Consider the following 57,671-nt stretch of genomic DNA (forward strand, 5'->3'; position numbering starts at 1 on the left):
GGTATTAAGATGGCTCAACGGCTCCCCGATAAGATGCAGACGTTCAACGTTCGCACTCCTATGTTATGGCGGGTTGCGCAAGGACCCTTCGGGGTGCTGGGTTTCTTCTTACCGGTCCGCCAACCTTGTGTAATCCGTCACCCAATCTGCTTGGCGGCAGACGGTGGTGGTTTCCCTTCCATTAAGAAGATATTCACCATGAAAAAGATTACCCCAAGTCCCCCTTACGATTCACACACTGACACCCGTCTTCAAGCCGCAGCCAACCGCGCCATTGATCACTATCTGCGCCCTGAAACACCTGAACCACCTCCCGAACCCTCCTCGATTCTTTTCAGCGTTACGCCCAATGCCGACACGGAAACGTTACTCGCCAACGCCAGCGAAACCTTGAACAGTGCCCGTGAAATGGCCTGTAGCCTGGCTTTTGAGCTTGAGGGCCCACAGCGAAGTTTGCTTCTGGCGATCCACCAACTGCTCGAAATGAGTGGTTTATTGGTCGATCAAGCGTTGGATCAAGTCGCCCCGACCTGACCTGAATCCCCCGGTCACTTGGATCGTTCCCACGCTCTGCGTGGGAATGCATACCGTGACGCTCCGCGTCACCTCTACCCGAAACCATGGGGCATGGGACGCGGAGCGTCCGGGGCGGCATTCCCACGCAGAGCGTGGGAACGATCATCGAGTAGCAAGATAAGTGCCTCATATCACCCCGCCACCATCTCACTTCCTGTTCCCTGGCCTTTTTTCTGCATGCAGAGAAACCGTCACGTCCAACCCGCATTATCCGGTCGAGCCGACCTAAGGAAGCATCATCGTGAAAATCAACTGGGCTGAAAACCTGCGCAAGACCGTGCACCAACTGGCCGAGTCCTTGGGAAATCTGTTCGTCGAGACCTTCCACTACCTGGCGTTGTTCGCCATTGGTGCGGTGACCGCCTATGCCGCGGTGATGGAATTTCTGGGGATGCTGGAAACGGGGCACATCAAGATCGATGACATCTTGCTGCTGTTCATCTACTTGGAGCTGGGGGCGATGGTCGGGATTTATTTCAAGACCAACCACATGCCCGTGCGCTTCCTGATCTACGTGGCGATCACTGCGCTGACGCGCCTGCTGATTTCCAACGTCTCCCACCACAACCCGCCCGACCTCGGCATCATCTACCTGTGCGGTGGGATCCTGCTGTTGGCGTTCGCGATTCTGGTGGTGCGGTATGCCTCGTCGGCATTTCCGTCGGTGAAGGTCGAAGGCCCGCGCCGCAAAGGGCAAGCGAGCCTTGAAACAGAGAAAGGCGAGCTTTAAAGCACGGCACTCAGTGGCGGCCGGTTGACCGGCGGCCGCTGCAACACTTTGTGGCTATCCCCGTCGGTCATCACCGCTAATATCTCAATGGCGCTGTGCCCCTGCTCAATCGCAATCCCGAATTGCACGCTCTGCACCAGCCGTTTCAGGCGCTGCGGGTCGTTGCGTTGTTCGGCGCTGATCATGCGTTTGGCCACGACGCCGTCTTCATCGGACAGGGTCAGCATGATGCTGCCGTCCAGCCGCTGGATGCTTAAATTGACCCGGTATTTCGGGGCGAAGGTGTCGGTGATGATCTGAAAAGGGTTGTCCATGGTGCGTTACCGCCTGATAAGAACATGCAGTCATTGACGACCGGTGTCGGGATTAGTTCGCGTTTCCTGACCACCGGCCATTCGCTCGCTGAGGTTTTCACAAGGTCCGTTTTCCTCAGTAGCTGTACAGCAAAGGGCGTGCCGTACAGCAATCTGCCTGCCATCGAATGACCCTTGTGGGAGCGGGCTTGCTCGCGAATGCGGTGTGTCAGCCAATGAATACTCGGCTGAAGGACCGCTTTCGCGAGCAAGCCCGCTCCCACATTGGATTGGCGGTGTTTTTGCGCGCGGTGATCCGTTTCAGGGCATGACCGAAAAAACGATCGCAGACAGCGCAATCAAGCCGATCAACACCACAAACACGTTGGACGCCTGGCCCGAGTACTGGCGCAAGGATGGCACCTGGCGGATGGCGTACATCGGCATCAGGAACAACAGGCAAGCGATGATCGGCCCGCCCATGGTTTCGATCATGCCGAGGATGCTCGGGTTGAAGGTGGCCACGGCCCAGCAGGTGAGCACCATGAACAGCGCGGTGCAGCGCTCCAGCCACTTGGCCGATATGCTGCGGTTGCGCCCGCGCAGGGATTTGACGATCAGGCCCTGGAAGCCTTCGCTGGCGCCGATGTAGTGGCCCAGGAAGGATTTGGTGATTGCCACCAGCGCGATCAACGGCGCGGCGTAGGCGATGACCGGGGTCTGGAAGTGGTTCGCCAGGTACGACAGGATCGAGATGTTCTGCGCCTTGGCGGCGGCCAGGTCAGCCGGCGACAGGGCCAGCACGCAGCTGAAGCAGAAGAACATCACCGTCAGCACCATCATGCTGTGGGCCATGGCCAGGATGCCGCTGCTTTTGCGCTCGGCTTGCGGGCCGTACACGCGTTTCTGGTCGACGGCAAAGGCGGAAATGATCGGCGAGTGGTTGAAGGAAAACACCATCACCGGGATTGCCAGCCATAAGGTCTTGAAGAACGCCGGCAGCGGCATGCCTTCGCTGGCGGAGGCGAAGAAGGCGCCGTTCCAGTTGGGGATCAGGCTCACCGCCAACAGCAACAGGGCGGCGACGAACGGGTACACCAGCACGCTCATGGCCTTGACGATAACGCCTTGGCCGCATCGCACGATGGCCATCAGGCCGAGGATCAGCACCAGCGACAGGATCGCCCGGGGCGGCGGCGCCATGTGCAGTTGGTGTTCCATAAAGCTGGTCAGGGTGTTGGTCAGCGCCACGCTGTACACCAGCAAAATCGGGAAGATCGCGAAGAAGTACAGCAAGGTGATCAGCTTGCCGGCGCCGATGCCGAAGTGTTCTTCCACCACGTCGGTGATGTCGCCGGATTTGCCCGACAACACAAAGCGCGTCAGCCCACGGTGAGCGAAGAAGGTCATCGGGAAGGCCAGCAGCGCCAGCACGATCAACGGCCAGAAGCCGCCCACGCCGGCGTTGATCGGCAGGAACAGGGTGCCGGCACCGATGGCGGTGCCGTAGAGGCCGAGCATCCAGGTGGTGTCGTGTTTGTTCCAGCCTTGTGTAACGGTGGTCTGCGTCAGGTCTACAGCGGGATTTTCGGCAGCAGGTGTACGTACATCGGTCATCGTTATTGCCTCGTTATTATTTTTGCGCGGGCTCACGTTGGGGCGGCAGGAGTGCTCCGATCAGCACTCCACCCAGCTGACCGCCAGGCCGCCCCGTGAAGTTTCTTTGTATTTGTCGTGCATGTCGGCGCCGGTGTCGCGCATGGTGCGGATCACCCGGTCCAGGGAGATGAAGTGTTTGCCGTCGCCGCGCAGGGCCATTTGCGTGGCGTTGATCGCCTTGACCGCAGCGATGGCGTTGCGCTCGATGCAGGGCACCTGGACCAGCCCGCCGACCGGGTCGCAGGTCAGGCCCAGGTTGTGTTCCAGGCCGATTTCGGCGGCGTTTTCCAGTTGCTCCGGGGATGCGCCGAGCACGTCCGCAAGGCCGGCAGCGGCCATGGCGCAGGCGGAACCCACTTCGCCCTGGCAGCCGACTTCGGCGCCGGAGATCGAGGCGTTTTTCTTGCAGAGGATGCCGACGGCGGCGGCAGCCAGGAAGAAATTCACCACGTCATCGTCGGACGCGTCCGGGTTGAACTTCATGTAGTAGTGCAGCACCGCCGGGATGATTCCCGCTGCGCCATTGGTTGGCGCGGTGACCATGCGACCACCGGCAGCGTTTTCTTCGTTGACGGCGAGGGCGAACAGGTTGACCCATTCCATCGCCGACAAAGTCGACGTGATGACGTTGGGCTTGCCGATTTCCAACAGGCTGCGGTGCAATTTCGCCGCGCGCCGTGGCACATCCAGACCGCCGGGCAAGATGCCTTCGTGGCGCAGGCCTTGCTCAACGCATTCGCGCATCACCGACCAGATATGCAGCAGGCCGCTGCGGATCTCGGCGTCACTGCGCCAGGCCCGTTCGTTGGCCATCATCAGTTCGGAAACCCGCAGGCCGTGCTTGTTGCACAAGGCCAGCAGTTCGACGGCGCTGGAGAAGTCGTAAGGCAATTGCACTTCGCTGGTCGGCGCGATACCGGATTCAGCTTCCGCCGCTTCGATGATGAAACCGCCGCCCACCGAGTAGTACGTCTGCTCGCTCAACAGGCCGTTTTCGCCGTAGGCATGCAGGGACATGGCGTTGGGGTGGTAGGGCAGGCTTTCGTCCAGCAGCAGGAGGTCGTGTTGCCAGTTGAAGGCAATCGGCTTGCGGCCGCCGAGCAGCAGTTGGCCGGACTCACGCAATTGCTGAATGCGTGGGCCAATGCTGGTGGGGTCGATGCTGTCTGGCCATTCGCCCATCAGGCCCATCACGCAGGCGCGGTCGGTGGCGTGGCCGACACCGGTAGCGGACAGAGAGCCGTACAAACGGACTTCTACCCGACGGGTTTCGTCGAGCAATTGCTGGTCGTTTAGCCCCTGGACGAAGGTCGCCGCCGCCCGCATCGGGCCGACGGTATGGGAGCTGGAAGGACCAATGCCCACTTTGAATAGATCGAAAACACTGATAGCCATGCTAAACCCTTACAAGCAATGGAGTAGGAATCGCTGCCATCTTTTGTAGGACAAGCGGAATTGGCGCGATACTGAGCCTCTGGATCGGCACTGACCAACGAATTATCCTAAGACACCCTTTAGCAGGACTAAACCCTATGGCTCGCCCGCTTCATGGCCAGACTTACGTCTGGTTGCACGTTTTTTCCTGCGCGGCTCGGCATTTGTCGTTCACCCGCTGCGCCGAGGAACTGCACATCACCCCGGGCGCGGTCAGCCAGCAAATTCGCCAGTTGGAGGAGCGGCTGGGCTTTCGCCTGTTCCATCGGCGCGCACGCGGGGTTGAGCTGAGCGCAGAGGGCCAGCGGTTGGCGATCACCGTGGGCGAGGCCTATGGCAGCATCGATGCCGAGTTGCAGCGCCTGGATGCCGGGATGATCAGCGGCACCTTGCGCTTGCGCTCGATCCCGTCGTTTCTCGGCAAATGGCTGACCCCGCGCTTGCCGCGTTTGCAGCAGCGGTTCCCGGACATCCAGCTGCGCATGGTCGCCGAAGACAGCAGCGTTGCCCTGCATGAGGGCGACTTTGACCTGGCCATCGACCTGAACGATGGCAGCTACCCCGGATTGTTATCCACAGCCCTGCTGGATGAGCAGATCTTCCCGGTGTGCGCTCCGAGCCTGTTGCGCGGGCGACCGCCGCTGCATGGCCCCGCCGACCTGGTGCATTTCCCGCTGCTGCACGACATTACCGCCTGGCGTGGGAGTTATGAGTACGCGGAGTGGGAGTTCTACCTGAATGCCATCGGCTACGACGCCGCCGACGTACGGCGTGGGCATACCTTCAACCGCAACCATCTGACCATCGAGGCGGCGATTGCCGGCATGGGCGTGGCGATTGCCCGGCGAACCTTGCTCAATGACGAACTGGAGCGCGGAACCTTGATCGTGCCGTTCGGCCTCGCCGTACCCAATCACAAACGTTACGTGCTGCTGTACGCACCAGGCGCGCTGAGCCATCCGGGCGTGCGGGCGGTGCATGACTGGCTGGTGGAGGAAGCGGAGATTTTTCGCGGATTGCACCCGTTGGGAGAGGGGCAATTGTAAGGAAGTTGGCGGTAAGAAGATGTAACCAACTCCCCACCCTAACAGCGTTTTTGGTTGTAGTCAGGGTTAATTTGTAATGTGGGATTTATCTTTGCAAAGGGGTTGAAATGTTCCTCGGTCTGCTCAATTGTGTAATCAGGAGGTCATGGTTTTCACCCATCCGGTGAAGCAGGAATGGCCTTCCGCGAGCTAGCTGAAATAAGGGAAAACTATGCAAATCCAAGTCAATAGCGATAACCATATTGAAAGCAGCATCCGACTGGAGGAGTGGGTACGTACCACCATTGAGAGCACGCTCGAACGTTATGAAGAAGATCTGACCCGCGTCGAGGTTTACCTGCGGGACGAGAACGGTGACAAGCCCGGTCCACACGATCTGAGTTGCCGACTGGAAGCACGGCCAAAAGGCCATCAACCGATTTCGGTCCTCCATAAAGCCGATACGCTGGAACAGGCGATCGATGGCGCCGCTACCAAGCTGGAGCATGCCCTGGAGCATCTGTACGGCAAACTGCGCGGCAAACCACGCGCCGCGGGTCAAAGCCTGCCCAATACCAAGGCCGACGAGGCTGAGCTTGAAGAGGAATTCCTGGAAAACGAACAGGCTGCGCTTAACGGCTGATAGCTGATACTTTTTCAACCCCACTGAAAACGGGCCTGCAGATGCAGGCCCGTTTTTCGTTTAAAGCCTCAGCGCGGGCTGCGCCGGAAAAAACAGGCGCTCAAGGCCGACAGTGCGCACGCGCCCAAGCCTGCGTACAACATGGCCCAACCGGCACCGTTGCGTAGCGCGGCCTGGGCAATCAACGAGCCCTGCGGCAACACCTCCAGCTTGCCGGCGGCGATGTCCTGGCTGAGGGTGGCCAATTGCGCGGTGTCGGGCAATACGCCCGCCAGGTAGTGAGCGATCCCGAGTATCAACACCAACCCCATCAGCGCGATGTTGAGTGCGAGTGTGATCAGCCGTGCACTGAAGTCGATGCCCGAGGCCATCCCCGCGCGGTCGGATGAAACTGAGCCGGTGGTGGTGTTGGTGGTGGGCGAGTTGGTAAACGCCAAGCCGCTGCCGGCAATCCCACAGGCGATCAGGATCGATACCACACTGGGCTGGCCGCTACGGTTGATCGCGGCCATGGCGACAAACCCCACGCCCATCAGGCCCAGGCCCAACGGAATGATGCGTTCGGCGCCGTAGCGCAGGGCCAGGCGTTCAGCGAGTGGCGGTACCACCAGTGTGGGCAGGGTGTAGGCGAGCAGGGCGAGCCCGGTGAGCATCGTGTCGTAGCCCAGGCCGGCCTGGAAATACAGCGGCAGGTAGATCATGAAGGGCCAGAAGCTGAAGTTCATGCCGATCGAGCCCATCAGCGCGCCGTTGAAGCGCGGGATGCGAAACACCGAGAAGTCGAACATCGGATGTGGGCTGCGCCGCTCGACGACCCCGAACAACAGCAGGCTGGCCACCGACAATCCGGCCCAACCGAGCATCGCCGGGGTGGCGAAGCCGCTCTCGGTGCCCTGGGTGATGAAGTAAACCAGGGCGAACACCGCCAGGGTCAGGGTGGCCATACCGGCGATATCGAGGCGATGGGCCGCCGGGTCGCGGGACTCCTGCACGCTGATGCGCAGCAATACCAGGGTGAACAAGGTCAGCGGCACATGCACCAGGAACACCCAGCGCCAATCCGCGACTGCCAGGATCAACGCCCCCACCATCGGCCCGAAGCCCAGGCCCACACCGGCAATCACACCCCAGATGGCAAAGGCTCGCGCCCGGGCCGCCGGCTCGCGGAACTGGTGCGAAAGGATCGCGAACTGGCAGATCATCATCGCCCCGCCACCCACGCCCTGGACAAAACGCGCCGCGATCAGCGTGGACGCATCGTTCGCCAGCCCACAAGCCAGCGAAGCCAGCCCGAATACCCACAGGCACAGCACCAGCATGCGCCGCCGGCCAAAGCGATCGGCCAATGTGCCCGCCGCCATCAGCACGCTGGTGCAGGCCAGGGTGTAGGCATTCATGATCCATTGGGCGTCCTGGAAGCCGGTGCCCAGTTGCTGTTCGAGGGTGGGCAGGATGACCGGCACGCTGGAAATCTCCAGCCCGAACATCAGCGCCACCAGGCACACGGCGGTGAGCGCCAGGCCGTCTCTGGCGGTACGCGGCGGGTTGATGGCGGATACAACGGCGTCGGATGACATGGCCTCTTCCTTTCGATGGGGGAAGATGTCATTTTCACGGGAATCTTATTCTTTATTAGCGATACTTATTCCTGCAATAAGGGAATTTAGGGCGACAAACGACTATGGCCACTCCGCGTTTTGATGGTGTTGAACTGTTTTTGCAGATCGTCGAGAGCGGCAATCTGACGGAGGCCGCCGAACGGCTGAACCTCACGCGTTCGGCGGTTGGCAAAGGCCTGGCGCGCCTGGAGGCGCGGTTGGGCACGTCCTTGTTGCAACGCTCTACCCGGCGCCAGCGTCTAACCGAGGACGGGCAGGCCTATTACGAGCATTGCCTGCGTGCGCTGGCGGAACTGGAAGCCGCCGAATCCGTGCTGGAAAGTGGCCGTCAGCAGCCACGCGGACGGTTAAGGGCCAGCTTGCCTTTGGCGTTCGGTCATCACTATGCGGCGCCGGCGTTGTGGGGGCTGATGGACCATTTTCCGCAACTGGAGATCGAGATTTCCTTCTCCGATCGATTGATCGACTTGGCTCAGGAAGGCTTCGACCTGGCAGTGCGCATCGGCGCATTGCCCGACACCGACCGCTTGAGCGCAAGGCGCCTGGGGGAGCAGGCGATTGCCCTGGCGGCGTCACCCGCCTACCTGCAGCGCACCAGTCGAATCGAATCCATCGCGGACCTCGCCGGGCATCGGGGCATTGCCTACCGCAGCAATGCCCCGCACCGCGAGCGGGTCGCCTCGCCGTTGATCCTCGATGACCTGCAGGCCGTGGCCGATGCCGCCATCGCCGGGGTCGGCCTGGCCTGGTTGCCCAGCTGGCTGATCGCCCACTACGTACTGCGTGGGCAACTGCAGGCGGTATTGCCGGACCACCGCGAGCAACCGATGCCGATCCATGTCATCTGGCCCACGGCGACGCACATGCCGGCCAAGACCCGGTGCGCCATCGACGCGTTGGTGGCCGGCACACCGTCGTGCCTGGCGGGTAGTTGATCAGAACGCGATGGACGTCTGCACATACAGCGTGCGCGGCTCGCCGACGTATTTGCCCTTGTTGTTATCGTCAAACGAGCGGGTGTAGTACTGCTTGTTGAAGATGTTTTTCACACCGACCGCCACGTTCAAATCCGACAGCTGCGGGCCAAAGTCATACGCCGCGCGGCTGCTGAACAGCATGTAGCCAGGAATGCGTCCGGTGCTGCCGTCAGCGCTTTCCGCTTCCGTGTTGGCGTTGTCGGCGAACTGGCTGCTCTGGTAGCTGCTGTCCACATTCAACTTCCAGCGACCTTCGGTGTAACCCACGCCCAGGGTGCCTTTGTGCTTGGAGGAGAAGGGCACGCGGTTGCCTTTGTTCGGGCCGTCTTCGCGGATGGTGGCGTCGACATAGGCGTAAGTGGCGTACACATCAAAACCCGCCAGGGCCGGGCTCAAGCCGTCGAGGGCATAGTTGATGCTGGACTCGATGCCCTGGTGACGGGTTTCGCCACGGGCGATCACCGTGTCGTTGGTCTGGTTACTGTCGTACTGATTGTCGAAGTTGATCAGGAACGCGCCGATTTCAGCCCGCAGGGTGCCGTTGTCGTAACGGGTGCCGAGCTCCCAGGTGCGGGCTTTTTCCGGCTTCACTTCGCCGCTGGTCACGCGGTTGGGCATCTGGCTGTATTGCACGCTGCCGAATGAACCTTCGGTGTTGGCGTAGAGGTTCCAGTCATCGGTCAGGTGGTAGAGCACGTTCAACGCCGGCAGGGCGGTATTGTAGTCACCCTTGTATTTGACGTTGCTGAGGTTGTTGGTCTGCTGAGACTCGATCATCTCGTAGCGGATGCCCGGAGTGATGGTCCATTTGCCGATATCAATCCGGTCATCGACGAAGAACGCATTGGCTTCGGTGCTGCCCCGGGTGTCGCGGTCGTTGCGGCTGTCGGTGGTGGGCAGTTGCTGATTGGCGGTAATTGGCGTGCGGTAGCGCATTTCGTGGCCGGCTTCGTTGATGTAGCGGTAGCCCACGCCGACTTCGTGGCTGGTGGGGCCGAGGTCGAAGCCTTGGGCGAAACGGGTTTCCAGGCCGCGCACCCAGTACTCGCGAGGCGACAGGGAGAGGAAGTTGCCCTGGTCCAGGTAACCGCTGCGCAGCGTGGTGGTGAAGAAGCTGTTGACGGTGAATTCCCGGCGATCTTCCTGGTAGCGGTAACCGGCGTTGAACATCGTGCGGCGACCCCAGAACTGGTCGTAGGGGCGGGTGGATTGATACGGGTCGGCTTTGTAGGCCGCGGTACTCAAGCCGCCGGGCATATCGGCTTTACCTTCGTAGTACTGCGCCATGGCGTTGAAGCTGTTGGCGTCGTCCAGCTGGTATTTGCCCTTGAGGATCAGGTCGTCGATGCGGGTGTCGCTGTTTTCGCGCCAGTCACCGCCCCGGGTGCCGGAATACAGGATGGCACCGCCCAGGCCGTTGTCTGCGGTGCCGCCCGCCAGCAGGTTGCCGGTGGTCTTGAAGCCATCGTGGCTGGAAGACGGGCTGGTTTCGGTCTGCAAGCCGCCTTTCACCGTTGGCGCATCGGGAATCGCGCGGGTGACGAAGTTGACGATGCCGCCGACGTTCTGTGGGCCATAACGCACCGCGCCGCCGCCGCGCACCACGTCCACCGCGTCCATGTTGCCCATGCTGATGGGCGCGAACGACAGCTGCGGCTGGCCATACGGTGCAAACGGCACCGGGATACCGTCCATCAATACGGTGGAGCGCGAGGCCAGGCGTGGGTTGAGCCCGCGAATACCGAAGTTCAGCGCCATGTCGTGGCTGCCGGTGCCGTTGTTTTCCGGGGCGTTGACCCCGGGAATGCGGTTGAGCACATCGCGGGCCTGGGTGGCGCCCTGGCGTTCGAATTCTTCGCGGCGGATCACGTCCCGGGCGCCCGGGTGTTCGAAAACGTTGGTTTGCGCCGCGTCCCCCAGCCAGTCGCCGACCACATTGGAAGTGCCCAATTCGAGGGTGGCCGGAGCATTCGCCGGTTGCAGGCTGAAGGCATTGTTGCCCTCGGCGCGGGCTTGCAGGCCGGTGCCTTTGAGCAACGCATTCAAGCCTTCTTCAGCGGTGTAGTTGCCCGACAGGCCGTGGCTTTGCACGCCGGCGGTCACATCGGAGCCAAATGAAATCAGCACGCCGGCTTCACGGCCAAATTGGTTCAACGCCGCTTCAAGTGACGTAGGGGCGATGCGGTAGGGCTTGGCATCGGCCGCCATTACGTAGGGCACGGCGCTGAAACTGAGGCTGGCCCCCAGCAACAAGTGGCGCAGGGTGCGGGCGAGGGGCGTCAGGCGAGTCGGTTGCTGGGGCATGAAGTGCGGTCCTGAGAAGGAAGGGTCAAGGTGGCTTTCCTTCTCTGTCACGCGAGGTGCGGAAAACGGCTCACGGTTTTTGAAAATAATTCAGGCACGGGCTTCGACGGTGACCCAGTAGCGGGTAAATCGCCGGACCTTGACCGGCAGGCTGACTTGCAGCAGGTCCAGGATTCGCTCGCTGTCGTCCAGCGGGTAGCTGCCGGAAATCAGCAGGTTGGCCACTTGCGGGTCGCAGTTGAGCTGGCCGCGACGATAACGGCTCAGTTCGGCGAGGAAATCTTCCAGGCGCATGTGGGCCGCCACCAGCATGCCATCGGCCCAGGCACCGCTGCCGGCATCGGTGGGGCGTGCGGTGTCCCAGCCTTTGCGGGTGAAATTGACCTGATGGGCTTTGTCAACGGAGAGCGGCAAACCGCTATAGGTGTTGGGCATGACGTCGACGTGCCCGTCGAACACTGCCAATAGGGTGTGATCATTGAACTGCCGCACGTTCAGCCGTGCCGCCTGGGCGCTGAGCAGGCCCTGGGCGGTGACGATCCGCAGCGGGCTGTTGCCGGTTTTGGCGGTCAGCTGGATTTCGCCTTCGAGCAGGCGGATCAAGCGTTGCTGACCCTCAAAATGTACATCCACCGCACTGCCGGTGTTGAGCTGCAACTGGCTGCCATCGGCCAGCTGGAACGTGCGCCGCTGGCCGATGGGGCTGCGGTAGTCGGCACTCAACGGCGGCAGGATATGTTGCTGGCGCAAACCCCAGGCCGCTGCCGACCCGGCGCCGAGTATCAGCAACAACTTCAGGGCCTGGCGGCGACTGTTGGATTTCGGTGCATTCAAGGCCGCGTGAGCCAGGGGTGATGGCATCCCGCGCAACCGCTGGTTCACTCGCTGGATTTGCTCCCAGGCCCGCTGATGTTCGCTATGGGCGTCCAGCCATTGTTGCCAGGCCGCCTGTTTGCGCGGGTTGAGTGGGCCCTGCTGCATTTCCAACAGCCAGTGCACCGCTTGTTCGGCGACTTGCGTTGAGAAATTCATAGGGCGAAGTAGCAGCGCATCGCTGCTTTATTCAGGTGGCGCTTGACCGTGGCGATGGAGATCCCCAGTTCCGCTCCGATTTGCGCGTAGGTCAGGCCGTCGAGCTGGGCCAGCAGGAACGCGCGTTTAACCAGGGGCGCCAAGCCATCCAGCAACTGGTCCAGCTCCATCAGGGTTTGCAGGATGATTGCCCGCTCTTCTTCCGACGGTGCCGTGTACTCGGGCATTTGCGCCAGGGCGTCGAGGTAGGCGCGCTCCAGGTCCTGGCGGCGGTAATGGTTGAACAGCACACGCTTGGCGATGGTGGTGAGGAAGGCGCGGGGTTCGATCAGCGTCGGGGTTTCCCGTGCGGTGAGCACGCGAATGAAGGTGTCCTGGGCCAGGTCGGCGGCACTTTCCGGGCAGCCGAGCTTGCGTCGCAACCAGCCGGTCAGCCAGTGGTGATGGTCGTGGTACAGGACTTCAACAGTATTGGACGGCTGCAACGCGCACACTCCGGCAGCATGGGCATGCTTTAGAGAACAAGAATTGTTCTCATTGTAGGGCGCATAGGCGGGTTCGGCAATTACCAGTGATGCGTTCTCTTTTGCTTATGAGAACCTTTATCATTAATATTGCGCGCTAACGAACCTGGCGCCTTGTGCATGAAACGCAAAACCTCACTTCCCGTTTCCTACCGTCTTGCCGTGACTTCGCGGGTACTGGCGGCTGTGGTCGGCGGTTACCTGCTGGCGTCCCTGGCCAGCGTCTGCATGACGTTGTGGTTGCCCACCAGCCGCGCCGATGCAGTGATCAGCGGCATGCTGAGTTCGTTTGTGTTCTATCTGCTGGCGGTGATCTGGTGTTTTGCCTGCCGCACTGCCTGGCGTGCCTGGTTCGGCGTGTTGCTGCCCAGCGCGATGCTGGCCACGTTCGCCGGGTTGACGTACTGGATGGCACGCACATGAAAGAGGGCTTCCGTCAGGCCATGGCCTGGTTGCACACCTGGGCCGGGCTGATCTTTGGCTGGCTGCTGTTTGCGATTTTCCTGACGGGCACCTTGTCCTATTTCAAGGACGAAATTACCCATTGGATGCAGCCCGAAGTGCAGGCGCATCCCGTCGACAACGCCCGTAGCCTGGCCGCCGCCCAAACCTATCTGCAACAACAGGCGCCCAATGCCGCGCGGTGGTTTATCACCTTGCCAAGCAGCCGGGAGCCGGGCCTGTCGGTGATGTGGCAAGACAAGGTCGACCCGGGCAAACGCGGCAATTTCATCGAAAAACTCATCGATCCCGTCAGCGGCGAGCAGATCCAGGCCCGGGAAAGCATGGGCGGCGAATTCTTCTATCGCTTCCACTTCCAGCTGCAAATGCCCTATCCGTGGGGCCGCTGGCTGTCGACCATCGCCGCGATGGTGATGTTCGTGGCGCTGATCACCGGGATCATCACCCACAAGAAAATCTTCAAGGACTTCTTCACCTTCCGCCCGCGCAAGGGCCAGCGCTCCTGGCTCGACGGGCACAACGCCGTGGGCGTGCTGGTGTTGCCATTTCACTTGATGATCACCTACAGCAGCCTGGTGATTTTCATGAGCATGGTGATGCCGGCGAGCATTCTCGCCTCTTACGGCAACGACACCCGTGCGTTCTTCAATGATGTGTTCCCGGCCACCGACAACGCGCCAGCCCTTGGCCAACCCGGGCAGCTGTTGCCGCTGGGGCCGATGTACGAGCAGGCGCGTGAGCAATGGGCCGGTGGGCATGTCGGACGGCTGGTGGTGAATAATCCCAGCGATGTGAACGCCTCGGTCAATGTATTCCGCGCCGGGTCGGATCGAGTGGTGCACGACTTTGGCAGCACTGTCTCATTCAACGGCACCACCGGCGAGCTGCTGCGGGTCAGCGGCGAGCAGTCGCTGCCGGCGGCAATTAGTGGCAGCTTCTACGGTTTGCACATGGGCCACTTCGCCGGCCCGGTATTGCGCTGGCTGTATTTCATCTGCGGCCTGGCGGGCACCGCAATGATCGGTACCGGACTGGTGATGTGGCTGGGTAAGCGCCAGCTCAAGCACGCCAAAACCGGTGTGATGCCCTTTGAGCTGCGGTTGGTGGAAGTGCTGAATATCGCCAGTATGTCCGGCTTGATGATTGCCATCGCTGCATTCTTCTGGGCCAACCGCCTGTTACCGGCAAGCTTTGCCGGGCGCTCGGACTGGGAAGTACACGCCTTCTTTATTGCCTGGGGCTTGAGCGTTCTGCATGCGATTGTCCGCCAGGGGCGCCGCGGCTGGGTTGAGCAATTGAGCGTGGGCGCGCTGCTGTTTATTGGCGTACCGGTGCTCAACGCGCTGACCACGTCCCAGCATTTGGGGGTGTCCCTGGCCAACGGCGATTGGGCGATGGCCGGCTTCGACCTGACGTGCCTGGGCAGCGGCGTGTTCCTCGCCTGGGCTGCCTGGAAAATGCAGCACCGCCGTGTCCCTCAGCCCAAGGCCGAACGCGCCCGTCCGTTGACCCTCAAGGGCGAGGTGAACTGAATGCTCCTGGCGCTACTGCTGTGTTACGCAGGGTTTAGCGCGTTGTGCCTGTCCATGGACCGGCACCATGGCGAACTGCTGCACAGTAAACCCACGCCCCGTCGGCGTCTGGGTTTGCGCGTGGGCGGCTGGTTGCTGTTGATCGTCTCGATCTGGCCGGTGGTGCTCGCGACGGGTTGGAGCCAGGGCCTGGTGGAGTGGTGCGCGGTGCTGATGCTCAGCGGGTTGCTGCTGGTGTTGCTGTTGCCGTATCGGCCAAGGCTGGCCTTGATCCTGGCGGGCGTCGGCCTGCTGGCCAGTCCGGTTGCGGCCTTCGCAACCCTTTGAGTCCACCGTTGATGATCACCACGCCTCCCGAACATCAAGAGCAGCACGCAGACGCGGCAGGCGGCCGTGCGCATTTCCTGCAGGTGTTCCTGTCCCAGCGTTCGCAGATGGAAGCGTTGGTCAGTCGCCGGGTGGGTTGCCGTGCGACGGCGGCAGACCTGGTGCAGGATTTGTTCCTGCGCTTCTGGCGCCGGCCACTGGTACAGGTCGAGGAACTCAGCACTTACCTGCTGCGCTGCGCCGGCAATATCGCCATCGACCACCTGCGCAGCGAAGGCGCCCGGGTGCGCAGCAGTGAAGGGTGGCTGCCGGAACAGCAGGATAACCAGGGCTCCGAGCCCCAGGCCGCGCTGGAGGCGGGCAATGATCTGCGCCATGTCGAAGCGGCCCTGCGCAGCTTGCCGGAACGTACCCGGCAGATTTTCCTGCTCAACCGCATCCATGGCCGCAAGTACGCGGAGATCGCCAAGGCCATGGGCCTGTCCCAAAGTGCCGTGGAAAAACATATGATGCGTGCCCTCGAAGCCTGCAAGGCCAGCCTTCGTGAACCATCGCCAAGGAAAGCCCCGTGAACGCCACTGCCCGCGTCACCCCGACGCCCGACCAGGAACAGGCCGCACTGGCCTGGCTGAGTTTGTTGCACGACCAGCCCAGCAGTGGCGACCAGGCCACGTTCAGCCATTGGCTGCGGGCTGATCCGGCGCATGTCGAGGCCTACGCCCAGGCCCAGGTGCTGTGGGAATTGAGTGAAGTACCGGCCAGAGCGTTGGCGGATGAGGATGCCCTGGCGTTGCAGGGTTACTTGAGCGCGATGAATACCTCGAAACGCTCCAGCGTGCGGCGCTGGTCTGGCGCCCTGGCCATGGCCGCCTGCCTGATGCTGATGATCTCGATGGGCGCCGGCTGGCAGCCGTCGCGCTGGGTCGATGATTTCGGCGCGGATTACGTCACCGCGCCGGGTGAGGTGAAGACCGTGACCCTGGCCGATCAAAGCCAGGTCACCCTGGACGCCGACAGCGCCATTGCGGTGGATTTCAGCCATGGTGAGCGCCATATCCAACTTCGGCGTGGCGCCGGCTTTTTCAGTGTGACCCACACGGGCGAGTCCTTCGTGGTCGAAGCTGGTAGCGGTGAAGCACGGGTGCTGGGCACGCAGTTTGAGGTGCGCCTGCAACCGGCAGGTGCGCAGGTGACGGTGTTGTCCGGCCGGGTTGGCGTTACGCCGTCGAAGTATGGTCAGCAGCAGATTCTGACGGCCGGCCAGCAAGTGGCTTACGCCGATGGTGTCGCCGATGAGGTGCACGCGGTCGACAGCGAGTCGCGCCTGGCCTGGCGCGATGGCTGGCTCAATTACTACAAGGCGCCCCTAGCCGACGTAGTGCAAGACCTCGGCCGCTACTATCCCGGTCGTATTCTTCTGCTCAATGACAACCTCGCCGCTCGGCGTGTCAGTGGCAGTTTCCCGAGCAAGGATCCCCAGGCGGTGCTCAATGCGCTGCAGGCCGTGTTGGGGTTTGAACAGCACACGCTGCTCGGTCGGATGATCGTATTGCGCTAGGTACAGAGCGCTACGCTGCAATAGCGTAGCGCTGTCATTACTTGCACCTTCCTTCCTCGAAGATCCCCATGCCTCGGCACATCGGTGTCCGTAGACCTTTCATTTAACCTTCATCGCAATCGCCAAAACCTGTAACCAAATCGTTACGTGATGCACGGATGATCCTCGGATTCCTGAGCAGGTGGTCAGGAAGATTGGCGGCGCTGTTCACCCAGCCAAAACCGCCAATACCTCCCCCATAACAACAGATAGATGCATGTAAGGGATCTACTCGTGACCTACAACAAACTCTATGCCCTGCTTTTAGCATCGGGCCTGGGCGGCTTTGCGCCGCTGGTTCTGGCAGACGACTCCCAGGATGTCGGTTCGGTGCACGTCGCCGGCGAACGTACCCTGGGCAACGGCCACATGATTCAGGAAGAAAGCGCCAAGGCCCGGTCCACCGTGACCAAGGAAGCCATGGACGAAATGTCCCCGACGGCCAACGCCATCGACAAGCTCAAGTACACCCCGGGCATCAACGTATCCAACGATGACGCCAGCGGCATGAGCGGCACCAGCTTCACCATGCGCGGCATGAACTCCGACCAGGTCGGGGTTTCCATGGACGGCGTGCCGATCAACGACTCCGGCAGCTATGGCGTGTACGCCAACCAGTTGGGCGATCCGGAAAACGTCGGCGAAGTGTTTGTCACCCAGGGCTCCTCCGAAGCGGACGGCCCGCACATCGGCTCCAGCGGCGGCAATATCGGCATGGTCACGATCCGGCCGACCAAAGAGCCAGGCTTGTTCGTCAAACAATCCATCGGCTCGAACAACCTGACAAAGTCCTTCGCACGGCTCAACACCGGCGACCTGGGCGGCTTCAAGACCTGGGTCTCGGCCTCTCACACCGAAGGCGACAAGTGGCGCGGCAAGGGCACTGTGCGCGGTGACAAGGTGGAGTGGAGCACGCTGTTCGAAGACGACAATGGCAACTCCAGCAACTTCACCATGAAGTACAACAAGCAGGAAAACTACAACTACAACACCCTGAGCAAGGCCCAGTTCCAACAACAGGGGCGGCGCCTGGATTACTCGGAAACCCCGGTCTACAAAAACGGCTTGCTGTCGTCTTCCTACAAGCTCAACCGCAACCCCTTCGAAAGTGTCATGACCACCTTCACCCAGCGCTGGCGCCTGCGTGATGACCTGGCCCTGACGGTTGCGCCTTACTACTACTGGGGCAACGGCGGCAGTTTCAGCGGCCAGACCGCGACCAACCTGGGGCCGAAGTCCGACAAGGCCGGTAACTACGACCTGGGTAACCTCCAGTCCGCCAACTACTACCGGCCGTCGTGGACCGAAACCTGGCGCCCTGGCGTCACGGTCAAAATGAAATGGGACATCAACGAGGAACACAGCTTGGATTACGGTTACTGGTACGAGCGCGCTCGCCAGCGCCAGACCCAGCCGTATATCGGGATCAACAGCGAAGGTGCACCCGACGACATCTGGGGTGATTACAACAGCGGCGGCCAGGTGGTCGACAAGAACGGCAAGACCGTCCAGGGCCGCCACCAGTACACCGTGACCCCGGCCCAGAAACTGTGGGTGCAGGACAGCTGGCAAGCCACGCCAGACCTGAGTTTTGTCGGCGGGCTGGCCTACCAGTACGTCGAGCGTGACGGCGACAACCTGGGCAGCCTGTACGACAAGCCGGAAAAGCGTAACGCCCGTTACCATCAGTTCCTGCCGAACTTCAGTGCCAAGTACCAGGTCGACGAGAGCAACCAGGCGTTCTACAACGTCACCCGCAACATGCGCACCCCGCAGAACTACGTGCTGTACAACAAGGGTGACTCCCTTAACCTCAACCCCGAGTTGAGCTGGAACCAGGAACTGGGCTGGCGCTACACCGAAGAAAAAATGGCGCTGAGCGCCACCCTGTTCTACATCACCTTCAAGGATCGCCAGCTGTCGACCACCGACTTGAACGGTGACTACGTGATGGCCAACGTCGGCGATGTGACCAACAAAGGCCTGGAGCTGGAGTGGAGCGGTCTGCTGCCTTACAACTTCAACTACTACGCGTCGTACACCTACACCAAGTCCGAGCAGCAGGACGACTTTGTCAGCAAGAACGTGTTGTTGCCGACCAAGGGCAACCAGTTGGCCAACGTGCCGGAAAACATGCTCAACCTGGTGTTTGGTTACGACGACAAGCGCTACTACGGCAACATTGCCGGCAAGTATGTCGGGGCGTTCTACGGCGATTTGACCAACAACGAGAAAATCTCCGGGCGCACCGTGTTCGACCTCAACGCCGGTATCTACCTGCCGGTGGACAAGAAGGTCTTCAAGTCGGCCGCGCTGCGCTTCTCGATGCTCAACGTGTTTGATAAGGAATACTTGAGCTCGGCACGCACCGTGTCGTTCAACTCGGCGCCGGTGAATGGCCTGGCGGCCAGCTCGGCGTATTACAACGTGGGTGAAGAGCGTACGGCGATGGTTTCCCTGGAGGCCAATTTCTAAGCCTCACACCTTTCTGTGTGGGAAGGGTTTTTTGTGGGAGCCGGGCTTGCCCGCGATGCAGGCGCCTCGGTCAGTCAGTTGCACTGAGGTGATGCTATCGCAGGCAAGCCAGCTCCCACACAAACCACACACTGGATCAGGCCGGCTTACTTCAGCGCGGCCATGATCGCTTCAGGGTTGTAATCGCGAATCAGCGCGCCATTCACGTCCACAAACGGAATCCCGCCGCCACCCAGCGCCTCGTACGCCTTGCGCGCCTGGGCGTCCTTCTCGATATCGAACGCCTGATAGGGAATCCCCTTGGAATCCAGAAAGCGCCGGATCTGTTTGCAGTAGCCGCACCACTCGGTGGAATACAGCACTACGCGCGCTGCCGCGCGTGTCTGCTCCGGCACCACCTGCGAGGGGTTGAACAGTCGCTCGATCTTGCCCCAGTTCTGGAAAACCACCACCACCAGCAACACCAGCAGGACTTTCTTCAGAACCCCGCCCAGCATCAGTTGCGACGCTTGAGCTGGTCGGTCAACTGGGTTGGCAGGCCCTTGATGATCAAGGTGCCGGCGGCTTCGTCGTATTCGATCTTGTCGCCCAGCAGGTGCGCTTCAAAGCTGATGGACAAGCCTTCGGCGCGCCCCGTGAAGCGACGGAACTGGTTCAGAGTGCGTTTATCTGCCGGGATTTCCGGCGACAGGCCGTAGTCCTTGTTGCGGATGTGATCGTAGAAGGCTTTTGGCCGATCTTCATCGATCAACCCAGACAGCTCTTCCAAGCCCATTGGCTCGCCGAGCTTGGCCTGGCTGCTGGCGTAGTCCACCAGGGTCTTGGTTTTCTCGCGGGCGGACTCGTCCGGCAAGTCTTCGCTTTCGACGAAGTCGCTGAAGGCCTTGAGCAGGGTGCGGGTCTCGCCCGGGCCGTCGACGCCTTCCTGGCAGCCGATAAAGTCGCGGAAGTACTCCGAGACTTTCTTGCCATTCTTGCCCTTGATAAAGGAGATGTACTGCTTGGACTGCTTGTTGTTCTGCCACTCGGACACGTTGATCCGCGCGGCGAGGTGCAGTTGGCCAAGGTCGAGGTGGCGTGACGGCGTCACGTCCAACTGATCGGTCACTGCCACGCCTTCACTGTGGTGCAGCAGGGCGATCGCCAGGTAATCGGTCATGCCCTGTTGATAGTGGGCAAACAGCACGTGGCCGCCGGTGGAGAGGTTGGACTCCTCCATCAGCTTCTGCAGGTGTTCCACCGCAATGCGGCTGAACGCGGTGAAATCCTTGCCGCCGTCGAAATATTCCTTCAACCAGCCACTGAACGGATGCGCGCCGGACTCGGCATGGAAAAAGCCCCAGGCCTTGCCTTGTTTGGCGTTGTAGCTCTCGTTGAGGTCGGCAAGCATGTTCTCGATCGCGGCCGACTCGGCAAGCTCGGAGTCGCGGGCATGGAGAACTGCGGGGGTGCCGTCGGGTTTTTTGTCGATCAGGTGGACGATGCAATGACGGATCGGCATGGGCTTCTCGGCTGGTTGAAGGGGAGTGGTCGGGCTCCCGGAAAAAGTCGCCAGTGTACCGCACCCGCTGGGGATGGCGCTGTTCGGAGGGCGTTTTGAGCGCTATCCGACGGGCCATATGCCTTTTTTTCACGGTTTAGAGCGATAAAGCTGACCAAATGGGTATGTTGAGGCGGATATTTCCCCGTCTCTGTGCTAGTTTTGCCCCGTCTTACGCGCAGTCTGGGCGTTAAGCGTGCATTCAGCATTTGTCAGGTCGAACCAAACCCGGTTTCAGGTATCTATAACCCCGATCTTCGTGGTTATAGCCCTTGGGTGCCAGGCCTTGATGGCAGGGCTCGATGGCTGACACTGCACTCTGCAATCCAAATGAATTTGATAGGGAAGGAACACCACAATGGCTATTACTAAAGACCAACTGATCGCTGATCTGGCTGAATCCACTGGCGCCACCAAAGTTCAAGTGCGTGCAGTGATTGAACAACTGAGCCAGATCGTTGCTGATCAGCTGGAAAACGGCGGCGAAATCACTCTGCCAGGCGTTGGCAAACTGAAAGTGACCGAGCGTCCTGCCCGTACTGGCCGTAACCCTTCGACTGGCGCTGCCATCGAAATCGCTGCCAAGAAAGTTATCAAGCTGGTTGTGGCAAAAAGCCTGACCGACGCTGTTAACAAGTAAGACGCAGCAAAAAAACCGTGCTCCGGAGCGATCCGGGCACGGTTTTTTGTTGCCTGCGATTTATCAGTCTTTACGCGCCCAACGCTGGCGCCACACCTGTTGTTCGCTCGGGGTCTGGAAAGTCCAGGCGACGAAGCGGCTTTGCTTCTGGCCCTGGGACATCTCCACCACCTGGCTTTCCAGTACACCGGCCTTTTTCAGCGCAGTCTGGATCGCCGGCAGGTTTGAGGCCTTCGACACCAAGGTGCTGAACCACAGCACTTTGTGCTGGAAATGCGCGCTTTCAGCGATTAGCTGCGTCACAAACCGCGCTTCACCGCCTTCACACCACAATTCCGCCGACTGGCCACCGAAGTTCAGTACCGGCAACTTGCGCTTCGGATCAGCCTTGCCCAGTGCGCGCCATTTGCGTTCGCTGCCCTTGGTCGCTTCATCCATGGAGGCGTGGAAGGGCGGGTTGCACATGGTCAGGTCAAAACGCTCGCCCGGCTCCAGCAGGCCCAGCAGGATCTGCTTGGGATTGGTTTGCTGGCGCAGCTGGATGGCCTTGTTCAGCCCGTTGGACTGCACGATCGCCTTGGCGGCAGCCACGGCCGTCGGGTCGACTTCCGAACCGAGGAAATTCCAGCGGTACTCGCTGTAGCCGATCAACGGGTAGACGCAGTTGGCGCCCATGCCGATGTCGAGCACCTTCACCGGCGCGCCACGGGGAATCACGCCTTCGTTGACGCTGGCCAGCAGGTCGGCGAGGAAGTGCACGTAGTCGGCACGGCCCGGGACCGGTGGGCACAGGTAATCAGCCGGGATGTCCCAGTGATTGATGCCGTAGAACGCCTTGAGCAACGCCCGGTTGAACACCCGCACCGCGTCGGGGCTGGCGAAATCGATGCTTTCCTTGCCGTACGGGTTGATGATCACGAATTGCGCCAGTTCCGGCGTGGTCTTGATCAGCGCCTGGAAGTCGTAACGGCCCTGGTGGCGGTTACGCGGATGCAAGGTGGCCTCTTTGCGCGGAACGACGGGCTTGGCCGGCGTGGTGGATTTAGGCTTCTTGCGCGGTGCTTTGGGTGTGCTGGGGGCGGTCATGGGCTGCGTCGATTCTGCGTTTGTTTCAAAAGTGGCGGGTATTGTCACACATAAATCGGACTCCCAAATTGGTATGTGGTGTTGAAAAGTACCTCGAATTGAAAATTCAAAGGCCGGAATGCTCAAAAAAAGCATCCCGGTCGTGTGCTTGGGTCAGTACCAACCGAAGGCTCGTCTGAAGCTTTGAATCAAGGGCGGGGTGTTATATGGCATCGTTCCGCGGCAGAAGTTTCCGACAATACGGTCGTAGGTAAAACCTTGAGTAGCAAGTTCATCAAGAAGATCTCCTAATAATACTGTACTGGTTGGTCGTACGATGTCGGCATTCAGTAGCTTGGCCATTGTTTCTAATTGAGTTTTATAATTGGATGTCAGTGCGCCTATAGACATATGTTCGGTAATTGTAAATTCGTCAAGTATATAGTTCGGAATATCTGTCGCGCCAGGTGCGTACCGATAGGGGGTGGTTCCCGTTATTCTCGTCTGCCAACTGGATTTAACATCGGCAGCTTTGACGCCGACTGCGGAGCGGAATTGGAACTCGGTATTGGGCATAGGGGGGAGTTTATACTGGCTTTCCATCGCAAAGCCATGGGCGTCAATGAACAAGATGTTAGCGTTCTGGCCGCCGCTGTAAATTTCATAAGTGGAGCTTACGGGAGTTCCCAGAACAGAAGCATTGACAGTGCCGCTCTGGGACACGCCAGGAGGTAAGTTCCCTCTACGAGGGAGGACTTGCTGTACGGTTCTTTCCCAGATAGGGGTCGCCGGCCTTGAGCTAATATATGGCGTAACTCGTGCCGCTGCTTGCGCAGCCGTCCGAGCCGCTGCTACAGCGCCTGTGACAGCAGTTACTCCGCTTGCAATTCCCGTCCCGAATGAAACCCAGCCAAAAATACCAGACAACGCTGGGTCGCTTTCCTGGATGGCTACTGCTGCTATGCCGAACCCGGCGGAAGTGATTGCAAGCCCAGTTGCGACTATTGCCCAACCAATCGATGCGCCTCCTGTAAAGGGCGCCGCAACAACACCTATTATTCCTATGACTGCGGCTGTGACTATGCCTACCCCGATGCGATCCCACATGCCCCCAGGATGAGTGATAACAACCTCCTGATTGAAGATTTCTGATCTCCCGCTTGGGTCGCTATAGTTTACCGGGTCGTTGTGGCAGTAGCTGCGTGTGTTGGCTCCTCCTTGGCCAAAGGGGCTCAAGGTATCCGGGGACTGGAAGTTCTGAGTTTCGGGGTTATAAACCCTTGTCCCGTTGCCCAGATGGTAATTGCCGTTGACACGGTCGATGGGTTGACCGTTGAAACCGATCCAACTGTGGTGCTGCCAGTCATGAGGCCTGTACCCGAATGGCGTATAGGAAAATAATGACGAGCTATTATCGAGTGTGTTTAGGCTGGCAATGACTGTACCTTTGATATCTCTGATTTCGAAGGAATAGCTGACGGTCGCAGCTCCTGCGGAAACGCCAAGCGTATTTTGCTGCAACAAGCAGGCGCTGCTCTTGTTCAGCAGAACAGACAGCCTGTTATGCAACTGCCCCTGAATGTTTATGACGCCTTTGCGGGCATATTGAAAGTCGCCCTGATAGTAGAAAAAGTCGTAATAGTCAGGGCCTGCGCATCCGACGATCTGGCCAATATTATTATAGGAATAATCATAAGAACCTTTCGCCAAGTTCAAGTTGCCCAGGCGCCCACCGGCAGCGTATTTAAGCGTGCCGCTGGCGCCACCGCTCAGATAGCCCTCGCGGTCGTAGGTGAACGTAAATATCTGAGAAGTAGAATCGGGTTTCCAGCGGGTGACACTGATTAACTGATTCGGGTCTGTTGTTGAATACTGGTAAACATCCGGGAACATACGGCCGTTTGCCGTGTTGTCGCATTGTTTCAGGTTGCCGGCCAAGTCATAGGTAAATGACTGCCGATCCAGCACCAGACCTTCGGGCGTTACCGGTTTGCGCGGTCCTTGACATGTATAGGACGCCAGTCGACCTTGGGCGTCATAACCAAAGGTTTCTTCGCGCAAAAGTGTGCCGTCTTCATACAGTGCCATGCTGGCGATCTGATTAGTTCCTCCATAGCTTTGAGTGAGCCTGAGTGTCTTGAAACCGGAGGACTCGAACGTGCGCTCAATCTCTCGATCAGTGTCATCGTACGTATAACGCGTGAGTACCGCTCGACCAACCGCTATGGCAGTAACCGTTTCAGTCGACAGTCGGCCGTTCTCGTCATAAAGGAGGTTAGTTGTTGCATTAGCGCTGCTTGCCCTGATCACGCGTCCTTGAGTGTCGTAGCTCTGTGTTGTGGTATTGCCAAATGCGTCTGTCTCACTCAGGAGTATTCCGCGCAGTGAGCGGGTATATGTCACGGAACTGGTGGCTGAGTTACTGTTACGTTCGATACCACCGGTGATGGTTTCGGTGGCGAGGTTGCGTGTTACGTCATAGTCCGCATTTAGAGTAACCGGAATGGGTTGAGTAGACTCGCTGGCTCGTACAACGCTGGCTTTCGACCATTCGGAAGCGTCTTGGTAAGTAAAGCTCGTCGTCCGCCCACCAATGGTCGATTGGACCACGCGACCCATGCTATCTACTGTTCGTGTGCCCAATGTGATGCTCTGGCCGGCTGACTCGAGACGAGCAGCGCTCGCCGTAGCCGAGAGGGTATGGGGTGGATATTCGTTGACGGTGGTCTCACCTGCGGCGGTAATGCGCGTCAGTCTGCCAAAAGCGTCATAGGTGTACAGGCGATCAGGGGCGTTGGATGAGGACTCCTGTGACAAGCGCCCCAGTGCATCGTAAGTACTGCTGTAAGAGTGCGTCAGTTGGCCATTGGCATGCAGATGGGTTTCAAATCGTTGCACTCCACCGCCATCATCACGCCGTGTCGTAGTGCTCGCAACATGACGTGTTCCGTAATTTATCCACTGGGACTGTTGCAGTGTCACTGGATCATAGTCGAACCCCTGGGTCACGCCGCCAACCCATTCTATTTTGGAGATAGCGCCCCAGTCGTCGTAGCTCAAATTGCGCGTGCGACTTAGAAAAATCGAGCCGTCCGGACGGTAGTCATGTTCGGTGATCGTACTTTCACGGTTCCTGATGTCGTAGGTCATCGTGGCCATTGTCAGCCATCTACGTTCATCCGAGTGCAGTCTTTCACTTTGAATCTTCCGCCCGAGTTGATCAAGAGTCTCGCGGGTTTGTTCTCCGAGTGTGCTGGTTCGGGTAACGGTGTTATGTGCCGATGAATTTGAATCGCTGTAAGTAAATCCTGTCGTGATTTTTGATGTGTCGTCCGCATAGCTTGTCTGCTCGGTCACGCGTCCTAGAGCGTCATACTTGTAATCAGTGGTGTTGCCTAGGGTATCGCTGGAGGACAGAAGTCGGTCGAAAAGAGTCAGGCGCGTCTCTTCAGTGGTGATTTCTGGCGAATTCCCCGGGGTCACTCGAGTTGCGGTGGTCAGTTCATTACCGGTGAGTGTGTAATCGAAACGGGTGCTGATCGTGGAGTTGGCAACCGTCTTGCCAGACGAGTCCAGAATACGTTGGGTGGTGGCGCTTACTCGTCCGTGATGTATTGAATTTACGTCCTCGTTATAACGGGTCTCTTCTACCGTCATGCTGCCATTTTGCCAAGCGTTGAGCCTGCCTGCTGGGTCTCCTACAGGATTGAAAATGGTCAATTTAATAGTGGGTTTGACGGTGGGTCCTCTGACCTCAGAGCCCCTTACCGGTACGTCACCGTAACCGTAGAACGTCCACTGCAAATCGAGCCGTTGGCCATTGCGTGTGGTATAGACCTTTTCGGATTCGATGAAGACCTTGAAGTAGTTGGAGTCGCCTGGGCAGCTCACATTCACGGGCAGATTCGCGGTCTGGGTTGTAGTTGTCGTGGGGGTGCGATGTGCAATGGTGGTACGTATTTCCTGAGTTCCCCAAGTAAGCCCTGAATTGCCGAAAAGCAGGCCGCCCCATCCGATAGGATTAACATAGTCGCCGATCCAGTCTCCGGCACTCGCATTCGGGTCTGTATATGTTTCCTTTCGGACTAATATCTCTAACCTGGGCGCACCCTGATAATAGGTCCATTCAGTAGTGACATCATTTTCTGTTCGGCTGAGTGGGTTCCCAAGAGTATCCATCGTTATCGTGCTGGATTCTGTGCGGGACTGCCCTGCTTTGTCTGTGAAGGTAGTACGAGTGGTAGACGTAAATGAAGTGTCGGTATTTGAAATGTCGGACTCTACCGTTTTGGTGTTGCTGCCGGAGGTCTGGACCTCTTTGAATTGGCGTTGGTTATTATCAAAGTAGAATTCTGTTTTCTCAGAAGTGGCACTGTCGATGACAGTGGTTTTGCCGTCAGTGAACGTATAAGTTTTATCGGTATAAGGCTGTGAGTTGAAGGTTTTAGTATGTTGGGATATTTTTTGTTTGTCGGCAGAGTAGCTCAGGGTGTCGTTCAGGCCAGAGTCGCGTGATATTTGGTTAATCCTGGATATCTGGATTGATCCAGGTATTGGGTTTACCGGTTCGTAGCTGTACCGAGCCACGTCGACTGTCCCGTTTTTGGCTGATTTTACCAAGCCTGCCGTAGTGATCTGAAAGTCATATGAATAACTTTGCGCTGTATCAGGATATACGGTGAAGGTCACGGTTCCATCAACCACAGGCCGGCGTGTGTAATTCGCATCGGTGGAGGACCTGTTGTGGTCTGGGTAGGCAATCTTTAATAATACCTGCGAATCATCCGAGACGGAGGTGAGGCGTGGAATGTCCCAATCAACGAGGCCGGAGGGACCTAATTGCTTATAGTCTTCCCAATTGAGCGTGAGCGCGTGACCTGTAGGAGTAATCACTTTTTTAAGGATGTAATAGATCGCATCTTCTCGGTTGTTGAGCGGATCCGGCACAATCAATGTGCTTATGTGTCTCTCAAGAACTTCTACGGTTCCGTCCTTCCAAATGACTTTCATGGTATTGGAGCCGCCATCGGGAAAGTTGACGGTAAAGTTGGGTGTGCCTTTAAATTCGTTTTCAGAAAAGGACCATGCTTCTCCTCTGGATAAATACATTATTGATGTGGTCCGGCTTAGGCTGGTTGGACTCCATAGTAGGTAGTGACTTAGGCGCATGCTCCAATTTACAAAAGTCAGGTCTTGTAGTTCCGGTGAATAGAACAGGTTGATGTCAAGAGTCGGGCCTAGCCCGTTGTTGCCTTTCAGCTGGGCGATGGGGATGTAAGTATGGAACTTTCCCGACTGTTGAGCTACACCATGAATCATGGGGCTTAAGGTATCAAAGAGTTGATACGCTTCGGTCTGGGTGGTCATGACATTCGCCTCGCTTGAGTGAAAATGAAAGCTAGCCATATTTCTTCGTTTGAAATTTAATGTGGCTGTTTTCATACTACGAGGACAAGCGGGAGCCCTCTACTGTCATAGTTGACAGTTTTTTATAACTGATCGAAGTAATTGCTATGTTATTTAGTTTGTCTATCGTTTGTAGGGCACATGTTGGAAACGCTCAGCGTCCGGCACAAACCAAAAATGCCAAGACCAGATCAAATGATTGATCTGTCTTGGCATTCGGTTTTTCCGTAGATTCAGCTACCTCACAGGCTGGAGATACGCGCGTGCTGCTCCGCCAGCTTGCCCAAAGCCTGTTCAGCTTCAGCCAGTTTGGCGCGTTCCTTGTCGATAACTTCAGCCGGGGCCTTGTCGACGAAGGCGGCGTTGGACAGCTTGCCGCCCACCCGCTGCACTTCGCCTTGCAGGCGCAGGATTTCCTTGTCCAGGCGCGCCAGTTCGGCACCTTTGTCGATCAGGCCGGCCATCGGCACCAGCACTTCCATCTCGCCAACCAGTGCGGTGGCGGACAGCGGTGCTTCGGCGCCAGCGGCCAATACGGTGATCGACTCCAGCTTCGCCAGCTTCTTGAGCAGCGCGTCGTTCTCGGTGAGGCGACGCTGATCTTCGGCGCTGGCGTTTTTCACGAACACGGCCAGTGGCTTGCCCGGACCGATGTTCATCTCGGCGCGGATGTTGCGCGTACCCATCATCAGGGTCTTGAGCCACTCGATATCGCTTTCGGCCGCCTCATCAATGCGGGCTTCGTTGGCCACCGGCCAAGGTTGCAGCATGATGGTCTTGCCGTCTTTGCCCGCCAGCGGCGCGATGCGCTGCCAGATTTCTTCGGTGATGAAAGGCATAAACGGATGCGCCAGGCGCAACGCCACTTCCAGTACGCGCACCAGGGTGTGACGGGTGCCGCGCTGACGTTCGATCGGCGAGTTCTCGTCCCACAGCACGGGCTTGGACAGTTCCAGGTACCAGTCGCAATACTGGTTCCAGATGAACTCGTACAAGGCCTGTGCCGCCAGGTCGAAGCGGAACTGGTCGAGTTGACGGGTCACTTCGGCTTCGGTGCGCTGCAACTGGGAGATGATCCAGCGATCCGCCAGGGATAGCTCGATGGCCTCGCCGTTCTGGCCGCAGTCTTCGCCTTTATCCAACACGTAGCGCGCGGCATTCCAGATCTTGTTGCAGAAGTTGCGATAGCCCTCGACGCGGCCCATGTCGAACTTGATGTCGCGACCGGTGGACGCCAGCGAGCAGAAGGTAAAGCGCAGGGCGTCGGTGCCGTAGCTGGCGATGCCATCGGCGAACTCGTCGCGGGTCTGCTTCTCGATCTTCTTCGCCAGTTTCGGCTGCATCAGGCCCGAGGTGCGTTTCTGCACCAGGGTTTCCAGGTCGATGCCGTCGATGATGTCCAGCGGGTCCAGGACGTTGCCCTTGGACTTGGACATCTTCTGGCCCTGGCCATCACGCACCAGGCCGTGGACGTACACGGTCTTGAACGGTACCTGCGGCGTGCCGTCTTCGTTTTTCACCAAGTGCATTGTGAGCATGATCATCCGGGCAACCCAGAAGAAAATGATGTCGAAACCGGTGACCAGTACGTCGGTGGAGTGGAATTTCTTCAGGAATTCGGTCTGTTGCGGCCAGCCCAAGGTGGAGAACGTCCACAGGCCCGAGCTGAACCAGGTGTCCAGTACGTCGTTGTCCTGTTGCAGCGCCACGTCCGGGCCGAGGTTGTGCTTGGCACGAACTTCGGCTTCGTCGCGGCCAACGTAGACCTTGCCCGACTCGTCGTACCAGGCCGGAATCCGGTGGCCCCACCACAGCTGACGGCTGATGCACCAATCCTGGATGTCACGCATCCACGAGAAGTACATGTTTTCGTACTGCTTGGGCACGAACGCGATGCGGCCGTCTTCCACGGCGGCAATTGCCGGCTCAGCCAAAGGTTTGGTAGACACGTACCACTGGTCGGTCAGCCAAGGCTCGATGACGGTGCCGGAACGGTCGCCTTTCGGCACTTTCAGGGCGTGGTCGTCGACGCTTACCAGCAGGCCCGCGGCGTCGAAGGCCGCAACGATCTGCTTGCGCGCTTCAAAACGGTCGAGGCCCGCGTATTCAGCCGGGATCTTGCCGTCGATGCTTTCGTTCAGCGTGCCGTCGAGGTTGAACACCTGGCAGGCCGGCAGCACAGCGGCGTTCTTGTCGAAGATGTTCAGCAGCGGCAGGTTGTGGCGCTTGCCGACTTCGTAGTCGTTGAAATCGTGGGCCGGGGTGATTTTTACGCAGCCGGTGCCGAATTCAGGGTCGCAGTAATCGTCCGCGATGATCGGGATGCGACGGCCAACCAGCGGCAGCTCAACGAACTTGCCGATCAGCGCCTGGTAGCGCTCATCGGTAGGGTTAACCGCGACGGCGGCGTCGCCAAGCATGGTTTCCGGACGGGTGGTGGCGACGATCAGGTAATCATTGCCTTCGGCGGTCTTGGCGCCGTCAGCCAACGGGTACTTGAGGTTCCACAGGAAACCTTTCTCGTCGTGGTTTTCCACTTCAAGGTCGGAAATTGCCGTGTGCAGCTTGGTGTCCCAGTTGACCAGGCGCTTGCCGCGATAGATCAGGCCGTCTTCATGCAGGCGCACGAAGGCTTCTTTCACAGCTTCCGACAGGCCGTCGTCCATGGTGAAGCGCTCGCGGCTCCAGTCGACGGACGAGCCCAGGCGACGGATCTGACGGCTGATGTTGCCGCCGGACTGATCCTTCCATTCCCAGATTTTCTCCAGGAATTTCTCGCGACCCAGGTCGTGACGGTTCTGGCCAGTGGCTTCCAGTTGGCGTTCCACCAGCATCTGGGTGGCGATACCGGCGTGGTCGGTACCTGGCTGCCACAGGGTGTTGCGACCCTGCATGCGGCGGAAACGAATCAGGGCATCCATGATCGCATTGTTGAAGCCATGGCCCATGTGCAGGCTGCCAGTGACGTTCGGTGGCGGAATCATGATGGTGTAGGCATCGCCCGCGCCTTGCGGGGCGAAATAATTCTCGGACTCCCAGGTGTTGTACCAGGAAGTTTCAATGGCGTGCGGCTGGTAGGTCTTATCCATGCGCGGCGGGACCCTATTGGCATTTGCTGAAGAAAAGCCGGTGAGTATAGCGGGGATGTGCCTATGGGCGTAGAGCCAGGTGATGATGAGGGGGGAAGTCATCTCTGTTCTGTAGCACGTCACGCCATCCTGCTCATGGGATAGTACGAGCGTGATGGCGTGATGGCGTGACGGCGGGCGGCTCAGAAGTTATAGGTCACGGTTGCCCATGGCGACGCCCAGCTGGCGCCGTCGCTGGCGAGTTGAGCCACTATCACCACAGCGGTACCGTCAGGCTCAAGCCTCAGCTCCTGCGTCGGCGGGAGACGCCAATTGCCATTGGCGTCTGCTTTTACGTTGCCATACGCCGGGTTGTAGTCTTTGCCGTACGCATAGATAACCGTATTGGGGGCGGCCCTGCCTGAGAGCTGCGGCTGTCGAGTCGTCAGGTGTTCGTTGTTGGCAGGACTGTCGACTATGGGAGCGCTGCCGTAGGGCAGGGCTGAGCTGGTTGGTGCGGAAAGGTTATAGGTCACCGTCGTCCAAGGTGACGCCCAGCCAGCGCCGTCGCTGGCGAGTTGAGCCACTATCACCACAGCGGTACCGTCAGGCTCAAGCCTCAACTCCTGCGTCGGCGGGAGACGCCAATTGCCATTGGCGTCTGCTTTTACGTTTCCATACGCCGGGTTGTAGTCTTTGCCATACGCATAGATATCCGTACTGGGAGCGGCCCTGCCTGAGAGCTGCGGCTGTCGAGTCGTCAGGCGTTCGTTGTTGGCGGGACTGTCGACAATGGGAGCGCTGCCGTAGGGCAGGGCTGAGCTGGTTGGTGCGGAAAGGTTATAGGTCACCGTCGTCCAAGGTGACGCCCAGCCAGCGCCGTCGCTGGCGAGTTGAGCCACTATCACCACAGCGGTACCGTCAGGTTCAAGTCTCAGGTCCTGCGTCGGCGGGAGACGCCAATTGCCATTGGCGTCTGCTTTTACGTTGCCATACGCCGGGTTGTAGTCTTTGCCGTACGCATAGATATCCGTATTGGGGGCGGCCCTGCCCGAGAGCTGCGGCTGTCGAGTCGTCAGGTGTTCGTTGTTGGCGGGACTGTCGACAATGGGAGCACTGCCGTAGGGCAGGGTGCCACCGGTGACTGGAGGCACCGAAGGAGTAATCGGAGGCACTGAAGGGGTGATCGTATCTGTAGGAGGTACTATGGGGGGGCTTGGCGTTGGAGGCTGAACATTCGCCTCGATACAAACATTGGTGTTCGCCGCGTATTCGCCAGTTGACGTTGTATAAGCAGTGAAGGCGTATATGCCGGCCGGCAGCTCTACCGCTGACCGAACCAGCCAACTGCCATTTGTGTCGGCTATGGTTTTCGCCAGGCCGATCCCGGTGTTGCTCTGACACACAGTAATTTCGGTACCTGGTGCCCCCTTCCCCAGAAAAATCGGTCTGTTTTGTGGAAAGATTTTTGTGATCGGCGAGAAAACTGTTGGTGCGCTCATGCCGTTTCTCCTGAAGAGTTAAGAGGCTGTTGCCACTTTCTCTCGCAGAAACGGGTTGAATCTACTGTTAGAAATAACAGTTTCGATGAGCGGTCTTGAATTCAAAACCGCTCTGATCTTTTACCGGTCAGGATTGGTACTGGCTCAACAACCGCTCCATGCGCGCATCCAGTCGGCGCTTGATCTCGGTTTCGATATGCGGGGCAAAATCGTCGATCACGTCTTGCATGATCAGTTGCGCAGCAGCGCGCAGTTCGTTGTCCAAGTGCAGCAGCAGGGCGTCGGGCGCTTTCTCCGCGGCAGGCACGGCAACCGCCGGCGCGGGTGCGGGTGCGGCTTGCTCCACGGGCGTTTCGACAGGGTCCGGCGCAACAGGCTTGCCACCGATCATATCGAACAGCAAGGGAATTTGTACGTCACCGTTGACCGCATCGGTCAGCAGCGGCGGTTGCAGGTCATCATCACCGAGCAGCTTGCGGATCGACTCAAGGTCGTCCAGCAGGTGGTCAGGGTCTTTTAGCGGGTTTGGAGTGTCCATCATGTGCTCAAAGTCGTTGTAGCCGGTGATCTTGCAGAGAATAGCCCTGTTCACGGTAGAAACGGAAACTCTCCCGTGCGGCCTGACGAATAGCCGGGTCTTCCACCACCACTTCCGCCACACGGGCGAAACTCTTGGCGAAGGCCGGTACTTTCAGGTCGAGGTTGACCAGCAGGTCTGTGTGATCGCCACAGTTATCGCCCAAACCCAGTACTACCAGGCCTTCCGGCTCTGATTCGGCGGGACCGTGGGGCACGAAGCTTTCGCCCTTGAAGCGCCACAGGCGGGCGTCGAGGTCATCACGCTGGGCGGCATCGCTGCAGTGCAGGTAGATGCGGTGGCCCATGCGCCAGGCTTTTTCGGTGAGCTTGCAGGCAAAGTCCAGGCGCGCGGAAGGATCGGCGCTGGGCAATATATAGAAGTCGACTTGGGTCATTGGGGGTCCTGATAGCCGCGCCGCATGTGTAAATACTGTCTGATCGACCACCACGAAAACCCCGTAGCAGCTGTCGAGCCTGAGCGAGGCTGCGTTGCGGTGTGTCAGATACTCCGCTGACGCAGCCTCGCCGGGGCTCGGCAGCTGCTACGGTCGGGGCGGCGTTGGAATCGCCGCCCCGGGGTCGTCAGTTTCAGGCTTTGGCGCGGTCCAGCAGGTACTGGGTCAGCAATGGAACCGGACGGCCAGTGGCGCCCTTGTCCTTGCCGCCGCTGGTCCAGGCAGTGCCGGCGATGTCCAGGTGCGCCCAGTTGAAGTTCTTGGCGAAACGCGACAGGAAGCACGCAGCGGTGATGGTGCCGGCTTTCGGGCCGCCAATGTTGGCGATGTCGGCGAACGGGCTGTCCAGCTGTTCCTGATATTCATCGAACAGCGGCAGTTGCCAGGCGCGGTCGTCTGCAGCCTGGCCGGCGCTGAGCAGTTGGCCGATCAGTTCGTCGTTGTTGCCCAGCAGGCCCGATGTGTGGGCGCCCAGGGCAACCACGCAGGCACCGGTCAGGGTGGCGATGTCGATCACGGCTTGCGGCTTGAAGCGCTCGGCGTAGGTCAGGGCGTCGCACAGCACCAAGCGGCCTTCGGCGTCGGTGTTGAGGATTTCCACGGTCTGGCCGCTGAGGGTGGTGACGATGTCGCCCGGACGGGTCGCGCCGCCGCTCGGCATGTTCTCGGCGCAGGCCAGGATGCACACCAGGTTGATCGGCAGCTTGAGTTCCAGCACGGCACGCAGGGTGCCGAACACGCTGGCGGCGCCGCCCATGTCGTACTTCATCTCGTCCATGCCCAGGCCCGGCTTGAGGCTGATGCCGCCGGTGTCGAAGGTGATGCCTTTGCCGACCAGGGCAAATGGCTTCTCGGACTTCTTGCCGCCGTTGTATTGCATCACGATCAGGCGTGGCGGCTGGTCGCTGCCCTGGCCTACGGCATAGAACGAGCCCATGCCCAGTTCCTTGATCTTCTTCTCGTCCAGGACTTCGACTTTCAGGCCCTTGAATTCCTTGCCCAGCGCCTTGGCTTGCTCGCCCAGGTAAGTCGGGTGGCAGATATTCGGTGGCAGGTTGCCCAAATCACGGGTGAAAGCCATGCCGCCGGCGATGGCCTGGGCGTGGGTCACGGCGCGTTCGACTTCAGCCTGGGCGGCCTTGATGGTCAGCAAGGTGACTTTCTTCAGGGCGCGGGGTTCGGCCTTGGTGCTCTTGAACTGATCGAAGACGTAGCCGCCATCCAGCAGGCTTTCGGCCAGCAGACGGGTCTTGCCGTAGCTGTCGCGGCCCTTGACCACGATCTCGTCCAGCGCCAGGGCTGCGTCGGTGCCGCCCAGGCCCTTGAGGGTGTTGAGGATGCCGGCGATGATCTTGCGGAACGGACGGTCGCCCAGTTCGGCTTCTTTACCGACGCCCACCAGCAATACGCGGTCGGCTTTAAGATTAGGCAGGCTTTGCAGCAGCAGGCTTTGGCCGACCTTGCCGGCCAGGTCACCGCGCTTGAGGACTGCGCTGATGGCGCCGCCGCTCAGTTCGTCCAGTTGCTTGGCGGCAACGCCGAGCTTGCGGCCTTCGCCGACAGCGACCACGAGGGTGGCGGTTTTCAACGTTTCGGGGCTAACGCTTTTTACAACCAGTTCCATTTTCGGGTCCCTTATAAAGGTCAGTGAGCCAGGAGTCTGTACTCCGGCTTGTAAGCTTGGCAGCCTGTAGGCCGCCCGCGACAAAGGCCGCAGTTTGAACCTCGCCGCCCGAGCCTGACAACCCTTGTGGGCAGCTTTGTGCACGCGTATGAGCAAGCTCCGTGACAGGTGCGGTCAATCACAGGATAATGCGCCATCTTTTTAGCCGGCCTGCAGCAATGGGTCGACTCGATATGCTTGCTTGTTTGGCCGCCTTAGCCTGACAACCCTGGAGTGTCTGGTTTGATCGTCTTCCGTTATCTGTCCCGCGAAGTCCTGTTGACCCTGAGTGCCGTGAGTGCGGTATTGCTGGTCATCATCATGAGTGGTCGCTTCGTCAAATACCTCGCCCAGGCCGCCTCGGGCGCCCTGGATCCGGGCTCGCTGTTCCTGATCATGGGCTTTCGCCTGCCGGGCTTCCTGCAGCTGATCCTGCCGTTGGGCCTGTTTCTCGGGATTCTGCTGGCCTACGGCCGCTTGTACCTTGAAAGCGAAATGACCGTGTTGTCGGCCACCGGCATGAGCCAGCAACGTTTGCTGGCCATGACCATGGTTCCGGCCACCGGTATCGCGCTGGTCGTGGCCTGGTTGAGCTTGAGCCTGGCGCCCCAGGGTGCCCTGCAGTTCCAACTGGTGCTCAACAAACAGGACGCCATGACCGAATTCGACACCCTGGAGCCTGGCCGCTTTCAAGCGCTCAACGATGGCACCCGGGTGACCTATACCGAGCAAATGACGGATGACCGTGCCAACCTGGGCGGTGTGTTCATCTCTCAGAAAAACCTCGGCCAGAACCAGAAAGACCGTGGTATTTCGATTCTGGTGGCCGACAAGGGACGTCAGGAAGTGCGCCCGGACGGCAGCCGCTACCTGATCCTGGAGGACGGCTATCGTTATGACGGCAGCCCCGGCCAGGCCGATTACCGCGCAATCAAGTACGACACCTATGGTGTGATGCTGGCCCGGCCGGATGTCAGCGACGAGGTCACCGACCGTGACGCGATCCCGACGCCAGACCTGGTCGGCAGCAAGGAATTGCGTTCGATCGCCGAGCTGCAATGGCGGATTTCCCTGCCGCTGCTGGTCTTTATCGTGACCTTGATGGCCGTGCCGCTGTCCCGGGTCAACCCGCGCCAGGGCCGCTTCCTCAAGCTGTTGCCGGCAATCCTGCTTTATATGGCTTACCTGACCATCCTGATTTCCGCCCGTGGCTCCCTGGAGAAGGGCAAGCTGTCGCCGACCCTGGGGTTGTGGTGGGTCCACGGGATCTTCCTGGCGATTGGCCTGGGCCTGCTTTATTGGGAACCGTTGCGCCTGAAGATGAAGAGTCGTCGCAGCATGAAGGAGATGGCTCGTGGTTAAGCTCGACCGCTACATTGGTAGCAGCGTCCTGGTCGCAATCCTTGCGGTATTGGGCATTATTCTGGGGCTTGCCTCGTTGTTCGCTTTCATTGATGAAGTCGGCAACGTCAGCGATACCTACACCGTAACCGACGTCCTGAGCTACGTGGCATTGACGGCACCCCGTCGTCTCTACGACATGATGCCGATGGCCGCGCTGATTGGCTGCCTGATCGGCTTGGGCAGCCTGGCCAGCAACAGCGAGCTGACCATCATGCGCGCGGCGGGTGTTTCCATCGGCCGCATCGTGTGGGCGGTCATGAAGCCGATGCTGTTGCTGATGGCGGTCAGCGTGCTGATCGGTGAATACGTGGCGCCCCCTGCCGAATCCACCGCCCAGGCCAACCGCGCCCTGGCCCAGGGTTCGGGGGATGCCCAAAGCTCCAAGCATGGCCTGTGGCACCGCCAGGGTGAGGAATTTATCCACATCAACGCCGTGCAACCAGACGGCTTGCTGGTCGGTGTCACTCGCTACCGCTTCGATAAAGAGCGTCACCTGTTGTCGTCCAGTTTCGCCAAACGCGCACAGTACAGCGATGAAAAGTGGCAATTGAGCGATGTGACCACCACCTATTTCCGTGAAATCGGCAAGGGCGCGGCGTCGAGTACTGAAGTCATCAATGTGCCGACGGAGCAGTGGGACATTGCCCTCAAGCCCGAATTGCTGAACACCGTGGTGATGATCCCGGAAAGCCTGCCAATCTCTGGCCTGTGGAGCTACATCCATTACCTCAAGGACCAGGGCTTGAACAACGGTCGTTACTGGCTGGCGTTTTGGGTCAAGGTGTTGCAGCCGGTGGTGACCGCTGCGCTGGTGCTGATGGCGATTTCGTTCATCTTTGGCCCGTTGCGTTCCGTAACCCTTGGCCAGCGCGTGTTTACTGGCGTGCTGGTGGGCTTCACCTTCCGTATCGCCCAGGACCTGCTCGGGCCGTCCAGCCTGGTATTCGGATTCTCGCCGCTGTTTGCGGTGCTGGTGCCGACGGCTATTTGCGCCTTGGCCGGCTTCTGGCTGTTGCGTCGGGCCGGTTGAGCCCGCGCTTATGAACAAAAAATGCCCCGTTCGAACGACCGGGGCATTTTTGTTCTTGGTCACCATGGATGACGTCAGGTCTGCGCATCAGGTACAATTCCCGGCTATTTTTCAGCGGGCAGTCTGCCTGCAGCCTTTTTGAGTGTTGATCCGTGAGTGATTTGAGTCATATCCGCAATTTCTCCATCATCGCCCACATTGACCATGGCAAGTCGACGCTGGCCGATCGATTTATCCAGATGTGCGGCGGCCTTGCCGAGCGTGAAATGGAAGCCCAGGTGCTGGACTCCATGGACCTCGAGCGCGAGCGCGGGATCACCATCAAGGCCCACAGCGTTACTCTGTATTACACCGCCAAAGACGGTATCAAGTACCAGCTCAACTTCATTGACACCCCGGGCCACGTCGACTTCACCTATGAAGTCAGCCGTTCCCTGGCGGCCTGTGAAGGCGCGTTGCTGGTAGTGGACGCGGGCCAGGGCGTTGAAGCCCAGTCCGTAGCCAACTGCTATACCGCCATCGAGCAAGGCCTGGAAGTGATGCCGGTGCTGAACAAGATCGACCTGCCACAGGCCGATCCGGACCGCGTCAAGGAAGAGATCGAGAAGATCATCGGCATTGACGCCACCGACGCCGTCGAGTGCAGCGCCAAGACCGGCCTGGGCGTCGACGAAGTGCTCGAGCGCCTGGTCAAGACCATTCCAGCGCCTACCGGCAACTACGAAGATCCGCTGCAAGCGTTGATCATCGACTCCTGGTTCGACAACTACCTGGGCGTTGTCTCCCTGGTGCGCGTGCGTCACGGCCGTGTGAAGAAGGGCGACAAGATCCTGGTCAAATCCACCGGCAAGATCCACCTGGTGGACAGCGTTGGTGTATTCAACCCGAAGCACACCGCGACCACTGATCTGAAAGCCGGTGAAGTGGGCTTCATCATCGCCGGTATCAAGGACATCCACGGTGCACCGGTAGGTGACACCCTGACCTTGAGCTCCACCCCAGACGTCGACGTGCTGCCGGGCTTCAAACGCATCCAGCCGCAGGTCTACGCCGGCCTGTTCCCGGTCAGTTCCGACGACTTCGAGGATTTCCGCGAAGCCCTGCAGAAGCTGACCCTCAACGACTCGTCGTTGCAGTACACCCCGGAAAGCTCCGACGCCCTCGGCTTCGGCTTCCGCTGCGGGTTCCTGGGCATGCTGCACATGGAAATCATCCAGGAGCGCCTCGAGCGCGAATACGACCTGGACCTGATCACCACCGCGCCGACGGTTATTTTTGAACTGGCGCTGAAAACCGGTGAAACGATTTACGTCGACAACCCGTCCAAGCTTCCGGATCTGTCTTCCATCGAAGACATGCGCGAACCGATCGTGCGGGCCAATATTCTTGTGCCGCAAGAACACCTGGGCAACGTCATTACCCTGTGTATCGAAAAGCGTGGCGTACAGCACGACATGCTGTTCCTCGGTACCCAGGTGCAAGTGACCTACGATTTGCCGATGAACGAAGTGGTCCTGGACTTCTTCGACCGTCTCAAATCCACCAGCCGCGGCTATGCTTCGCTGGATTACCATTTTGATCGTTACCAATCAGCTAATCTGGTGAAGCTGGATGTGCTGATCAACGGTGACAAGGTCGATGCCCTGGCGCTGATCGTGCACAAGGACAACGCGCACTACAAAGGTCGCCAGTTGACCGAAAAGATGAAAGAACTGATTCCGCGCCAGATGTTCGACGTCGCGATCCAGGCCGCCATTGGCGGGCAGATCATTGCACGGACCTCCGTCAAGGCACTCAGAAAGAACGTACTGGCCAAATGCTATGGCGGCGACGTCAGCCGTAAGCGCAAGCTGCTCGAGAAGCAAAAGGCCGGTAAAAAACGCATGAAGCAAGTGGGCAACGTGGAAATTCCACAAGAAGCCTTCCTTGCAGTGCTCAGGTTGGATAGTTAGGTCCTATGTCACTAAATTTCCCGCTGTTGCTGGTCATTGCCGTTGCCGTTTGCGGTCTCCTGGCGTTGCTCGATCTGATTTTCTTCGCCCCGCGTCGCCGGGCTGCCATCGCGGCCTATCAGGGCAGCGTCAGCCAGCCCGATGTGGCGGTGGTCGAGAAACTGAACAAAGAGCCAATGCTGGTTGAATACGGCAAGTCGTTCTTCCCGGTGTTGTTCATCGTGCTGGTGCTGCGTTCGTTTCTGGTGGAACCGTTTCAGATCCCTTCGGGATCGATGAAACCTACCCTGGACGTGGGCGACTTCATCCTGGTGAACAAGTTTTCCTACGGGATCCGCTTGCCGGTGATCGACAAGAAAGTCATCGAGATCGGTGACCCGCAGCGCGGCGATGTGATGGTGTTTCGCTACCCAAGCGACCCGAACGTCAACTACATCAAGCGTGTAGTGGGCCTGCCGGGTGACGTGATTCGCTACACCAGCGACAAGCGCCTGTTCGTCAATGGCGAGTCGGTGGCGGAAAAACTGATCGGTTCCGAGCCAAACACCTTGGGCAGCGCCGAGCTGTACCAGGAAAAACTCGGAGCGGTAGAGCACGAAATCCGCAAGGAAATGAGCCGCTACCGTTCGCCGCCTGACAACCAATGGACAGTGCCTGCCGGGCATTACTTCATGATGGGCGACAACCGCGACAACTCCAATGACAGCCGCTACTGGGATGACCCCAATATTCCCAAGGACCTGCTGGGCATGGTTCCCGACCAGAATATCGTCGGCAAGGCCTTCGCGGTCTGGATGAGTTGGCCGGAACCCAAGCTCAGCCACCTGCCGAACTTCTCGCGGGTCGGGCTGATCAAGTAATCCATGCGGCGCTGTGAACACAGCGCCGAATGCTTTTCTGGGGCTTGGACAAAGTCTGGCCCCATGCAGCAACCACCAGGATTTGAATTTGAACACAGCGTTAATCGTCGCAGGCCACCGGTGCCTCGAACTGAATGTGGGTAAACCGTGAGCGTTTCTCTAAGCCGTCTCGAGCGTCAGCTCGGTTACACCTTCAAGGATCAGGAATTGATGATCCTTGCCCTCACACACCGCAGTTTTGCCGGGCGTAACAACGAGCGCCTGGAATTCCTCGGTGATGCCATCCTCAATTTCGTCGCCGGCGAAGCCCTGTTCAATCGCTTCCCGCTGGCCCGCGAAGGCCAGTTGTCGCGCTTGCGTGCGCGCCTGGTGAAAGGCGAGACCCTGGCCGTACTGGCCCGTGGTTTCGACCTGGGCGATTACCTGCGCCTGGGTTCCGGCGAGCTGAAGAGCGGCGGTTTCCGTCGTGAGTCGATCCTGGCCGACGCCCTGGAAGCACTGATCGGCGCCATCTACCTCGATGCAGGCATGGAGGCAGCCAAAGAGCGCGTCGTCGCCTGGCTGTCGACCGAGATTGAAAGCCTGACGCTGGTAGACACCAACAAAGATCCGAAGACCCGCCTGCAGGAATTCCTGCAGTCCCGTGGTTGCGACCTGCCGCGTTACGAAGTGGTGGATATCCAGGGTGAGCCGCACTGCCGAGTTTTCTTCGTCGAATGCGAAATCACCTTACTGAATGAAAAAAGCCGAGGTCAGGGTGTGAGCCGTCGTATTGCCGAACAGGTAGCGGCCGCTGCAGCACTGATTGCCCTGGGCGTGGAGAATGGCCATGACTGATTCAACCGCAACTCGCTGTGGCTATGTTGCCATCGTCGGCCGTCCGAACGTGGGCAAGTCCACGTTGCTGAACCACATCCTGGGACAGAAGCTGGCGATCACCTCGCGCAAGCCTCAGACCACCCGCCACAACATGTTGGGCATCAAGACCGAAGGCGCCGTACAGGCGGTCTACGTCGACACCCCGGGCATGCACAAAGGCGGCGAAAAGGCCCTTAACCGCTACATGAACAAAACCGCTTCGGCTGCGTTGAAAGACGTCGACGTGGTGATCTTCGTGGTCGACCGCACCAAGTGGACCGACGAAGACCAGATGGTTCTGGAGCGCGTGCAGTACGTCACCGGCCCGTTGATCGTCGCGTTGAACAAGACCGACCGCATCGAAGACAAGGCCGAGCTGATGCCGCACCTGAGCTGGCTGCAGGAACAACTGCCGAACGCCCAGATCATGCCGATCTCGGCCCAGCACGGGCACAACCTCGAAGCCCTGGAGCGCGTGATCGCAGGGTACCTGCCGGAGAACGAGCACTTCTTCCCGGAAGACCAGATCACCGATCGCAGCAGCCGTTTCCTCGCCGCCGAACTGGTACGCGAGAAAATCATGCGCCAGATGGGCGCCGAGCTGCCATACCAGATCACCGTCGAAATCGAAGAGTTCAAGCAGCAGGGCAAGACCCTGCATATCCACGCGTTGATCCTCGTTGAACGTGACGGCCAGAAGAAAATCATCATTGGCGACAAGGGCGAGCGCATCAAGCGCATCGGCACCGAGGCGCGCAAGGACATGGAATTACTGTTTGATTCCAAGATCATGCTCAACCTGTGGGTGAAGGTTAAGGGTGGTTGGTCTGATGATGAGCGCGCGTTGCGTTCGTTGGGTTACGGCGACCTGTAACAGGTCTCCGGAACACCGCAGGACAAATGTGGGAGCGGGCTTGCTCGCGAATGCAGTGGATCAGTCACCAGATGTGTTGACTGACACTCCGCATTCGCGAGCAAGCCCGCTCCCACATTGGATAGTCGTTGTTTTCCAGACCGTGTTCCCGCAGCGAGAACCCAATGTCCCAAACCCCACCCACCGGCCAACCCGCCTACGTCTTGCACAGCCGCGCCTACCGCGAGACCAGCGCCTTGGTGGACTTCCTCACACCTCAAGGCCGCCTGCGCGCGGTCTTGCGCAGCGCCCGCGGCAAGGCCGGCACCCTCGCGCGGCCCTTCGTGGCCCTGGAAGTGGAGTTTCGTGGACGTGGCGAACTGAAGAACGTCGGTCGCATGGAAGCCGCCGGCGCTTCCAATTGGCTCAACGGTGAGGCGCTTTTCAGCGGCCTCTACCTCAACGAATTGCTGATCCGCCTGCTCCCCGCCGAAGACCCACACCCCGGCGTCTTCGATCACTACGCCGCCACCTTGCTCGCCCTCGCCGAAGGCCGTCCCCTGGAACCGCTGCTACGCGCATTCGAATGGCGCCTGCTGGATGACTTGGGCTACGGCTTCGAACTGAGCAACGACCTGCACGGCGACCCCATCGCCGCCGACGGTATGTACCGCCTGCAAGTGGACGCAGGCCTGGAGCGGGTCTACCTGCTGCAACCCGGCCTGTTTCAAGGCACCGAATTGCTTGCGATGAGCGAAGCCGACTGGACCGCCCCCGGCGCCTTGTCTGCCGCCAAGCGCCTGATGCGCCAGGCCCTGGCCGTGCATTTGGGCGGTCGGCCATTGGTCAGCCGCGAGTTGTTTCGAAAGCCCTGACATCCCCGTGTATGCTGTGCAGCGATTCCTTCCCTCTTCAGGAGCGCTTTTCGTGACCACCAGCAATCGCATTCTTCTCGGCGTGAACATCGACCACGTAGCCACCCTGCGCCAGGCCCGGGGCACCCGTTACCCGGACCCGGTCAAGGCCGCGCTGGACGCCGAAGAAGCGGGCGCCGACGGCATCACCGTGCACCTGCGCGAAGACCGCCGCCACATCCAGGAGCGCGACGTGCTGCTGCTCAAGGACGTGCTGCAAACCCGCATGAACTTCGAAATGGGCGTCACCGAAGAAATGATGGCGTTCGCCGAGCGCATCCGCCCGGCGCATATCTGCCTGGTGCCGGAAACCCGCCAGGAACTGACCACCGAAGGCGGCCTCGATGTGGCCGGCCAGGAAGCCCGGATCAAGGCTGCGGTGGAGCGCCTGTCGAAGATCGGCAGCGAAGTCTCGCTGTTCATCGATGCCGACGAGCGCCAGATCGAAGCCTCGCGCCGCGTCGGCGCCCCGGCCATCGAACTGCACACCGGCCGTTACGCCGACGCCACCACGCCGACTGAAGTTGCCGACGAATTGCAACGCATCATCGACGGTGTCAACTGCGGCCTGGGCGAGGGCTTGATCGTCAACGCCGGCCACGGCCTGCATTACCACAACGTCGAAGCTGTGGCTGCGATCAAGGGCATCAACGAGCTGAACATCGGCCATGCACTGGTGGCGCACGCGCTGTTCGTCGGTTTCAAAGGCGCCGTCGCCGAGATGAAAGCCTTGATTCTGGCTGCCGCCAAGGCCTGAAGTAACGAAGATCCAATGTGTGACTTGTGTGGGAGCCGGGCTTGCCCGCGATGGCATCACCTCGGTATTTCAGTTGCACCGAGGTGATGCTATCTCAGGCAAGCCAGCTCCCACACTAAGCCCGCTCCCACATGTGGCAATGCGAACCCTTACTGTTTAGGTGATGCCGGTGTATGGTATCTGCCCTTTGCGGGTCTCGGACCCGCGGCAGATACGTGAGGTTGTTGTGTCCCAATCGTTTTCCCGTCGACAAATCCTGGGTGGTCTTGCCGGTCTCGCGGTAGTGGGCGTCGGTGCCGGTGGCGCTTATCGCTATTGGCTGGGCAAGGTCGCCGAGGCTGAGGCGGGGCACGATTACGAACTGATCGCCGCGCCGTTGGACGTGGAATTGGTGCCGGGGCACAAGACCCAAGCCTGGGCTTTCGGCCCTTCGGCGCCGGGTACCGAGTTGCGGGTGCGCCAGGGTGAATGGCTGCGGGTGCGCTTTATCAACCACCTGCCGGTCGCCACCACCATCCACTGGCATGGCATTCGCCTGCCGCTGGAAATGGACGGCGTGCCTTACGTCTCGCAACTGCCGGTACTGCCGGGCGAATACTTCGACTACAAATTCCGCGTGCCCGATGCCGGCAGCTATTGGTATCACCCCCACGTGAACAGCAGCGAAGAACTGGGCCGTGGCCTGGTGGGCCCGCTGATCATCGAAGAGCGCGAACCCACCGGTTTCAAGCACGAACGCACCCTGAGCCTGAAAAGCTGGCACGTGGACGAAGAGGGCGCCTTCGTGGCCTTCAGCGTCCCGCGTGAAGCGGCCCGTGGCGGTACCGCCGGACGTCTGTCGACCATCAACGGTGTGTCCCAGGCCGTGATCGATTTGCCCGCCGGGCAAATCACCCGCGTGCGCCTGCTCAACCTCGATAACACCCTGACGTATCGCATCAACATCCCCGACGTTGAAGCGCAGATCTATGCGCTGGACGGCAACCCCGTCGAGCCACGCCCGTTGGGCAAGGAATACTGGCTGGGCCCCGGCATGCGTATCTGCCTGGCGATCAAGGCACCTCCCGCCGGTGAAGAACTGTCGATCCGCAACGGGCCGGTACGCCTGGGCACCTTTCGCTCGGTGGCCAGCACCGACACGGCGACCGAATGGCCGCCTGCGTTGCCCGCCAACCCGATTGCCGAGCCAGACCTGGCCAATGCCGAGAAACTCAACTTCAATTTCGAATGGGTTGGATCGGTTTCGGTGAACGTAGACAATAAGCCGCCGAGCCTGTGGCAGATCAACGGTCAGGCCTGGGACATCACCGACAAGACCTGCGCCGACCGCCCGATTGCCAAACTGGAAAAGGGCAAGAGCTACATTTTCGAATTGAAGAATATGACCCAGTACCAACACCCGATCCACCTGCACGGCATGAGTTTCAAGGTCATCGCCTCGAACCGCCACAAGGTGATTCCGTACTTCACCGACACCTACCTGCTGGGCAAGAACGAACGTGCCCGCGTAGCGTTGGTGGCGGATAACCCGGGTGTCTGGATGTTCCACTGCCATGTGATCGACCACATGGAAACCGGCCTGATGGCCGCCATCGAGGTGGCGTGATGCGCCAGTTTCGCCCCACGGCGATTATCGACCGTAGCCGCGACCAGGACTTCATGCGTGAAGCGCTGACCCTGGCGACCCAGGGCGCCGCGCTGGGGGAAGTGCCGGTGGGCGCGGTGCTGGTACAGGACGGAGAAATCATCGGGCGTGGCTTCAACTGCCCTATCAGCGGCAATGACCCCAGTGCGCATGCCGAGATGGTCGCGATCCGGGCCGCCGCCCAGGCTGTCAGTAATTACCGGCTGCCGGGCAGTACGCTCTACGTCACGCTGGAGCCGTGCAGCATGTGCGCCGGGCTGATCGTCCACTCGCGGATTGCCCGGGTGGTGTACGGCGCGCTCGAACCAAAAGCCGGGATCGTGCAAAGCCAAGGCCAGTTTTTTACCCAGGGATTTCTCAATCATCGGGTGCTGTATGAAGGCGGGGTGTTGGCTGAAGAGTGCGGGACGGTGTTGAGCGAGTTCTTCAAGGCACGTCGCGCCAAACCAGCACTCTAAAGAACAGCGAGGGCTAATGTGGGAGCGGGCTTGCTCGCGAATGCGGTGTATCAGTCAATACATGTGCTGACTGACACACGGCATTCGCGAGCAAGCCCGCTCCCACATTTTTGATCTCCATTTAGTAAGGGAGAGTGGGGGTTATTTCCTGGCGACAATCACCGCCCGCATCGGCGCCGGCAGCCCTTCGATGGTCTTGCTGTGATCTTCAGGGTCCAGGAAGTCGCTGAGGGACTGATACTTCATCCACTCCGTGCCGCGCTGTTCCTCAATCGTGGTCACGCTCACATCCACACAGCGCACATCATTGAAGCCCGCACGCCGCAGCCACAGCATCAGCGCTGGCACCGATGGCAGGAACCACACGTTGCGCATTTGCGCGTAACGGTCTTCCGGCACCAGCACCTGCTGCTGATCGCCTTCAACCACCAGCGTTTCCAACACCAATTCGCCGCCCTTCACCAGGCAATCCTTCAGCGCCAGCAAATGTTCGATGGGCGAACGGCGGTGGTAGAACACGCCCATGGAAAACACCGTATCGAAGCCCTCCATGTTCGACGGCAGGTCTTCAAACGGGAACGGCAGGTGCCAGGCCCTCGGCTCTGACAGGTAACGCTGCACCGCCTGGAACTGGCAGAAGAACAGCCAGTTCGGGTCGACGCCAATCACGCTGTCCGCTCCGGCGCCGAGCATGCGCCACATGTAGTAACCATTGCCGCAGCCCACATCGAGAATGCGCTTGCCCTTGAGGTCCAGGTGCGGCGCGACCCGCGACCACTTCCAGTCAGAGCGCCATTCCGTGTCCACGTGCACGCCGAACAGGTCAAACGGGCCCTTGCGCCACGGGCACAATCCCATCAGCGCGGTACGCATTTGCGCACGGGTTTCGTCGTCGCAATCGGTGTCGAGCACCAGGCCATTGAGCAGGTCGATTTCGCTGGGCATGATTTTCGGCAGCGCATCCAGCGCACTCTGCCAGCGCTCCAGGTCGCCATGACCTTTTTCCATCTTCGCATCGAGTTGCGCTTGCAGGCCTTGGGCCCAAACGGCCAGGGGAGTGCCGACCAGATGGCGGGCGAGGGGAGACAGATCAATCATGGCAAGGCAATCAACGAGGCAAAGTTAAGACACTGGAACCACGGCACGACTTTGGAGAATCCGGCCGCCAACAGGCGTTCGCGGTGTTCTTCTAGGCTGTCGGGCTTCATGACGTTTTCGATGGCGCTGCGCTTCTGGGCGATTTCCAGTTCGCTGTAGCCGTTGGCGCGCTTGAAGGCGATGTGCAAATCGGTGAGCAGCGCGTGTTCTTCCGGGTCATTGAAGCGCAGCTTTTCCGAAAGGATCAGCGCGCCGCCCGGCAGCAGCGATTGGCGAATGCGCGAGAGCAACGCCAGGCGTTGTTCGGGGCCGATGAATTGCAGGGTGAAGTTCAGCGCTACTACCGACGCCGGCTGGAATTGCAGCGCGAGGATATCGCCCTCGATCACCTCCACTGGCAGCAACTCCTGGAACATCGAGTCCTGGCCATTGAGGTATTCGCGGCAACGCTCGACCATCGCCGCCGAGTTATCCACCGCGATCACTCGACAACCGTCGGTGCGCACGTGACGGCGCAGGGCCTGGGTCACCGCGCCGAGGGATGAACCGAGGTCGTAGAGCACACTATTGGGCTGGGCAAACTGCGCCGCGAGCACGCCGAGGTTCTCGACGATGGTCGGATAACCGGGCACCGAGCGCTTGATCATGTCCGGGAAAACCCGCACCACGTCTTCGTTGAAGGCGAAGTCCGGCACCTGGGGCAGGGGCTGGGCGAATAGGCGATCGGGTTCTTTGCTCACGGCTGTTCCGGCGACGAAGGGGAAAAGTCGCGTATTTTAGCGTACCTGCCCGTGGATGCAGTGAGCTTTTAGCCTTATAAATCTGATTTCCGGTCACGATCACCTCACCGTGTAGCAGAGGCGATCATGGGCTTGGAATTTTTAACGCAGGCCTGATTTCAAGTCGTACGCGCAGGTTAAATTAATTGTGTTAGTTGTATTTCCATGCAAGTAGCCGTCGAGGGTAATGCTTCCTTTGAAGTGGCCTTTTGTGAGGTCAAAATTGACGGTGAGTTTTGCCTGGGTCACTTCGTAGGGGCCACCACCGATCAAAGGGTATATGTCCAGGTAATGAATGCCTGGACTCCCCGGGAATTCATGCTCACCGTTCTGAATGTTTTTATCCATTTGAAGGAATATCTCAGATATCGTACTCGGTGAATATAATTGCACCGCTCTAATGATAATGACGTCTTCGCTGGGGTGTACGTACGCTTCACTATAGTCAGGCACAAAGCTTGTTATAGCCTTGCCATTAAACGATCCGGTCGTATGGGTGATTGATGTGATCTTTTTATGTTTGCGCGCAGTCATGATTAATTCCTTTACGTTGGATTACTCCGTAAGGAAACTACCGAAGCTGGCGGTTGCCGAGAACTGTCATAATTGACAGTTTTTTAGAATTTTTAGTGATTACTTGTAGAGCGTAAAGGAATAAACCTTTCTGCCTGGCTGTAAACTAGCGCGTTGTGTGTCTTTCACGAGTTGGTTGAGCAAATGCCGATGCGGTAATCCCCCACTGCCCCAGCCAATAACTGACGATCAGCAAATACGGCGCCGCTTCAAACGAAACCACAAACCGATTGATCCCAATCAGCGTGTCGGAAAACACGAACGACACTGCGCCCGCTGCCGCCAGGTACGCCGAGCGCTTGGGCACATCGCTGCCCAATCGTGCCAGTGCTCGCCACAACATGGCGCTGATCACCAGCGCGTAAACCACCACCGGCACCAGCAATGGGCCCAGGCCATGGGAAATCAGGATGCTCAGCAAGATCGCACCCACCACCAGCGCCAACACCAGCGGCAAAATGGCCGGGCGGCGGCAGTCGCTCAAGTAGGCTTTCAGGTACGCCAGGTGCGCGAACAAAAATGCCCCCAGGCCGAAGATGAACAAGTCGCCGGGCCAGGCCAGCAGCACATCGCCCACCAGGGAAAAAATCAGCCCCAGGCTGATCCAGCGTCGATAGTCGGTGGGCGGCGCATCATGCAGCCAGCCCAGTAGCGCCAGTACCGGTAATGGCTTCACTAACAGGCAGAGCAGGGCTGCGTGGGTGCTCAGGCCGTAGATAAAGGTTACCGCCCCCATCAACGCAAGGATCATCCATGGCATATCAGTTCACCGTAATGGCGCAGTCGAAGGTCTCGGCCGGTTCTGCTTCCGGCTCCCAGGGTTGTTGTGAGGTGAGGCGCAAACGGCCCTGGCCGGCGTTGAAGGCCTGGAAGCGCCAGGTGGATTGACCGCCACTGCCGACCACGCCGGTGCCTTCGGTGTTGCTGTAGACCTCGGGGCTCAGGCTGCGCAGCACGCCGCCGGCGGAATCCTGGATGGCCCAGCGGTAACCGGTGGTGGGATTGCTGGGCAGGGTCAGGATCAGGTTCTGCCCGGTCTTGAGTTGCAGCGGGCAAGCGCTCTGTTTTTCCACGGTGACGTTTTGCTTCGGCGCACTGGCGCAGGCGGCGAGCAGGCAAAGGCTCAGGGGGAGAAGCAGGCGGGCAGCGGTCATGGGGGCTCCGTTGTTTGGCGACGAAGGGCGAGCATAACCGAAGATGAGACAAGGTGTGACAAGCGAGGAAGTTGTGTTGATAGGACGGGCGCCATCGCGGGCAAGCCCGCTCCCACATTTGACCGCGTTGTCATTAACAACACCGATCCCTGTGGGAGCCGGGCTTGCCCGCGATGGCGTCAGTCCAGGCACTACATAACTATCAGAACAACACCTTCGCCACATCCGCAAAGCGCTTGGCAAAGTGCACCGTCATCCCTTCCTTCAGGTACTCCGGCAGCTCTTCAAAGCTCCCCCGGTTAGGCTCCGGCAAGATCAGCTCGTGAATCTTCTGGCGCCGCGCCGCAATCACCTTCTCGCGTACCCCGCCAATCGGCAGCACATGCCCGGTCAACGTCAGCTCACCGGTCATCGCCACGCCTTTTTTCGGCGGCTGGTTACGCGCCAGGGACAGCAGCGCACTGGCCATGGTCACGCCCGCGCTCGGGCCGTCTTTGGGCGTGGCACCTTCCGGCACGTGCAGGTGTACGAAGGCTTCATCGAAGAATTTCGGGTCACCGCCAAACGACTTCAGGTTGGAGCTGATGTAGCTGTAAGCAATCTCGGCCGATTCCTTCATCACGTCACCCAGTTGCCCGGTGAGCTTGAAGCCACGGTTGAGGGTGTGAATGCGCGTCGCCTCGATCGGCAGGGTCGCGCCGCCCATGCTGGTCCAGGCCAGGCCGGTGATCACACCGGTGCCCGACAGCACTTGCTCGTTACGGAACACCGGCATGCCCAGGGAGGCTTCCAGGTCCTTGTTGCCGATCTTGATCACCGAGTCCGGCTCATCCAGCAGCTTGACCACCGCCTTGCGCACCAGTTTGCCCAACTGTTTTTCCAGCTGACGCACACCGGCTTCCCGGGCGTAGCCATCGATCAGCGCGCGCAGTGCACCGTCGCTGATGGACAGGCTGTTTTTCGACACACCGGCTTTTTCCAGCTGCTTTGGCCACAGGTGGCGCTTGGCAATCGCGACCTTTTCTTCGGTGATGTAGCCCGACAGGCGAATCACTTCCATCCGGTCCAGCAATGGGCCGGGGATCGAGTCCAGGGTGTTGGCGGTGCACACGAACAGCACTTTGGACAGGTCCAGGCGCAGGTCCAGGTAGTGGTCGAGGAATTCGACGTTCTGTTCCGGGTCGAGGGTTTCGAGCAGGGCCGAGGCCGGGTCGCCCTGGTAGCTCTGGCCCATCTTGTCGATCTCGTCGAGCATGATCACCGGGTTCATCACTTCCACATCTTTGAGGGCTTGCACCAGCTTGCCCGGCATCGCGCCGATGTAGGTGCGGCGATGGCCCTTGATCTCGGCCTCGTCACGCATGCCGCCGACGCTGAAGCGGTAGAACGGCCGGCCCAGGGATTCGGCAATCGATTTGCCGACACTGGTCTTGCCCACACCCGGCGGCCCCACCAGCAACACGATGGAACCGGCGACTTCACCTTTGTAGGCACCCACCGCGAGGAATTCGAGGATGCGACTCTTGATGTCGTCCAGGCCAGCGTGGTGCTTGTCGAGCACTTTGCGGGCGTGCTTGAGGTCGAGTTTGTCCTCGCCATACACACCCCACGGCACCGAGGTGGCCCAGTCCAGGTAGTTGCGGGTGACCGCGTACTCCGGCGACCCGGTTTCCAGGATCGACAGCTTGTTCATTTCTTCGCTGATGCGTTTTTGCGCCTGGGTCGGCAGTACCTTGTCCACCAGGCGTTGTTCGAACTGCTCGACGTCGGCGCTGCGATCGTCCTTGGTCAGCCCCAGCTCTTGCTGGATGACCTTGAGTTGTTCCTTGAGGAAGAACTCGCGCTGGTGCTCGCCGATCTTGCGGTTCACTTCGGCGGAGATTTCTTTTTGCAGGCGCGCGACTTCGACTTCCTTGCGCAGCATCGGCAAGACTTTCTCCATGCGCTTGAGCATGGGTACGCAGTCCAGCACTTGCTGCAGCTCATTGCCGGTGGCCGAGGTGAGGGCGGCGGCGAAGTCTGTCAGCGGCGACGGATCGTTGGGGCTGAAGCGGTTGAGGTAGTTCTTCAGCTCTTCGCTGTACAGCGGGTTGAGCGGCAGCAGTTCCTTGATCGCATTGATCAGCGCCATGCCGTAGGCCTTGACCTCATCGGTCGGCTGGGTCGGCTGGTGCGGGTATTCGACTTCCACCAGGTAAGGCGGGCGGTGGTGCTTGAGCCAAGTCTTGATCCGCACGCGGGTCAGGCCCTGGGCGACAAATTGCAGCTTGCCGTTTTCGCGGCTGGCGTGATGCACCTTCACCAGGGTGCCGTACAGCGGCAGGCTGGAGGTGTCGAAGTGGCGCGGATCTTCGGGCGGGGTTTCCATGAAGAACAGGGCCAGGGAGTGGTGGTCGGATTTGCTCACCAGCTCCAGGGTTTCGGCCCACGGCTCTTCATTGACGATCACCGGCAACACTTGCGCCGGGAAGAAAGGCCGATTGTGGATCGGGATGATGTAGACCTTGTCGGGCAGGTTTTGCCCTGGCAGGGCCAGGCCAGTGTTGGCGGAAGTGTGTTCAGCGTTTTCCGGGTCGGCGTAGTCGTTGAGGTCGATGTCCGGGAATTCTTGCTGGTCGCTCATGGGGCACCTGCATAAGGAAGTATGCAGGTTAGATGGGGCAGGTCGGCCGTGGTTTCAATGGGTGGGGTGAGATAGCAACATATTGCACAATATTTTCAAAAGCGCCGCTGAACAAATGTGGGAGCGGGCTTGCTCGCGAATGCGCTCTGTCAGTCAATGCATCTGTGACTGATGCGCCGCAGTGGCGAGCAGGCCCGCTCCCACATTTTCGATTGCATTTCGTCAGCTGAGTTTGTGCAAGTAGGCCGGTAAAGGCTGTTCGGGTAGCACCGACAGCACCTTCAAACGCTGCAACATCCGCTGCCGGGCCCGTTGCAGGTGCTCGCGCAGGTTCAGCGCGGCGGCGTCGAAGGCGCCATGCAGCAACAGCTCCAGGATCAGCCGGTGCTCGGCCAGCATCGCCGGATCGGCGCCGATCCCCAGCAGGCGGTAGAAAATCCGGCTGATGATCATCGGGCTCTGACCCTGGCGAATCAACGCGGCGATCTTGCGGTTTTGCAGGCCCGCCAGGCAGTGTTGGTGCAGGTCTTCCTCGATTTGCTCGATTTCCTCCAGGCTGCAGTGGGCGCTCTCTTGCGCATCAAGCACCCGCTGCAACATGGCTTGCAGCAGGTCGCGGTCGAGGTTCGGCGCGCTTTGGCGCAGGGCTTCCGGCTCCAGGCAGGCGCGCAGTTCGTAATCTTCGGTGACTTCCCGGGCGGTCAGTGGCCCGGCCAGCCATTGGGAATAGGGTTCCTTTTCCACCAAGCCACGGTCCCGCAGACGCATCAGCGCTTCACGCACCACCGCGCGGCTGACGTTGTAGTGCTCGGCGGCGGCCTGTTCATCGAGGCGGTAATGCCCGAAGGCGATGCAGGTCGAGAGCGCTGCGCCTATTTCCTCGACGATCCGCTCCCCCAGTGGCCGGGTGTCCACCAGCTCATCTTCACCGTTGAGGCCCAGGTGCGCATGGCTCAGGGGCAGCCGCAGCGGCTCCATGTCCAGGCCGTCGGGGTTGATCAGGTAACCCCGGCCATCGAAGCGGCAGATCAACCCTTCGTCATGCAACAGGTTCAGGGCTTTGCGCACCGGCACCCGGCTGGTGCCGAACAGCTCGGCCAGCGGCGCTTCCAGCAACACCAGGCCATGGCGGGCGGTGCCGTGGGTGATGGCGTCGCGCAAAACCTGGTGAATCATCGCGTAACGGGAAGCCGAGGCTGACACTGCTTTCATCGGGTTCTCTGGAGCTAACGGGTCGGTGGCCGGGGATTCTCTCATAGTTGCGCCTGTCACTCTGCGCCACGTCGGTGGCACTTTTTTGGGGCCTTAAGAGGGGGGTTGTTACCTTTCTGCACCAAAATGTACTTATTAATAAAAGATACATTATTTCATTGTGGGCGAGGGTTAGAGCTCAGCCGATAATTCTTTTGATGTCTGAAACCCATCTAGCCCGTGTATCTGCTCGAAGCTGTCGAATTCGCCCAAAAAGGTGACCACAAGACTGGCACGAAAGCTGCCTTTGTAAAATGTACATTTTATTAATATGTACGTTTTAGAAGGTCATTCCCATGTCAGACGCCACTTCACTGGCCGAGGATTTTGCCAGCGGCCGCAGCGACCCGGTGCAGGCCCTCGAACAGGCACTTGCTCACGCGAGCCAAGTCCCCAGCGTATTCATCTCCCTGACTGCCGAGCGCGCCCGCCGTGAGGCGGAAGCGTCCGCTGCCCGTTGGCGTGCCGGCCAGCCGTTGAGCGTGTTCGACGGTGTGCCCCTGGCCTGGAAAGATCTGTTTGATGTGGCTGGCAGCATTACCACGGCGGGCGCGGCCTATCGCAGCCACGCGCCGGCCGCCTTGCTGGATGCGCCGAGCGTAGGCCTGTTGTGCCGCGCCGGCATGGTCAGTGTGGGCAAGACCAACCTCAGCGAGCTGGCGTATTCCGGCCTGGGCTTGAACCCGCATTTCGGCACGCCGCACAACCCGAGCAGCGTCGACCAACCGCGGATTCCCGGCGGCTCATCGTCCGGTTCAGCCGTCGCCGTGGCGGCCGGTATCGTACCGATCGCCATGGGCACCGACACTGCGGGCTCCATCCGTATTCCCGCTGCGCTGAATGGCGTGGTGGGGTACCGCAGCAGTTGCCGGCGCTACAGCCGCGACGGCGTTTTCCCGCTGGCTCACACCCTCGACAGCCTCGGCCCGCTGACTCGCAGCGTGCGCGATGCGTTGGCCATCGACGACCTGCTCAATGGTCGCGACCAGCGCCCGCCACGCCAGCCCCGTAGCCTCAACGGCCAGCGGTTCTGGGTCGAGCAAAGTGTGCTGGAAGACGCACGGGTTGAATCTGCGGTGCGCGACAACCTGCAACGTTGTGTGGACCGATTGAAGGCAGACGGCGCGCTGATTGACGTGCGCCCCTCGAAGACTTTCCAGGCCACCCTGGATCTGATCCAGCACCAAGGCTGGCTTGGCGCTTTCGAAGCCTTCGCCCTCCACGAAGCCCTGCTCGACAGCCCTGATGCCGAGCAACTCGACCCCCGGGTACGCCGTCGCCTTGAAGCCGCCCGTACGCTGCCGGCCAGCCAACTGCTGGCGCTGTACGACGCCCGTCGCCGCCTGCAACAGCAGCTTGTCGACGAACTCGACGGCGCGATCCTCATCACCCCCACCGTGGCCCATGTGGCCCCGGCCCTGGCGCCGCTGGAAGCCGACGACCAACTGTTCGTCAGCACCAACCTCGCCACGCTGCGCCTGACCATGCCCGGCAGCCTGCTGGACATGCCCGGCGTCAGCCTGCCCAGCGGCCGCGATGCCCTGGGCCTGCCCACCGGTCTGCTGCTCAGCGCCCCCAGCGGCGAAGACGCGCGCCTGCTTCGGGCCGCACTGTCAGTTGAAACCGCACTCATTTTTTAAGGAGACACATCATGGCTAAAGACATCCTCTGTGCATTTGGCGTCGACGTCGACGCGGTCGCCGGCTGGCTCGGCTCCTATGGCGGCGAAGACTCCCCGGACGACATTTCCCGTGGCCTGTTCGCCGGTGAAATCGGTGCGCCACGCCTGCTCAAATTGTTCGAGCGCTACGGCCTGCGCACCACCTGGTTTATCCCCGGCCACTCGATGGAAACTTTCCCCGAGCAAATGAAGGCGGTGGCCGACGCTGGCCACGAAATCGGTGTGCACGGCTACAGCCACGAAAACCCGATTGCGATGACCGCCGAGCAGGAAGAAATCGTCCTCGACAAGTCCATCGAGCTGATCACCCAGGTCACCGGCAAACGCCCCACCGGCTATGTCGCGCCGTGGTGGGAATTCAGCAAGGTCACCAACGAACTGCTGCTGAAAAAAGGCATCAAGTACGACCACAGTCTGATGCACAACGACTTCCATCCGTACTACGTGCGCAAGGGCGACAGCTGGACCAAGATCGACTACAGCCAGCACCCCGACACCTGGATGAAACCCCTGGTACGCGGCGAAGAAACCGACCTGGTGGAGATCCCGGCCAACTGGTACCTCGACGACCTGCCGCCGATGATGTTCATCAAGAAAGCCCCCAACAGCCACGGCTTCGTCAACCCGCGTCACCTGGAAGAAATGTGGCGCGACCAGTTCGACTGGGTCTACCGCGAGCACGAACACGCGGTGTTCACCATGACCATCCACCCCGACGTTTCCGGCCGCCCGCAAGTGCTGCTGATGCTTGAGCGGCTGATCGAACATATCCAGAGCCATGCCGGCGTGCGCTTCGTCACCTTCGACGAAATCGCCGATGACTTTATCCGCCGCCAACCGCGGACCTGACACCCGTACCTAAACCCTGGCCAACCTCCCGAGGCGCGATTCATGTCTATCTACAACAAGCTTGATCTGACTGGCTGGAAACCCCGGCAACTGACGCCCAAGGAAGTGCGTTTCGCCACCTGGATCGCGTTTTTCGCCTGGGTGTTTGCGGTGTATGACTTCATTCTTTTCGGCACCTTGCTGCCGGAAATCGGGCGGCACTTTAATTGGGGTGAAGTGGAGCAAGCGGAGATAGCGACATGGGTGGCGGTAGGCACCGCCGTGGTTGCGCTGGCCATCGGTCCGATCGTTGACAAGCTGGGCCGGCGCAAAGGGATTATTTTCACCGTCGCCGGTTCGGCAATCTGTTCGGCACTGACCGCCATTGGCGGCGCGTGGGGCAAGTCTTCGCTGATCCTGATCCGTTCGCTGGGCGGCCTGGGGTATGCCGAAGAAACCGTCAACGCCACTTACCTGAGCGAACTGTACGCCGCCTCGGATGATCCGAAACTGGCCAAGCGTCGCGGCTTTATCTACAGCCTGGTGCAGGGCGGCTGGCCGGTGGGCGCGTTGATCGCGGCAGGTTTGACCGCGCTGTTGCTGCCGGTGATTGGTTGGCAGGGTTGCTTTGTGTTTGCGGCGATCCCGGCGATTGTGATTGCGGTCATGGCGCGCAAGCTCAAGGAAAGCCCGCAGTTCCAGATTCACCAGCGCATCAGCGAGCTGCGCAAAAGCGGCTCGGTGAAAGAAGCGCAAAACGTCGCCGTGACCTACGGCGTGGACTATGACGAACACAGCAAGGCCGGCCTCAAGGCCGCCTTCCGTGGTCCGGCCCGCCGTGCAACCTTGGTGATTGGTGCGGCGTTGTTGCTCAACTGGGCCGCCATCCAGGTGTTCAGCGTGTTGGGTACGTCGGTGATTGTCAGCGTGCACCACATCTCGTTCGAGAACTCGCTGATCATCCTCGTGCTGTCGAACCTTGTGGGTTACTGCGGCTACCTCAGCCACGGCTGGATGGGCGACAAGATCGGCCGTCGCAACGTCATCGGCCTGGGCTGGATGCTCGGCGGGCTGTCGTTTGCCGGGATGCTGTTTGGCCCAAGCAACATGGCGATGGTGGTCGGGCTCTACAGCCTGGGCCTGTTCTTCCTGATCGGGCCGTACTCGGCAGCACTGTTTTTCATCAGCGAAAGTTTTCCCACCAGCATCCGGGCCACCGGCGGCGCGATCATCCATGCCATGGGGCCCATTGGTGCAGTGGTTGCCGGGTTTGGCGCGACCCAAGTGTTGTCGGCCGGCAGTGACTGGCAGACCGCTGCGCTGTGGTTCGGCGCGCTGCCGTGCTTCCTGTCCGGTGCGTTGATGTTTGCCGCGCGCCATGTGCGTCCGGAAACCGTCCAGTAAGGAGTCAGTTGATGAGTCGTAAAGTTGCATTGATTACCGGTGCCGCCAGCGGCATCGGCCAGGCCCTCGCGGTGGCGTATGCCCACAGCGGCGTGGCGGTGGTGGGCGGGTATTACCCGGCCGATCCCCATGACCCGCATCACACGGTTGCGCTGGTGGAAGAGGCCGGCGGTGAATGCCTGATGTTGCCATTGGACGTGGGCGATACCGCGTCGGTGGATAACCTGGCTGCGCAGGCGGTCCAGCACTTCGGTCGCCTCGATTACGCGGTGGCCAACGCAGGATTGTTGCGCCGTGCGCCACTGCTGGAGATGACAGACGCGCTGTGGAACGAGATGCTCAACGTCGACCTGACCGGGGTGATGCGCACCTTCCGGGCGGCGACCCGGCACATGCATGAAGGCGGCGCGCTGGTGGCGATT

The 57,671-nt window shown here is 59.8% G+C and carries 49 protein-coding genes (1 of these 49 cut by a window edge); 26 read left to right on the plus strand and 23 right to left on the minus strand.

Going from position 1 to position 57,671, the window contains the following annotated elements; all coding sequences use genetic code 11:
- The first annotated feature begins 198 nt into the window (after positions 1–198).
- Both JFU58_RS14750 and JFU58_RS14755 read left to right on the plus strand, forming a co-directional pair.
- Positions 199–534 (plus strand): DUF6124 family protein, encoded by a 336-nt coding sequence (locus tag JFU58_RS14750; RefSeq protein ID WP_063033075.1) that lies wholly within the window; start codon positions 199–201, stop codon positions 532–534.
- 283 nt (positions 535–817) lie between these two features.
- Positions 818–1,306 carry a phosphate-starvation-inducible protein PsiE gene (locus tag JFU58_RS14755; RefSeq protein ID WP_063033074.1) on the plus strand — a complete coding sequence of 163 codons (489 nt, stop codon included), beginning with the start codon at positions 818–820 and terminating at the stop codon, positions 1,304–1,306.
- On the opposite strand, the gene JFU58_RS14760 is transcribed toward JFU58_RS14755, so the two are convergent.
- The 3 genes from JFU58_RS14760 to JFU58_RS14770 form a co-directional block, all read right to left on the minus strand.
- Positions 1,303–1,620: a DUF3509 domain-containing protein gene (locus JFU58_RS14760; RefSeq protein ID WP_093201619.1), complete on the minus strand. Its 318-nt coding sequence runs from the start codon at positions 1,618–1,620 to the stop codon at positions 1,303–1,305. The genes JFU58_RS14755 and JFU58_RS14760 overlap by 4 nt on opposite strands.
- Positions 1,621–1,920: 300 nt before the next feature.
- On the minus strand, positions 1,921–3,216 hold the full coding sequence (locus JFU58_RS14765; RefSeq protein WP_201141021.1) for a serine/threonine transporter: 1,296 nt from the start codon (positions 3,214–3,216) through the stop codon (positions 1,921–1,923).
- 60 nt (positions 3,217–3,276) lie between these two features.
- On the minus strand, positions 3,277–4,653 hold the full coding sequence (locus JFU58_RS14770) for an L-serine ammonia-lyase (RefSeq protein ID WP_201141022.1): 1,377 nt from the start codon (positions 4,651–4,653) through the stop codon (positions 3,277–3,279).
- A gap of 137 nt (positions 4,654–4,790) precedes the next feature.
- Between JFU58_RS14770 and JFU58_RS14775 the strand changes: the two genes are divergently transcribed.
- Both JFU58_RS14775 and JFU58_RS14780 read left to right on the plus strand, forming a co-directional pair.
- Positions 4,791–5,738: a LysR substrate-binding domain-containing protein gene (locus JFU58_RS14775; RefSeq protein ID WP_003212775.1), complete on the plus strand. Its 948-nt coding sequence runs from the start codon at positions 4,791–4,793 to the stop codon at positions 5,736–5,738.
- Between the two features lie 211 nt (positions 5,739–5,949).
- Positions 5,950–6,360, plus strand: coding sequence for an HPF/RaiA family ribosome-associated protein (locus JFU58_RS14780; protein ID WP_010176952.1), 411 nt, complete (start codon positions 5,950–5,952; stop codon positions 6,358–6,360).
- Between the two features lie 68 nt (positions 6,361–6,428).
- Here the strand turns inward: JFU58_RS14780 and JFU58_RS14785 are convergent, their stop codons facing one another.
- Positions 6,429–7,937 carry an MFS transporter gene (locus JFU58_RS14785; RefSeq protein ID WP_201141023.1) on the minus strand — a complete coding sequence of 503 codons (1,509 nt, stop codon included), beginning with the start codon at positions 7,935–7,937 and terminating at the stop codon, positions 6,429–6,431.
- 104 nt (positions 7,938–8,041) lie between these two features.
- On the opposite strand from JFU58_RS14785, the gene JFU58_RS14790 reads away from it, so the two are divergent.
- Entirely contained in the window at positions 8,042–8,914 is an 873-nt protein-coding gene (locus JFU58_RS14790) for a LysR family transcriptional regulator (protein WP_093201605.1), read from the plus strand.
- On the opposite strand, the gene fecA is transcribed toward JFU58_RS14790, so the two are convergent.
- From fecA to JFU58_RS14805, 3 genes are all read right to left on the minus strand, one after another.
- Positions 8,915–11,260, minus strand: coding sequence for a TonB-dependent Fe(3+) dicitrate receptor FecA (gene fecA / locus JFU58_RS14795; RefSeq protein WP_063033068.1), 2,346 nt, complete (start codon positions 11,258–11,260; stop codon positions 8,915–8,917). It abuts the gene before it with no gap.
- A 90-nt stretch (positions 11,261–11,350) separates the two neighbouring features.
- Positions 11,351–12,292: a FecR domain-containing protein gene (locus JFU58_RS14800; protein WP_093201600.1), complete on the minus strand. Its 942-nt coding sequence runs from the start codon at positions 12,290–12,292 to the stop codon at positions 11,351–11,353.
- Positions 12,289–12,777: a sigma-70 family RNA polymerase sigma factor gene (locus tag JFU58_RS14805; protein WP_063033066.1), complete on the minus strand. Its 489-nt coding sequence runs from the start codon at positions 12,775–12,777 to the stop codon at positions 12,289–12,291. The genes JFU58_RS14800 and JFU58_RS14805 overlap by 4 nt, the downstream gene beginning before the upstream one ends.
- Positions 12,778–12,936: 159 nt before the next feature.
- Here JFU58_RS14805 and JFU58_RS14810 point away from each other — a divergent pair, with 159 nt between their 5' ends.
- The 6 genes from JFU58_RS14810 to JFU58_RS14835 all read left to right on the plus strand — a co-directional run bounded on the left by JFU58_RS14810 (position 12,937) and on the right by JFU58_RS14835 (position 19,209).
- Complete coding sequence (locus JFU58_RS14810) at positions 12,937–13,239, plus strand: DUF3649 domain-containing protein (RefSeq protein ID WP_201141024.1); 303 nt, start codon at positions 12,937–12,939, stop codon at positions 13,237–13,239.
- Positions 13,236–14,810 (plus strand): PepSY-associated TM helix domain-containing protein, encoded by a 1,575-nt coding sequence (locus JFU58_RS14815; protein WP_201141026.1) that lies wholly within the window; start codon positions 13,236–13,238, stop codon positions 14,808–14,810. The genes JFU58_RS14810 and JFU58_RS14815 overlap by 4 nt, the downstream gene beginning before the upstream one ends.
- Positions 14,811–15,137, plus strand: coding sequence for a DUF3325 domain-containing protein (locus JFU58_RS14820; protein WP_201141027.1), 327 nt, complete (start codon positions 14,811–14,813; stop codon positions 15,135–15,137).
- An 8-nt stretch (positions 15,138–15,145) separates the two neighbouring features.
- Entirely contained in the window at positions 15,146–15,709 is a 564-nt protein-coding gene (locus tag JFU58_RS14825) for an RNA polymerase sigma factor (protein WP_063033062.1), read from the plus strand.
- Positions 15,706–16,695, plus strand: a complete 990-nt coding sequence (locus tag JFU58_RS14830) for a FecR family protein (RefSeq protein ID WP_177070800.1) — start codon at positions 15,706–15,708, stop codon at positions 16,693–16,695. Before JFU58_RS14825 ends, JFU58_RS14830 begins: the two co-directional genes overlap by 4 nt.
- 273 nt (positions 16,696–16,968) lie before the next feature.
- A complete protein-coding gene (locus JFU58_RS14835) occupies positions 16,969–19,209 on the plus strand; it encodes a TonB-dependent receptor (protein WP_201141028.1) in 2,241 nt (746 codons plus the stop codon).
- Between the two features lie 146 nt (positions 19,210–19,355).
- Here JFU58_RS14835 and JFU58_RS14840 read toward each other — a convergent pair whose 3' ends face one another.
- Positions 19,356–19,706: a glutaredoxin family protein gene (locus tag JFU58_RS14840; protein WP_201141029.1), complete on the minus strand. Its 351-nt coding sequence runs from the start codon at positions 19,704–19,706 to the stop codon at positions 19,356–19,358.
- Positions 19,706–20,710 (minus strand): nucleoid-associated protein YejK, encoded by a 1,005-nt coding sequence (yejK, locus tag JFU58_RS14845; protein WP_003212745.1) that lies wholly within the window; start codon positions 20,708–20,710, stop codon positions 19,706–19,708. The genes JFU58_RS14840 and yejK overlap by 1 nt, the downstream gene beginning before the upstream one ends.
- A gap of 397 nt (positions 20,711–21,107) precedes the next feature.
- On the opposite strand from yejK, the gene JFU58_RS14850 reads away from it, so the two are divergent.
- Entirely contained in the window at positions 21,108–21,389 is a 282-nt protein-coding gene (locus JFU58_RS14850) for an HU family DNA-binding protein (protein WP_017476062.1), read from the plus strand.
- A gap of 63 nt (positions 21,390–21,452) precedes the next feature.
- Here the strand turns inward: JFU58_RS14850 and rlmF are convergent, their stop codons facing one another.
- The 7 genes from rlmF to JFU58_RS14885 all read right to left on the minus strand — a co-directional run bounded on the left by rlmF (position 21,453) and on the right by JFU58_RS14885 (position 35,088).
- The gene (rlmF, locus tag JFU58_RS14855; RefSeq protein ID WP_076017736.1) at positions 21,453–22,475 is read right to left on the minus strand and encodes a 23S rRNA (adenine(1618)-N(6))-methyltransferase RlmF; all 1,023 of its coding nucleotides are present in this window, start codon (positions 22,473–22,475) and stop codon (positions 21,453–21,455) included.
- Positions 22,476–22,628: 153 nt separating this feature from the next.
- Positions 22,629–27,821: an RHS repeat-associated core domain-containing protein gene (locus JFU58_RS14860; protein ID WP_201141030.1), complete on the minus strand. Its 5,193-nt coding sequence runs from the start codon at positions 27,819–27,821 to the stop codon at positions 22,629–22,631.
- Positions 27,822–28,102: 281 nt separating this feature from the next.
- Entirely contained in the window at positions 28,103–30,949 is a 2,847-nt protein-coding gene (locus tag JFU58_RS14865; RefSeq protein WP_063033057.1) for a valine--tRNA ligase, read from the minus strand.
- A 182-nt stretch (positions 30,950–31,131) separates the two neighbouring features.
- The gene (locus JFU58_RS14870) at positions 31,132–32,430 is read right to left on the minus strand and encodes a hypothetical protein (RefSeq protein ID WP_201141031.1); all 1,299 of its coding nucleotides are present in this window, start codon (positions 32,428–32,430) and stop codon (positions 31,132–31,134) included.
- A 127-nt stretch (positions 32,431–32,557) separates the two neighbouring features.
- Complete coding sequence (locus JFU58_RS14875; protein ID WP_201141242.1) at positions 32,558–32,968, minus strand: DNA polymerase III subunit chi; 411 nt, start codon at positions 32,966–32,968, stop codon at positions 32,558–32,560.
- A 7-nt stretch (positions 32,969–32,975) separates the two neighbouring features.
- Positions 32,976–33,404: a DNA polymerase III subunit chi gene (locus tag JFU58_RS14880; RefSeq protein WP_063033054.1), complete on the minus strand. Its 429-nt coding sequence runs from the start codon at positions 33,402–33,404 to the stop codon at positions 32,976–32,978.
- Between the two features lie 193 nt (positions 33,405–33,597).
- On the minus strand, positions 33,598–35,088 hold the full coding sequence (locus tag JFU58_RS14885; RefSeq protein ID WP_063033053.1) for a leucyl aminopeptidase: 1,491 nt from the start codon (positions 35,086–35,088) through the stop codon (positions 33,598–33,600).
- A gap of 282 nt (positions 35,089–35,370) precedes the next feature.
- Here JFU58_RS14885 and lptF point away from each other — a divergent pair, with 282 nt between their 5' ends.
- From lptF to tadA, 10 genes are all read left to right on the plus strand, one after another.
- Positions 35,371–36,489, plus strand: coding sequence for an LPS export ABC transporter permease LptF (gene lptF, locus JFU58_RS14890; RefSeq protein ID WP_063033052.1), 1,119 nt, complete (start codon positions 35,371–35,373; stop codon positions 36,487–36,489).
- The gene (gene lptG / locus JFU58_RS14895) at positions 36,482–37,561 is read left to right on the plus strand and encodes an LPS export ABC transporter permease LptG (protein ID WP_063033051.1); all 1,080 of its coding nucleotides are present in this window, start codon (positions 36,482–36,484) and stop codon (positions 37,559–37,561) included. The genes lptF and lptG overlap by 8 nt, the downstream gene beginning before the upstream one ends.
- A gap of 152 nt (positions 37,562–37,713) precedes the next feature.
- Positions 37,714–39,513 (plus strand): translation elongation factor 4, encoded by a 1,800-nt coding sequence (gene lepA / locus JFU58_RS14900; RefSeq protein ID WP_003210439.1) that lies wholly within the window; start codon positions 37,714–37,716, stop codon positions 39,511–39,513.
- 5 nt (positions 39,514–39,518) lie between these two features.
- Entirely contained in the window at positions 39,519–40,373 is an 855-nt protein-coding gene (lepB, locus tag JFU58_RS14905; RefSeq protein WP_017476070.1) for a signal peptidase I, read from the plus strand.
- 147 nt (positions 40,374–40,520) lie between these two features.
- Positions 40,521–41,210: a ribonuclease III gene (gene rnc / locus JFU58_RS14910; protein WP_003210434.1), complete on the plus strand. Its 690-nt coding sequence runs from the start codon at positions 40,521–40,523 to the stop codon at positions 41,208–41,210.
- The gene (gene era / locus JFU58_RS14915) at positions 41,203–42,105 is read left to right on the plus strand and encodes a GTPase Era (RefSeq protein ID WP_003210432.1); all 903 of its coding nucleotides are present in this window, start codon (positions 41,203–41,205) and stop codon (positions 42,103–42,105) included. The genes rnc and era overlap by 8 nt, the downstream gene beginning before the upstream one ends.
- Positions 42,106–42,269: 164 nt before the next feature.
- A complete protein-coding gene (recO, locus tag JFU58_RS14920; RefSeq protein ID WP_093201548.1) occupies positions 42,270–42,959 on the plus strand; it encodes a DNA repair protein RecO in 690 nt (229 codons plus the stop codon).
- Between the two features lie 52 nt (positions 42,960–43,011).
- Positions 43,012–43,755 carry a pyridoxine 5'-phosphate synthase gene (gene pdxJ, locus JFU58_RS14925; protein WP_063033049.1) on the plus strand — a complete coding sequence of 248 codons (744 nt, stop codon included), beginning with the start codon at positions 43,012–43,014 and terminating at the stop codon, positions 43,753–43,755.
- Positions 43,756–43,981: 226 nt separating this feature from the next.
- The gene (locus JFU58_RS14930) at positions 43,982–45,361 is read left to right on the plus strand and encodes a multicopper oxidase family protein (protein ID WP_093201543.1); all 1,380 of its coding nucleotides are present in this window, start codon (positions 43,982–43,984) and stop codon (positions 45,359–45,361) included.
- Positions 45,361–45,858, plus strand: a complete 498-nt coding sequence (tadA, locus tag JFU58_RS14935) for a tRNA adenosine(34) deaminase TadA (protein ID WP_093201539.1) — start codon at positions 45,361–45,363, stop codon at positions 45,856–45,858. Before JFU58_RS14930 ends, tadA begins: the two co-directional genes overlap by 1 nt.
- A 141-nt stretch (positions 45,859–45,999) precedes the next feature.
- Here tadA and cmoB read toward each other — a convergent pair whose 3' ends face one another.
- The 7 genes from cmoB to JFU58_RS14970 form a co-directional block, all read right to left on the minus strand.
- The gene (cmoB, locus tag JFU58_RS14940) at positions 46,000–46,956 is read right to left on the minus strand and encodes a tRNA 5-methoxyuridine(34)/uridine 5-oxyacetic acid(34) synthase CmoB (RefSeq protein ID WP_201141032.1); all 957 of its coding nucleotides are present in this window, start codon (positions 46,954–46,956) and stop codon (positions 46,000–46,002) included.
- Positions 46,953–47,696, minus strand: a complete 744-nt coding sequence (gene cmoA, locus JFU58_RS14945; protein WP_063033045.1) for a carboxy-S-adenosyl-L-methionine synthase CmoA — start codon at positions 47,694–47,696, stop codon at positions 46,953–46,955. The genes cmoB and cmoA overlap by 4 nt, the downstream gene beginning before the upstream one ends.
- 141 nt (positions 47,697–47,837) lie before the next feature.
- A complete protein-coding gene (locus JFU58_RS14950; RefSeq protein ID WP_063033044.1) occupies positions 47,838–48,269 on the minus strand; it encodes a hypothetical protein in 432 nt (143 codons plus the stop codon).
- 145 nt (positions 48,270–48,414) lie between these two features.
- Positions 48,415–49,068 carry a lysoplasmalogenase gene (locus JFU58_RS14955; RefSeq protein ID WP_177025452.1) on the minus strand — a complete coding sequence of 218 codons (654 nt, stop codon included), beginning with the start codon at positions 49,066–49,068 and terminating at the stop codon, positions 48,415–48,417.
- Between the two features lies 1 nt (position 49,069).
- The gene (locus tag JFU58_RS14960; RefSeq protein ID WP_063033042.1) at positions 49,070–49,462 is read right to left on the minus strand and encodes a protease inhibitor I42 family protein; all 393 of its coding nucleotides are present in this window, start codon (positions 49,460–49,462) and stop codon (positions 49,070–49,072) included.
- A gap of 202 nt (positions 49,463–49,664) precedes the next feature.
- On the minus strand, positions 49,665–52,085 hold the full coding sequence (gene lon, locus JFU58_RS14965) for an endopeptidase La (protein WP_063033041.1): 2,421 nt from the start codon (positions 52,083–52,085) through the stop codon (positions 49,665–49,667).
- Between the two features lie 222 nt (positions 52,086–52,307).
- Entirely contained in the window at positions 52,308–53,297 is a 990-nt protein-coding gene (locus JFU58_RS14970) for a GntR family transcriptional regulator (RefSeq protein WP_017476082.1), read from the minus strand.
- A 335-nt stretch (positions 53,298–53,632) separates the two neighbouring features.
- Between JFU58_RS14970 and JFU58_RS14975 the strand changes: the two genes are divergently transcribed.
- The 4 genes in view from JFU58_RS14975 to JFU58_RS14990 are tightly spaced (at most 42 nt apart) and all read left to right on the plus strand, a layout consistent with a single transcriptional unit that may run on beyond the window.
- On the plus strand, positions 53,633–54,976 hold the full coding sequence (locus tag JFU58_RS14975; protein WP_201141034.1) for an amidase: 1,344 nt from the start codon (positions 53,633–53,635) through the stop codon (positions 54,974–54,976).
- A gap of 11 nt (positions 54,977–54,987) precedes the next feature.
- Entirely contained in the window at positions 54,988–55,866 is an 879-nt protein-coding gene (locus JFU58_RS14980; RefSeq protein WP_003234086.1) for a polysaccharide deacetylase family protein, read from the plus strand.
- 42 nt (positions 55,867–55,908) lie between these two features.
- Positions 55,909–57,249 carry an MFS transporter gene (locus JFU58_RS14985; RefSeq protein ID WP_063033039.1) on the plus strand — a complete coding sequence of 447 codons (1,341 nt, stop codon included), beginning with the start codon at positions 55,909–55,911 and terminating at the stop codon, positions 57,247–57,249.
- An 11-nt stretch (positions 57,250–57,260) separates the two neighbouring features.
- Positions 57,261–57,671, plus strand: the 5' portion of a protein-coding gene (locus tag JFU58_RS14990) for an SDR family NAD(P)-dependent oxidoreductase (RefSeq protein WP_201141036.1). The gene runs 351 nt beyond the window's last position; only the first 411 of its 762 coding nucleotides appear in the window; its start codon is at positions 57,261–57,263; the stop codon falls past the right edge of the window.

Origin of the sequence: Pseudomonas sp. TH34 (genome assembly GCF_016650865.1) — a bacterium.
GTDB lineage: Bacteria > Pseudomonadota > Gammaproteobacteria > Pseudomonadales > Pseudomonadaceae > Aquipseudomonas > Aquipseudomonas yamanorum.

Bases quoted from the DNA above. Each gene is read 5' to 3' on its own strand.
- rlmF (WP_076017736.1), bottom strand. From the start codon at position 22,475: ATGACCGCCCCCAGCACACCCAAAGCACCGCGCAAGAAGCCTAAATCC.
- fecA (WP_063033068.1), bottom strand. From the start codon at position 11,260: ATGCCCCAGCAACCGACTCGCCTGACGCCCCTCGCCCGCACCCTGCGC.
- JFU58_RS14765 (WP_201141021.1), bottom strand. From the start codon at position 3,216: ATGACCGATGTACGTACACCTGCTGCCGAAAATCCCGCTGTAGACCTG.
- JFU58_RS14785 (WP_201141023.1), bottom strand. From the start codon at position 7,937: ATGTCATCCGACGCCGTTGTATCCGCCATCAACCCGCCGCGTACCGCC.
- lon (WP_063033041.1), bottom strand. From the start codon at position 52,085: ATGAGCGACCAGCAAGAATTCCCGGACATCGACCTCAACGACTACGCC.
- JFU58_RS14760 (WP_093201619.1), bottom strand. From the start codon at position 1,620: ATGGACAACCCTTTTCAGATCATCACCGACACCTTCGCCCCGAAATAC.
- JFU58_RS14960 (WP_063033042.1), bottom strand. From the start codon at position 49,462: ATGACCGCTGCCCGCCTGCTTCTCCCCCTGAGCCTTTGCCTGCTCGCC.
- cmoB (WP_201141032.1), bottom strand. From the start codon at position 46,956: ATGATTGATCTGTCTCCCCTCGCCCGCCATCTGGTCGGCACTCCCCTG.
- JFU58_RS14840 (WP_201141029.1), bottom strand. From the start codon at position 19,706: ATGCTGGGCGGGGTTCTGAAGAAAGTCCTGCTGGTGTTGCTGGTGGTG.
- JFU58_RS14810 (WP_201141024.1), top strand. From the start codon at position 12,937: ATGAAACGCAAAACCTCACTTCCCGTTTCCTACCGTCTTGCCGTGACT.
- recO (WP_093201548.1), top strand. From the start codon at position 42,270: ATGTCCCAAACCCCACCCACCGGCCAACCCGCCTACGTCTTGCACAGC.
- JFU58_RS14770 (WP_201141022.1), bottom strand. From the start codon at position 4,653: ATGGCTATCAGTGTTTTCGATCTATTCAAAGTGGGCATTGGTCCTTCC.
- JFU58_RS14980 (WP_003234086.1), top strand. From the start codon at position 54,988: ATGGCTAAAGACATCCTCTGTGCATTTGGCGTCGACGTCGACGCGGTC.
- JFU58_RS14880 (WP_063033054.1), bottom strand. From the start codon at position 33,404: ATGACCCAAGTCGACTTCTATATATTGCCCAGCGCCGATCCTTCCGCG.
- JFU58_RS14800 (WP_093201600.1), bottom strand. From the start codon at position 12,292: ATGAATTTCTCAACGCAAGTCGCCGAACAAGCGGTGCACTGGCTGTTG.
- JFU58_RS14815 (WP_201141026.1), top strand. From the start codon at position 13,236: ATGAAAGAGGGCTTCCGTCAGGCCATGGCCTGGTTGCACACCTGGGCC.
- JFU58_RS14850 (WP_017476062.1), top strand. From the start codon at position 21,108: ATGGCTATTACTAAAGACCAACTGATCGCTGATCTGGCTGAATCCACT.
- JFU58_RS14775 (WP_003212775.1), top strand. From the start codon at position 4,791: ATGGCTCGCCCGCTTCATGGCCAGACTTACGTCTGGTTGCACGTTTTT.
- JFU58_RS14950 (WP_063033044.1), bottom strand. From the start codon at position 48,269: ATGACTGCGCGCAAACATAAAAAGATCACATCAATCACCCATACGACC.
- JFU58_RS14985 (WP_063033039.1), top strand. From the start codon at position 55,909: ATGTCTATCTACAACAAGCTTGATCTGACTGGCTGGAAACCCCGGCAA.
- JFU58_RS14975 (WP_201141034.1), top strand. From the start codon at position 53,633: ATGTCAGACGCCACTTCACTGGCCGAGGATTTTGCCAGCGGCCGCAGC.
- JFU58_RS14885 (WP_063033053.1), bottom strand. From the start codon at position 35,088: ATGGAACTGGTTGTAAAAAGCGTTAGCCCCGAAACGTTGAAAACCGCC.
- JFU58_RS14970 (WP_017476082.1), bottom strand. From the start codon at position 53,297: ATGAAAGCAGTGTCAGCCTCGGCTTCCCGTTACGCGATGATTCACCAG.
- tadA (WP_093201539.1), top strand. From the start codon at position 45,361: ATGCGCCAGTTTCGCCCCACGGCGATTATCGACCGTAGCCGCGACCAG.
- JFU58_RS14955 (WP_177025452.1), bottom strand. From the start codon at position 49,068: ATGCCATGGATGATCCTTGCGTTGATGGGGGCGGTAACCTTTATCTAC.
- JFU58_RS14780 (WP_010176952.1), top strand. From the start codon at position 5,950: ATGCAAATCCAAGTCAATAGCGATAACCATATTGAAAGCAGCATCCGA.
- JFU58_RS14875 (WP_201141242.1), bottom strand. From the start codon at position 32,968: ATGGACACTCCAAACCCGCTAAAAGACCCTGACCACCTGCTGGACGAC.
- JFU58_RS14750 (WP_063033075.1), top strand. From the start codon at position 199: ATGAAAAAGATTACCCCAAGTCCCCCTTACGATTCACACACTGACACC.
- JFU58_RS14865 (WP_063033057.1), bottom strand. From the start codon at position 30,949: ATGGATAAGACCTACCAGCCGCACGCCATTGAAACTTCCTGGTACAAC.
- JFU58_RS14790 (WP_093201605.1), top strand. From the start codon at position 8,042: ATGGCCACTCCGCGTTTTGATGGTGTTGAACTGTTTTTGCAGATCGTC.
- lepB (WP_017476070.1), top strand. From the start codon at position 39,519: ATGTCACTAAATTTCCCGCTGTTGCTGGTCATTGCCGTTGCCGTTTGC.
- JFU58_RS14820 (WP_201141027.1), top strand. From the start codon at position 14,811: ATGCTCCTGGCGCTACTGCTGTGTTACGCAGGGTTTAGCGCGTTGTGC.
- yejK (WP_003212745.1), bottom strand. From the start codon at position 20,710: ATGCCGATCCGTCATTGCATCGTCCACCTGATCGACAAAAAACCCGAC.
- JFU58_RS14870 (WP_201141031.1), bottom strand. From the start codon at position 32,430: ATGAGCGCACCAACAGTTTTCTCGCCGATCACAAAAATCTTTCCACAA.
- JFU58_RS14860 (WP_201141030.1), bottom strand. From the start codon at position 27,821: ATGACCACCCAGACCGAAGCGTATCAACTCTTTGATACCTTAAGCCCC.
- era (WP_003210432.1), top strand. From the start codon at position 41,203: ATGACTGATTCAACCGCAACTCGCTGTGGCTATGTTGCCATCGTCGGC.